This window comes from Streptomyces sp. NPDC048257 (assembly GCF_043201855.1).
Classification (GTDB): domain Bacteria; phylum Actinomycetota; class Actinomycetes; order Streptomycetales; family Streptomycetaceae; genus Streptomyces.
The window spans coordinates 211,272-257,515 of record NZ_JBICZI010000006.1 but is presented as its reverse complement, the minus strand read 5'-3'; the positions used below and the strand labels follow the sequence as shown (position 1 = coordinate 257,515).

The following is a 46,244-nucleotide window of genomic DNA, read 5'->3' as shown; positions in this document are numbered from 1 at the left end:
GGACGCGCCGCAGGCGCAGGACGAGCCCGCGACCGAGCCCGTCGCTCCCGCTGCGGAGCAGCCCGAGGCCGAGGCCGCCCCCGAGGCGGAACCGGCAACCGCCGCGCCCGAGGCACAGGACCAGGCCGCGGCCGAGCCGGTCGCCGCCGCTGCTACGGAGCAGCCCGAGGCCGAGGCCGAAGGCCAGGACGCCGCCCCCGCGGCGGAGCCGGCCGCAGTCGAGGCAACCGCCCCGGAAGCAGACACCGCGGAGCAGGCCGAAGCGGACGCGCCGCAGGCGCAGGACGAGCCCGCGACCGAGCCCGTCGCTCCCGCTGCGGAGCAGCCCGAGGCCGAGGCCGCCCCCGAGGCGGAACCGGCAGCCGCCGCGCCCGAGGCACAGGACGCTCCCGCCGCGGCCGCCCCCGCTACGGAGCACGCCGAGGCCACCACGCCGGAGGCGGAACCGGCGGCAGCCGAGGCGGACGCGCCGCAGGCGCAGGACGAGCCCGCGGCCGAGGCTGACGCGCCGGAGGCGGACGCCGCGGCGCAGCCCGCGGCCGAAGCAACCGCGCCGGAGGCGGAGGCGGCGTACGGGCTGGCTGCCGTGAAGCGGCGGGCTCCCGAGGTCGTCGGGGCGTACAAGGCCGTCGGGCAGGTACTTCGCGGGAAGGGGAAGGTCGGGGCGCGGGCCAAGGTGTACCTCGTCCTGGACCGGTCCGGGTCGATGCGCGGCTTCTACAAGGACGGCAGCGCCCAGCACCTCGCCGACCACGCCCTCGCCCTCGCCGCGCACCTCGACGACGCGGCCACCGTGCACACGGTGTTCTTCTCCACGGACGTGGACGGCACGGCCGACCTGGCCCTCGACGGCTACGACGCCGCCTGGGTCGAGGCCCGCCACGCCGAGCTCGGCCGGATGGGCCGCACCAGCTACCACGTGGCCGTCGAGGCCGTCGTCGAGCACTACCGGAAGGACGGCGGCGAGGGACCGGCCCTGGTCGTCTTCCAGACCGACGGCGCCCCCGACAACCGTCAGCCCGCCCGGCAGGCCCTGGCCGACGCCGCCACCACGGCTCCCGGCATCCACTGGCAGTTCGTCGCCTTCGGCGACCACGACGCCAAGGCCTTCGACTTCCTGCGCAAGCTGGACGCCGAGAACGCCGGCTTCTTCCATGCCGGGCCGGCTCCCACCGAGCTGACCTCCGCCGCCCTGGTCAAGGGCATCCTCGACCGGTTCTAGGACGAGGCACGAAGCACGAGGCACGAGGCACGAGCGCAGAAAAGGCGGCGCCCCTCTCCCGGCCGGGAGAGGGGCGCCGCCTTTCGGTGTATCCGGATCAGCCCCGCGGGGACCCGGCGTCCGGGATGACCGCGTCCGAGACCGGCCGCTCCGCCGCCTTCGTCTCCACCGGCTTGCGCAGCGCGATGTTCAGCTCGCGCAGACGGGCCTCCTCCAGCACCGTCGGCGCGCCCATCATCAGGTCCTGCGCGTTGCCGTTCAGGGGGAAGGCGATGGTCTCGCGGATGTTCGGCTCGTCGGCCAGCAGCATCACGATGCGGTCCACGCCCGGGGCGATGCCACCGTGCGGCGGGGCGCCGAGGCGGAACGCGCGCAGCATGCCCGCGAACTCGCGCTCGACGGTCTCCGCCTCGTAACCGGCGATCTCGAAGGCCTTCAGCATGACCTCGGGCTCGTGGTTGCGGATGGCGCCGGAGGACAGCTCGATGCCGTTGCAGACGATGTCGTACTGCCACGCCAGGATGTCCAGCGGGTCCTTCTCCTCCAGGTCCTTCATCCCGCCCTGCGGCATGGAGAAGGGGTTGTGGGAGAAGTCGATCTTGCCGGTGTCCTCGTCCTTCTCGTACATCGGGAAGTCGACGATCCAGCAGAACCGGAAGACGTTCTCCTCGAAGTGGCCGGCACGCTTGGCCGCCTCGACGCGAACGCCGGACATGATCTTGGAGACCTCGTCGAACTCGCCCGCGCCGAAGAACACGGCGTGACCGGGGACCAGACCCAGGCGCTCGGTGAGGACCTTGAGGTTCTCCTCGGTGAGGAACTTGGCGATCGGGCCGGTCAGCGAGCCGTCCTCGCCCACGCGCACCCAGGCCAGGCCCTTGGCGCCGAGCGAGATCGCGTACTCGCCGAGGCCGTCGAAGAACTTGCGCGGCTGCGCGGCGGTGTCCGGGACGGCCAGGGCGCGCACGTGCTTGCCGGCGAACGCCTTGAACTCCGAGCCCTCGAACACGTCGGTGATGTCGACGAGCTCCAGCTTGGCGCGCAGGTCGGGCTTGTCGTTGCCGTACTTCAGCATCGACTCGCGGAACGGGATCCGCGGGAACGGCGAGGTGACCTCACGGCCGTTGCCGAACTCGGTGAAGAGCTCGGTCATCAGGCGCTCGATCGGCTGGAAGACGTCCTCCTGCTCGACGAAGGACATCTCCACGTCGAGCTGGTAGAACTCGCCCGGCGAACGGTCGGCGCGGGCGTCCTCGTCGCGGAAGCAGGGCGCGATCTGGAAGTACCGGTCGAAGCCGGAGATCATCAGCAGCTGCTTGAACTGCTGCGGCGCCTGCGGCAGGGCGTAGAACTTGCCCGGGTTCAGACGGGACGGCACCACGAAGTCACGAGCGCCCTCGGGGGAGGTCGCGGTGAGGATCGGCGTCGCCATCTCGTTGAAGCCGAGGGCCACCATCTTCGAGCGGATCGACGCGATGACGGCCGAGCGCAGCATGATGTTGCGGTGCATGCGCTCGCGGCGCAGGTCGAGGAAGCGGTACTCCAGGCGCCGCTCCTCGTTCACACCGTCGTCGGTGTTGATCGTGAAGGGCAGCGGGGCGGCCGCGCCGAGCACCTCGACCGCGGAGACCTCGATCTCGATCTCGCCGGTCGGCAGCTCGGGGTTGACGTTGTCGGCCCCGCGGGAGACGACCTTGCCGTCGATACGGACGACGGTCTCCTTGGTGACGCTGCTCAGCGCCTCGTTCGCCGCGGTGCCGGGACGGGCGACCAGCTGCGTGATGCCGTAGTGGTCCCGCAGATCGATGAAGAGGATGCCGCCCAGGTCTCGACGGTTGTGCAGCCAGCCGCTCAGCCGGACGTCGGCGGCGACGTCAGAAGCGCGGAGCTCGCCGCAGGTGTGGGACCTGTACCGATGCATCAGTCATCCAGTTCTACGCGATACCAGGGTGGATTCAACCGTCCCAAGGTTACCGTCCGGGGAGGTGACGGGTCGGGCACTCCCTTCAGCCTGCGCAAATACGCCCGCAGGCTCGGGGCGAACGCCTCCGCAGGCCCCGGGCGGATTGCGTCCCGGGGCAGGGGCGAACAGGCACGTAACGGATATGACCTGTAAAGATGGCCACGTGCGCACCGAGGACGTCCTGGCCGCCATCGCGACCGGCCTGTGGCGATGGGACAACGCCTCCGGGACGGTCACCCTCGACAGCGAGGCCGCCCGGCTCCTCGGGCTGCCCGCCGAGCCCGCGGTGCTGCCGGAGGTCGCCGTACGGTCGCGCTTCCACCCGGTGGACTGGAACGAGATCAACGGGATCGTGAACCTGGCCGTCGCCGAGGGCACGCTCGCCGAGGCCCGGCTCCGGATCATGGACGTGGACGGCCGGGTCATGCGGACCGTACGCAGCCGCTCCAAACCGGTGGAGCGCCGGTCGGCCGACGGGACCACGGACTACGAGCTGATCGGCACCATCCAGGAGATCGCCGAGCCGCAGCCCGGCACCACGGCCGCCCACACCCCCATCACCGGCGACTGGCGGCGTTCCCGGGAGGCCTTCCTGCTGGACGCGGGGCGCGCGCTGGCGGAGGCCCGGTCCACGGCGGAGGTGCTGCGGGTCGCGGCCTCGCTGTCCATGCCCGGCTTCAGCCCGGACGGGCTGGCCGTCTTCGGCCTGGCCGGGGACCGGCTGTCGATCATCGGGCACCACGGGCACGATCCGGGGGACGAGGGCCCCTTCACGGACATGCCGCTGGAGACGAACTATCCGGCCGCGGAGGTCGTCCGTACCGGCCGGGCGATCTACCTGCCCACCCCCGAGGACTACAAACGGCGCTTCCCGGCCGCCTGGCCGCTCGCCCAGCGCTTCGACCGGGTCTCCTGGGCCTTCCTGCCGCTGATCGTGGCCGGGCGGACCATGGGCGCCTGGATGGCCGCCTTCAAGCACCCGGCGTCCTTCTCGCCCGACGAGCGGTCCGTCCTGACGACCGTGGCCCGGATGCTGGCCCAGGCGCTCCAGCGCGCCGGGGTGGCCGAATCCGAGCGGGAACTCACCACCGGCCTGCAGCGGTCGATGATGCCGCAGCTGGGCCCGGAGATCCCCGGTATGCGGATCGCGGCGCGGTACGTCCCGACCGGCGGCGGCCTCCAGGTCGGCGGCGACTGGTACGACATGATCCCGCTGCCGTCGGGCAGGTTCGCGCTGGTCATCGGCGACGTACAGGGCCACGACGTCCGGGCGGCCGGGCTGATGGGCCAGCTGCGGATCGCCGTACGGGCGTACGCGTCCGAGGGCCACCGGCCGGACGCGGTGCTCTCGCGCGCCTCCCGCTTCCTGGCCGGCCTGTGCTCCTCGCAGGAGTCCGGCCCGGACGAGGACGCAGGCGGCGAGGACGCCGACTTCCACAGCCCCCGGTTCGCGACCTGCCTGTACGTGGAGTGCGACCCGAAGACCGGCATGCTGGAGGTGGCCCGCGCCGGCCACCCCGATCCCGCGATCCGGATGACCGACGGCACGGTCCTGATGCGCCCCACCGCGGGCGGGCTCCCCCTCGGGATCGTCCCCGACACCGACTACCCCACGACCCGGTTCACCCTGGAGCCCGGCGAGACGATGATGCTCTGCACCGACGGGCTCATCGAGACCGGCGGGCACGACCTGGACACCGGCTGGGCGCGGCTGCGCGCGGTCCTGGAGTCCGACGCGTACGGATCGGAGAGCCCCGCGCCGGGGGCCGCGGCGGACGCGGCCGGCCACCCCGGCATCCCGCATCTGCGGCCCCCGCACCTCGAAAGACTGGCCGACCTGCTGGTCCAGGCCGTGCACGGGCCGTCCTCGCACCACACCACCGGCCCGCTGGCCGACCGCCGCGAGGACGACATAGCCGTAGTGCTGCTGTGCCGCGAGAGCGAGGTGTGCGGCTGTGGCACCGCGCTGCCGCACCCGGCCCGCCCCGCGCGCCGCACCGTGCTGACCGTGGCCCAGGTGGAACCCGAACGGATCGCGGGCGCGCGGCAGCAGATCCGGGAGCTGCTGCACGACTGGGCCGACCCGGACCAGGTGGACTCGGCGGTGCTGATGGTCTCCGAGATGGTGACGAACGTACTGACGCACACCGACGGGGACGCGCTGCTGGTCGCGGAGGCGGTCGGCGAGCTGGGCGCGCGCCGGCTGCGCGTCGAGGTCGCCGACGGCAGCGACGAGCTCCCGCACAGGCGGCAGCCGGGGGAGATGTCCTCCAGCGGCCGGGGGGTGCTGCTGATGGAGATGCTGGCCGACACGTGGGGAGTGGACCCGCGGGGCGAGGGCAAGTCGATCTGGTTCGAGCTGCACGAGCAGTCGAAGACGGACGCCGACCCGGAGTTCTGAGCCCCGGGCGGGCCTCGCCGGCTGGGTGGTCGGCCCGTGGGCGCTGGGCTCGTGGAGACCCCCTGGAGGGTCTCCCGGTCAGCCCTGCTCGTCCGGCTCGCCGGCGCCGCGGTGGCCGAGGCCGGTGCGGGCGGTGGTGGGGATGCGGCCGAGGCGGCCCGCCTGGAAGTCGTCGAACGCCTGCTGCAGCTCGTGCTGGCTGTTCATCACGAACGGCCCGTAGTGCGCCATCGGCTCCCGGATCGGACGTCCGCCGAGGACCACGATCTCCAGGTCCGGGGCGTTGGAGTCCTGGGACTCGTCCGCCCGCACCGTGAGCGAACCGCCCTCGCCGAAGACGGCCGTCTGCCCGGTCCGCACGGGACGGCGGTCCTCGCCGACGGACCCGCGCCCGGCCATGACGTACGCCAGGGCGTTGAAGTCCTCGCGCCACGGCAGGGTGATCCGCGCGCCCGGCGAGACGGTCGCGTGGATCATCGTGATCGGGGTGTGGGTGATCCCCGGGCCCTGGTGGCCGTCGAGCTCACCGGCGATCACGCGGAGCAGGGAGCCGCCGTCCGGGGTGGTCAGCAGCTGGACCTGACCGCCGCCGATGTCCTGGTAGCGCGGGGGCATCATCTTGTCGGAGGCCGGGAGGTTGACCCACAGCTGGAGGCCGTGGAACAGCCCTCCGGACACGACCAGGGACTCCGGCGGGGCCTCTATGTGGAGCAGGCCCGAACCGGCGGTCATCCACTGGGTGTCGCCGCCGTTGATGACTCCGCCGCCGCCGTTGCTGTCCTGGTGGACGAAGGTTCCGTCGATCAGGTACGTGACGGTCTCGAAGCCGCGGTGCGGGTGCCAGGGCGTGCCCTTGGGCTCGCCGGGCGCGTACTCCACCTCGCCCATCTGGTCCATCATGATGAACGGGTCGAGGTACTGGTAGTTGATCCCGGCGAACGCGCGGCGCACCGGGAATCCCTCGCCCTCGAACCCACCGGGAGCGGAGACGACGGCCAGCACCTTGCGCGGGACGGCGGCCTGCGGCTCGGCCACTCGCGGAAGGGTCAACGGGTTCTCAACAGTCACTGCGGGCATGGTCAGGACCTCCTTCTGCGTCGAGTTTAGTTGAAACTCGAACTTTCTGCCACACCCGCACAGAACGTCGCCCCGGACCGCGTCATTCCCGACCGTCCGGACACGCGCGCACGCCCGCCCCGGGTGCGCGATCCGCGCGAGAGGACGGGCGTACGGGATGGCTGCCTACGAGCCGCGGCGCAGCAGGTCCGCGCCCGGGCCGGCCACCGAGTGCAGGACCGCCACGCCATCCCGCTCGGTGGTGATCAGCCCGGACGGCAGGGACGTGCCGCTCGGCCCGGCGCCGGCCCGCCGCATCCCGTACGGCGGCCGGCCCCTCCTCCGGGGCGCGCGCATACGGCGCGAGCGCGACGAACCGGGGGTTGCCGCCGTCCGGGCACAGGGGGACCGGACGGCTCCCGGCCGACAACGACTGCGCCGGCGGCCGAAAACCGCCTGCCGGTCGGTGCGCTGCCGGGCGCCCGGCGCCAGTCCCCGCTCCACGAGCGGCAGCGGCTCGCTCGCGAACGTGACGTGGAGGAGGTCCTCCGCCGCGATATGCACCCGCAGCACAGTCGCCCCCGTCGAGCTCAGCCGAACCGGCCGGCCACCTGCGCCGGCCATGGCGTCCAGGCCGCCTCTTCCGGAGAGACGGCCTAGCCGTACATCCGGCGCATCGCGAAGTCGACCATCTGCTCGACCGCCTTCGCGTCGAAGACCATCCGGTGGTCGCCCTCCATGTCGAGGACGAAGCCGTACCCGGTCGGCAGCAGGTCGATCACCTCGGCGCCGGTGATCACGAAGTACTTGGACTCCTTGCCGGCGTACCGGCGCAGCTCCTTGAGCGTGGTGAACATGGGGATGACCGGGTGCTGCGTGTTGTGCAGCGCCAGGAACCCGGGGGTGTCACCGCGCGGGCAGTAGACCTTCGAGGTGGCGAAGATCTGCTGGAAGTCCTCGGCGGAGAGGGACCCGGTGGTGAAGGCCCGCACGGCGTCGGCGAGCGACGGTGGCGAGGGCTCGGGGTAGAGCGGCTGCTCGGCGTAACCGCCGGCCATCTGCTGCGGGGCGGCGTACTGCTGCTGCCCCGCGTGCCCCGCGCTCACGTTCTGGTCGTAGCCGTACATGGGGCGAAGCCTACCGACCGGCCACTCGCCGCCGGACACGCATTTCCCGCCAGGCTTGACGCTGGTCACAGTCGTCAAGGGTTGCATCTTATTACCCGCGGGTAGCATCATGACATTACCGATTGGTATGTACGAGGAACCTGTCTCCCCGAGCCTTAACGGAGCCGTCGCCATGGGGCACTACAAGTCGAATCTCCGCGACATCGAGTTCAACCTCTTCGAGGTGCTCGGCCGCGACAAGCAGTACGGCACCGGTCCGTTCGAGGAGATGGACACCGAGACCGCCAAGAGCGTCCTGTCCGAACTCGCCCGCCTCGCCGAGAACGAGCTGGCCGCCTCCTTCGAGGACGCCGACCGCAACCCGCCGGTCTTCGACCCGGCCACCAACACCGCGCCGGTCCCGGCGTCCTTCAAGAAGAGCTACGAAGCCTTCATGGACTCCGAGTACTGGCGTCTGGGCCTGCCCGAGGAGATCGGCGGCACCACCTCGCCCCGCTCCCTCATCTGGGCCTACGCGGAGCTGCTGCTGGGCTCGAACCCGGCCATCTGGATGTACTCCTCCGGCCCGGCGTTCGCCGGCATCCTCCACGAGGAGGGCAACGAGGCCCAGAAGAAGGTCGCCCGGCTCGCCGTCGAGAAGCGCTGGGGCTCCACCATGGTCCTCACCGAGCCGGACGCCGGCTCGGACGTCGGCGCCGGCCGCACCAAGGCGATCCAGCAGGCCGACGGCTCCTGGCACATCGAGGGCGTGAAGCGCTTCATCACGTCCGGCGAGCACGACATGGAGGAGAACATCCTCCACTACGTCCTCGCGCGCCCCGAGGGCCACGGCCCCGGCACCAAGGGCCTGTCCCTCTTCCTCGTCCCGAAGTTCCACTTCGACTGGGAGACCGGCGAGCTGGGCGAGCGCAACGGCGTCTACGCCACGAACGTCGAGCACAAGATGGGCCTCAAGGCCTCCAACACGTGCGAGATGACGTTCGGCGACCAGCACCCCGCCAAGGGCTGGCTGATCGGCGACAAGCACGACGGCATCCGCCAGATGTTCATGATCATCGAGTTCGCCCGCATGATGGTCGGCACGAAGGCCATCGCCACGCTCTCCACCGGCTACCTGAACGCGCTGGAGTACGCCAAGGAGCGCGTGCAGGGCCCGGACCTGGCGAACTTCATGGACAAGACCGCGCCCAAGGTCACCATCACGCACCACCCCGACGTGCGCCGCTCGCTCATGACGCAGAAGGCCTACGCCGAGGGCATGCGCGCCCTGGTCCTCTACACGGCCTCCGTGCAGGACGAGATCCAGGTCAAGCAGGCCGCGGGCGAGGACGCCTCCGCCGAGATCGGCCTGAACGACCTGCTCCTGCCGATCGTGAAGGGCTACGGCTCCGAGAGGTCGTACGAGCAGCTCGCGCAGTCCCTGCAGACCTTCGGCGGCTCCGGGTACCTCCAGGAGTACCCGATCGAGCAGTACATCCGCGACGCCAAGATCGACACCCTCTACGAGGGCACCACCGCCATCCAGGGCCAGGACTTCTTCTTCCGGAAGATCGTCCGCGACCAGGGCGCCTCGCTGAACGTCCTCTCCGAGACGATCAAGAAGTTCCTGGCCGAGGCCGTCGGCGGCGAGGACCTGGCCGGCGCCCGCGACGCGCTCGCCAAGGCCGCCGTCGACCTGGAGGCCATCGTCGGCCAGATGATCGTCGACCTCACCGCCACCGGCGAGGACGTCAAGAACATCTACAAGGTCGGCCAGAACACCACCCGCCTGCTGATGGCCTCGGGTGACGTGGTCGTCGGATACCTGCTGCTCAAGGGCGCCGCCGTGGCCGCCGAGAAGCTGGCGACCGCCGCCCCGAAGGACGTCCCGTTCTACACCGGCAAGATCGCCGCCGCGAAGTTCTTCGCGTCCCAGGTCCTGCCGAACGTCTCGGTCGCGCGCGCGCTCGCCGAGTCCGTCGACAACTCCCTCATGGAGCTCGACGAGGCCGCCTTCTAGGCAGCACCGCACCGCCCCGCACGACGCACCCCAGCGGTGCCAGCACAGTGGCCGGGACCCCTCGGGGGGCCCGGCCACTGGCCTGCGCGGAGAGGTCTGCGCGGGGCCGGCGCGGGACCTGCGCGGGACCTGCGCAGACCGTCCGTTCCGTCTTGTCAGTCGTTCATGGGACGCTCGTACGTATGAGTCCACAGGAGCAGCAGCGCAGCAGGGGGTATTCCGTCCCCACCGGACGTCCGTACGCCCTCAAGGAGCTGCAGGCCAATGTGGGCGCGCTCGGCGACCGCATCACGGACCTGTACGACGGCGCCCACCCCGCCGAGTACGACCCCATCGCCGACGCCCTCTACGTCGCCTTCCAGACGGCCGCCGCCCTCGCACCCGCCAAGAGCTACACCGGCTGCTCCGAGCACCCCAACGGCGCCCTCGACCCCGAGGCCCCCGACGGCTGGGGCCGCTGCCTCATCTGCAACGACCGGCGCCGGCTCGGACAGCGCGCCCAGGGCGGCCGCACCGGCGGCCCGGCCGGGCCCGCCGCGGAGCAGCGCCGCCTCGGCTACCCCGTACCGGAGGGCCCCTTCACCCTCGACGTACTGCGCCGGTTCCTGCGCACGATCGACGAGCAGCGCTTCCACCTCACCCTGGGCTCACCCGACCAGGACTTCGTCCGGATCGCCGACGACCTCCACCGGGCCTTCATCGTCGCCCGCGAACTGTCCCGGCCACGCAACGCCTCGGGATGCGCCGAACATCCCGGCGCGCCGATCGACCCCGACGCGCCTCCCGGTGAGGCCTGTATCTTCTGCGCCGGACGCAAGAGACGCGCGCAGCGCTCCCCGCAGACCCCGGAGATGCTCCCGCGCATCCGCCGGGGCGAGCGCAGGCAGCTGCAGCGCCGATTCGAGCGCCCGCCGGGCTGAAACCCGACGGGACCGCAGACCACCCACCCTGCGGCCCCTGACCTCCGGCCATCCGTCGCAGTCCGGCCATGGCGAACACGACCGTCGTTAAGGTGAACCACATGAGCTCTCCCGCCCGCTTCGACCGCGGCCACACCGACGACCTGATGACCTTCCTGACGGCCAGTCCGTCGCCGTACCACGCCGTGGCCAACGCGGCGGAGCGGCTGGAGAAGGCGGGCTTCAGGCAGTTGTCGGAAACGGACGCCTGGGATGCGGGCACCGGGGGCAAGTTCGTGCTCCGCGGCGGTGCGCTCATCGCCTGGTTCGTCCCCGAGGGCGCGGCCTCGCACACTCCGTTCCGGATCGTCGGCGCCCACACCGACTCCCCGAACCTGCGGGTCAAACCGCTGCCGGACACGGGCTCGCAGGGCTGGCGGCAGATCGCCGTGGAGATCTACGGCGGCACCCTGCTCAACACCTGGCTGGACCGCGACCTGGGCCTGGCCGGGCGGCTGACGCTGCGCGACGGCAGCGAGCGCCTGGTGAACGTGGACCGTGCACTGCTGCGCGTCCCCCAACTCGCCGTGCACCTGGACCGGTCGGTGAACAGCGACGGCCTCAAGCTCGACAAGCAGCGGCACATGCAGCCGATCTGGGGTCTGGGCGATGTCCAGGAGGGCGACCTGATCTCCTTCCTGGAGGAGGAAGAGGGCCTGGACCAGGGCTCGGTGGCCGGCTGGGACCTGATGGTCCACTCCATCGAGCCGCCCTCGTACCTGGGCCGCGACCGCGAGCTGGTGGCCGGCCCGCGCATGGACAACCTGCTGTCGGTGCACGCGGGCGTCGCGGCGCTGGCGGCGGTGTCCGCCGCCGACAAGCTCGACCACATCCCGGTGCTGGCGGCCTTCGACCACGAGGAGAACGGCTCGCAGTCCGACACCGGCGCGGACGGCCCGCTCCTGGGCAACGTGCTGGAACGTTCAGTCTTCGCCCGCGGCGGCTCGTACGAGGACCGTGCGCGGGCCTTCGCGGGCACCATCTGCCTGTCCTCGGACACCGGCCACGCCGTGCACCCCAACTACGGTGAGCGGCACGACCCGACGCACCACCCGCGCGCCAACGGCGGACCGATCCTGAAGGTCAACGTCAACCAGCGGTACGCGACGGACGGCAGCGGGCGCGCGGTGTTCGCCGCCGCGTGCGAGCGGGCCGGTGTGCCGTGGCAGACCTTCGTCTCCAACAACTCGATGCCGTGCGGCACGACGATCGGCCCGATCACCGCCGCCCGCCACGGCATTCAGACCGTGGACATCGGCGTCGCGATCCTCTCGATGCACAGCGCCCGCGAACTGTGCGGCGCGGACGACCCGTTCCTGCTGGCGAACGCCCTCGTGGCCTTCCTGGAGGGCTGAGACCCCTCCGGTCCCCGTACCGGCGGCGCGACCTCGCCGCCGGTACGGCAACCCGCGGTCAGCCGTCCATCCCCGCGAGGACGAGCGGCAGCCGGGAGACGCCGTCGGCGGTGACGCGGACCGGCACGCCCCAGTCCTGCTGGTGGACGTGGCAGGCCGGGTACTCGTTGGCCGGGTCGTCGTCGCAGGACGCCGCCATCGCCGAGACGTGCAGCACGCCCTCGGTGACGTCCGGGTTCAGCGCGAGCTCCCGGAAGAGGTCGGTCCCGGCGCCCTCGCCGTCCGCCAGCAGCTCGGGCGGGGTCGAGGAGACGAGCAGCCGGGTGGAGGGCCCGTAGCGGGTGTCGAGCTTCTGCCCGCTCGGGGCCTGGAAGACCACGTCGAGGCGGAGCGTGCCCGGGGCCACCTCGGTGGCGGCCCGCTGCGTACGGTGGGGGACCGCGTCGACCCGTACCGCCTCCTCCGGGAGGCGCAGCCGGGTCAGCCGGTGCCGGGCCGACTCGACGACCACGATGTCCTCGCCGACCAGCACGGCGTCGCTGGGCTCGCGCAGATCGGTCGCCAGGGTCGAGACCCGGCCGGTGGCCGGGTCGTAGCGGCGCAGCGCGTGGTTGTACGTGTCGCACACCGCGACCGAGCCGTCGGGCAGGGCGGTCACGCCGAGCGGGTGCTGGAGCAGGGCCTGGGCCGCCTCGCCGTCCCGGTGGCCGAAGTCGAACAGCCCGGTGCCGACGGCGGACTTGATCACGTACCCGTCGTGGCCGTCACCCGCCGCCTCCACGTACCGCAGGGCGCTGGTCTCGGAGTCGGCGATCCACAGCCGGTCCGCGGCGGCCGCGAGGCCCGAGGGCTGGGCGAACCACGCCTCGGCGGCGGGCCCGTCGAGCAGCCCCTCGTTGGTCGTGCCGGCCGCGACCCCGACCGTCCCGGCCTCCGGGTCCCAGGCCCACAGCTGGTGCACACCGGCCATGGCGATCCAGACCCGGCCCTGCCACCAGGCCACGTCCCACGGCGAGGACAGGTCCACCTCCAGGGCCGGCCCGGAGGTCGGCGACCCCTGCCACCACTGCCGTCCGGTCCCGGCGACGGTCTCCACGTGCCCGGTGGCCGGGTCGAAGGTGCGCAGGGCGTGGTTGACGGTGTCGGCGACGACGACCCTGCCGTCGGGCAGCAGCGCCAGCCCCTGCGGCTCGCTGAAGCTGTCCCCGGCGAAGCCGCGCTCTCCGCTGCCGATGCGGCGCACGACGCTCTCGCCGTCGGCGGCCAGCTCCACGAGCTGGTGCCGGGTGGTGTCGGACACCAGCAGGTTCCCGGACGGCAGCAGCAGCGCCTTCCCGGGGAACCGCAGGTCGCCGGCCACGGGCTCGGGCGCCACGTACGGCCCGTCCCCGCGCCGCAGCGTGCCCTTGGCCTCGTGCTCGGCCTCCAGCTCCTCGACCAGCCGGGCGATGGCGTGCGCGTGCCCCTCACCGGCGTGCTGGGCGACGATGTACCCCTCGGGGTCGATCACGACGAGCGTGGGCCAGGCCCGTACGGCGTACTGCTTCCAGGTCTCGAGCTCGGGATCGTCCAGCACGGGGTGGTGCACCTGGTACCGCTCGACGGCATCGACCACGGCGGCGTGCTCGGCCTCGTGCACGAACTTCGGCGAGTGCACGCCGATGATCACGACGGTGTCGCGGTGCTTCTCCTCCAGCTCGCGCAGCTCGTCCAGGACGTGCAGGCAGTTGATGCAGCAGAAGGTCCAGAAATCGAGAATCGCAATGCGTCCTCGCAGGTCGGCGAGGCTCAGTTCCTTCCCACCGGTGTTCAGCCAGCCGCCCTTGCCGATCAGCTCGGGGGCACGGACACGGGCACGGCGGGGCGCGGGCGCGGGGGTGGGCGCCGAGGCAGCATCGTTCATCCTTCAAGCTTGCCATCCCCGGACCTGTGCACCCGCAGGGGTGACGACGGGCGCCGCGACCCCGTGGGAGCCTGGTTCCAGGTCGACCGGATGGAGAAGACCGTCACTCTCTTCGCCGAGCCCGGGCCGCTCGGCTACACGAAGGTCGACGGCCCCCACCCCTTCGGGACGAGCGTGCGGCTGCCGGAACCGTTCGGGATCGATCTCGATACCGGCGGGCTGTAGTCGCCCGGCCCGGTAGCGTGCCGGGGGTGACAGTCAGCACGCCGCCCAGCGGGCGGATATTCGATGCCGTGAGCGCCACCGCCGTACAGAGCACGGACGGGTTGCGCGAGCTCTACGAGAGTCCCGGCGAGATGGCGCGGCGCAAGGCCGTGGGCCTGATCCACGAGGCGGCGCGGGCCGTCATCGGGCGGTCGTCGTTGGTGTTCGTGGCCAGTGCCGGGGCCGACGGGACCTGTGATGTCACGCCACGGGGCGGACCGCCCGGGTTCGTGGCCGTGCTGGACGAGTTCACCCTCGCGCTGCCCGACGCCACCGGGAACAAGCGGCTCGACACCGCCCACAACATCGTGGAGACGGGCCGGGCCGGGCTGATCTTCATCATCCCCGGGCGGGCCACCACCCTGCGCGTGAACGGGCGGGCCTGCGTCTCCGCCGAGCCGCGGCTGCTGGAGCAGCTGACCGCCGTCGGCAAGCCCCCGCGCAGCGCGATCGTGGTGGAGGTCGAGGAGGCGTACCAGCACTGCCCGAAGGCCTTCCTGCGCAGCAACGCGTGGAAGCCGGAGCAGTGGCTCGCCGAGGACGCCGTCCCCAGCTCCGCCGAGATCACCCTCTCCCACCTGGATCTCCCCGGTCTGACGATCGAGGAGATCCGGCAGCAGGAGCGCGAGTCCCTGCTGTACCGCTACGAGTAGGCGAAGAGGGCGCTCAGGCGGGGCAGTCGGAGCACCATCTCGTCCGCGTCGCCGAAGTCGAAGTCCCAGGAGGGGTCCAGAGCCGGGTAGCTGATCGTGAAGGAGTCCGCGGGCAGCTCGCGGCCGGTGCCGGCCTCGTAGGCCCTCCAGGCGATCGAGAGGGCGCCCTCGTCCTCCAGCTCCAGCCCCTGCGCCGCGGCCTCGCGGACCGCGGGGTGCGCCGCCAGCGCGTCGGGATCGGTCAGGGCCGTCTCGAAGGTCTCCTGTCCCTGGGTGAGGAGCCAGCCGCGGAAGTAGTCGAAGCCGTCGTCCGAGCAGCCGCCGTTGATCACGTGGGCCGCGGCCCAGAGCGGCGCCCGGTAGGACTCCGCCAGCAGGTCCCACAACACCTGCTGGGACGCGGCTATCTCCGCCTCCGAAAGGTCCGCCAGGAGCTCCGCCGCACGCGAGGCCACCTGCCGCGGTGCCGCGTCCGCGCGGGCCGACTCGATCAGCTTCCAGAACGTCTGCTTGTCCATGGGGAAAGCCTGGCAGCCGGGTCTGACATCAGGCGGTGATGCTGAGGAAGGTGTGGAGGGATCTCGTGAGCGCGCCGACGAAGGCGTCCTGGACCGGCGCCGGGACGAGGTGCAGGGACAGGTACGGGTTCAGGTCCTCCAGCTCGACGAGGAGCAGCTCACCGGACGGCGCCCGGCAGGCGTCCACGCGCTGGATGCCGTGGTCGAGGGTGTTCCAGGCGACGAAGGAGCGGGCGAAGGCCAGGTCGGCTTCGGTCGGGGTGTAGGGCTCCAGCTCCCAGCGGCGGGCCGGATCGGGGGCGTACAGCGCGTACTGGAAGCTGTCGTCGACGAAGTAGAAGGACACTTCGTACGTGAAGTCGATGCGCGGCTGGATCAGCACGGCCCCGGCCGGGCCGTCCGGTGTCGCGGTGAAGGTGAGGCCGATGGAGTCGGCGCCCTGCTTCGGCTTGACCGCGTACTGCGGCACCTGCGGCAGCTCCGCCAGCCGGGCCGGGTCGTCGACGGTCGGGATGACCGGGTAGCCGGCGGCCGTCAGGTCGAGGAGGTACTGCTTGCCCGCCATGTCGGCGCGGCCGGTGAGCGGGTTGTAGACGCGGGCCCCGGTGGCGAGGGCGGCCGCGCGGAAGGAGTCGTAGGCCTGCTGGTAGTGCAGGACGGGACCGCTGTTGCGGACGATCACCGCGTCGAAGCCCAGCGGCAGGAGCGCCTCCGCGTCCGCGGGGTGGCACAGGGCCAGGTCGAAGTCGGCGCGCAGCCGGGACGTGAGGAATATGTCCTCGTCGCAGTAGCGGCGGCCGCGTGCGGGGTACGCCAGGTCGGTCACGTAGAGCAGGGGCATGAGGGCAACCTATCGCGGGCACTGATCAGCGCATGAAATACCTCGTACGGGACAAAATGCTGGCCATCGGGGACGACTACTGGATCGAGGACGAGGACGGCCGGCACGCCTTCCTCGTCGACGGGAAGGCGCTGCGCTTCCGGGACACGCTGGAGCTGAAGGATCCGGACGGGCTGATCCTGATCACCCTGCGGGAGAAGCTCTTCACCCTGCGGGACGCGATGACCCTGGAGCGGGACGAGCGGCGGCTCGCGGTGATCCGCAGGAAGCGGCTCTCGCTGCTGCGCAACCACTTCCGCGTGACCCTGGCCGAGGGCACGGAGCTCGACGTCAGCGGGCGGATCCTGGACCGCGAGTTCAAGGTCGAGTACGACGGGGACCTGCTCGCGCTGGTCTCGCGCCAGTGGTACCGGCTCCGGGAGACGTACGCGGTGGACGTGGTCCGGGAGGACGCGGACGCGTCGCTGCTGATCGCGGTCGCGGTGTGCGTGATCCGGATGGCGGAGAAGGAGCGGGAGGGCGCGGTCAGTCCCGATGGTGCTTCCGGGCCGTGAGCTGCCCCTGGACGTAGGCATCGGTGTCCGGAGCGTACGGGCCTCCGTGGTCGAACAGGAGGTCGCTGATGCGCTGCCACTCCGCGGCCTCGGCGCGGACGGAGGCGTCGGCGGACTCCAGGGCGCCGGCGTCCGCCAGAACCGCCTCCAGGGCGGCCTGCGCCTCGTGGTGGGCCAGGCCGGTGGCCCGGTCCCGGACGCGCTCGCGGGCCGCGATCTCCGCGGCGGCGGGCTCGTGCGGCTCCAGGGCGGCCTCCAGCACGGCCTCTGCGTCGTCCGTCACGGCGTACCGCCTCCTCGTCGTGGACCCGGCGGCCGGCGCCGCCCGTCCGCCTCGTCTGCCCGGGAATCCCGGCGCCAACCGGGCCCCGGAGGGCCCGGGGATGCCGGGGTCCCGGGCCCCCGGAGGGTCCCGTCAACGCAGCCTTCGGTCCTTCAGGGCCGGGAACTGGGAGCGGGTGTCGGGGACCTTGGCCGGGTCCAGGTCCACGGTGAGGACCTCCTCGCCGGGGCCCGCCTCCGCCAGGACCTCGCCCCACGGGTCCACCACCAGGCTGTGCCCGGCCTGCTCCACGCCCGCGTGGGTGCCGGCCAGCCCGCACGCCAGGACGTAGGACTGGTCCTCCACGGCGCGGGCCCGGCTGAGCAGGGTCCAGTGCGAGCGGCGGCGCGCGGGCCAGCCCGCCGCGACGACCATCGTGGTGGCCCCGGCGTCGACCAGACCGCGGAACAGCTCCGGGAAGCGCAGGTCGTAGCAGGTGGCGATGCCGAGGGTCTGCTCCGGCAGGGTCACCGTGGTCAGCGAGTCGCCGGCCGACATCAGCACCGCCTCGCCCTGGTCGAAGCCGAAGCGGTGGATCTTCCGGTAGGTGGCGGCCAGCTCGCCCGCCGGGGAGAGCACGAGGGCGGTGTTGTAGAGGGAGCCGTCGCCCGCGCGCTCCACGACCGAGCCCGCGTGCAGCCAGACGCCGGCGTCGCGCGCCGCCTTGGACATGGCCTCGTAGGTCGGGCCGTCCAGCGGTTCGGCCTCGGTCTCGAACTGCTCGTAGGCGAAGGCGCCGACCGGCCACAGCTCCGGCAGGACGACGAGGTCGGAGCCCGCCTGCTCCCGTACGAGTTCGGCCACGCGGGCACGTCGGGAGGACACCGACTCGCCCTCGTTCACTGCGATTTGGATCAGCGAGGCGCGCACACTACCACCGTTCTGGCGTTCAAGCCGTCAACTCGGGCCTACGATCGTCACACGAAAGCACTGCCGGGGTGCTCACCGGCAGCGTAGTTTTGGAAACTGAGTCCACAGCTTCCGAAACGCGCCATTGAACAGCACCGCGAGGGGTCCCGTTGACCGTCCATCCGCATCCCGCCCTCCAGCCCTATGCCGACGCGTGGACGCACTCCGTCGAGGCGATATCCGAGTTGGTCCTCCCGCTGACGGAGGGCGAGTGGAACCGGGCGACGCCGTGTCCCGGCTGGTCCGTCCGTGACGTCGTGTCACACATCATCGGCATCGAGTGCGAGCAGCTCGGGGACCCGCGGCCGATCCACACCGTGGCGCGGGACCTGCGGCACGTGGTGGACGAGTTCAGCCGGTACATGGAGGTGCAGGTCGACGTACGGCGTCATCACACCGCGCCGGAGATGACCTCGGAGCTGGAGTACACGGTGATCCGGCGCTCGCGGCAGCTGCGGAACGAGAAGCGGGACCCGGCCACGATGGTGCGCGGGCCGCTCGGTGACCAGGTGACGCTGGAGGACGCGCTGCGGCTGCGGGCCTTCGACGTGTGGATCCACGAGCAGGACCTGCGGGCGGCGCTGGGGGCACCGGGGAACTGGGACTCGCCGGGCGCGTACGTGGCGCGGGACCTCCTGCTGGCCGGGCTGCCGAAGGTGGTGGCCAAGAAGGCGGGGGCGCCGGCGAACTCGGCCGTGGTGATCGACGTGCACGGTCAGCTGGAGTTCATGCGGACGGTACGGGTGGACGCGGACGGCCGCGGCTCGGTGGACAAGTCGCCGTCGCTGGGCCCGGCGGTGACCCTGACCCTGGACTGGGAGACGTACGTCCGCCTGGCGGCGGGCCGGGTGCGGGCACGCTCCGTCGCCGACCGGGTGAAGGTCGAGGGCGACGTCGAGCTGGCGGACGCGATCCTCACGCAGTTCTCCGTGACCCCCTAGGGATCACGCCCGGGTCCGCGCGGCAGCGTTCCGGCCGGCGGCGCCGGACGAAGGCCGCGACGCTCTCCCGGCCCTCGCGGAACAGCAGGTGCAGGGCGGGTCGACGGCCCTACGGCGCCTCGCGCCCTGCTGTTTCCGGGAGGGGCCACGCTCGGGACACCGGCTCCGGTTCCTGCACGGGGATCGTGACGCGGTGGCGGGCGGCCTCGCGGGCCAGGGCCCGCGGGCGCAGCCGCAGGATGCTGACGACACCCACCGCTTCGAGGACGAAGACGGTGGAGAAGGCGATGCGGTAGTTGTCGCCGGTGGCGTCCAGCAGGACCCCCACCGTCAGCAGCGTGGTCATGGACGCGATGAAGCCGCCCATGTTCGTGATTCCGGAGGCGGTGCCCTGCCGCTCCGGCGGGTTGGCCGGGCGGGCGAAGTCGAAGCCGATCATCGACGCCGGGCCGCAGGTGCCCAGGGCCAGGCACAGGGCGACCAGCAGCCCCATCGGCGCCCGGGCGCCCGGGTACACGAGGACCGCCGCCCACAGCAGGGCCGTGAGGGCGACCGTGCCCAGGGCGAGGGGGATCCGCGCGGACTGGCGGCGGCCGACGAGCTGGCCGTAGACCAGCCCGAGCGCCATGTTCGAGGCGACGACCAGCGTCAGCAGTCCGCCCGCGGTGGTCCGGGACAGCCCCTGCGCCTCGACGAGGAACGGCATCCCCCACAGCAGCAGGAACACCATCGCGGGGAACTGCGTGGTGAAGTGCACCCACAGGCCGAGCCGGGTGCCGGGTTCGGCCCAGGACTCCCGGATCTGGCGTCGTACGAAGCCCCCGGAAGGCCCGGACCCGCCCGAGGCGCCCGAGGCACCGGAGACCCCGGACCCGCCGGAAGCCCCGGCGGCGCGCGGCACGGGCACCGGCCCGTAGCCCTCGGGGTGGTCCCGCAGGAACAGCACCAGCGGCACCAGGACCACCAGCCCCGCCACCGCGCTGCCCGCGAAGGCGGCGGTCCAGCCGACCCCGTGCAGGACCGGGGCGAGGACGAGGGTGGAGACGAGGTTGCCCGCCATGCCGACCAGGCCGGCCAGCTGCGCCATCAGCGGCCCGCGCCGGGCCGGGAACCACCGGGTGCCGAGCCGCAGGACCGAGATGAAGGTCATCGCGTCCCCGCAGCCCAGCAGCGCCCGCGCGGCGAGCGCCATCCCGTAGGAGGGCGACAGGGCGAAGCCGAGCTGGCCGACGGTGAAGAGCACCGCGCCCAGCGTCAGCACCTTCTTGGTGCCGAGCCGGTCGACCATCAGGCCCACCGGTATCTGCATGCCCGCGTAGACGAGCAGCTGGAGGAGGGAGAAGGTGGCCAGCGCCGAGGCGCCCACGTGGAAGCGGTCGGCGGCGTCGAGCCCGGCCACGCCCAGGCTGGTACGGAAGATCACCGCGACGAAGTAGACGGCGACGCCGATGCTCCACACGGCGACGGCCTTCCCGCCGCCCGGCGGGTCCGCGGGCACGTCGGTCCTCGACGGCGCGTTCACCGGCCCGGCCCCCGCACCAGGACCTCGACCCGCCCGATGTGCCCGCGGACCGCCGCGGCCGCCGTGTCCGCGTCCCCGGCCCGCAGCGCGTCCAGGATCTCGGCGTGCTCGGCCAGCGTGCGCTCCAGCCGCTCCGGATGGGCGTGCAGCACGGCCACGCCCATCCGCAGCTGCCGGTCGCGGAGCTGGTCGTAGAGCCGGCACAGGATCTGGTTCCCGGCGCTGCGCACGATCTCCGCGTGGAAGCCCCGGTCGGCGGCCGTCATCGCGGCGAGGTCGCCCCCGGCGGCGTGCCGGCGCTGTTCCTCGAGCAGGGCGGCGAGCCGGTCCAGCAGGCCCGGTGGGGCCGGCACGGCTCTGCGTACGGTGAACTCCTCGACCAGCAGCCGGGTTTCCAGGACGTCGGTGATCTCCTGCGCGGAGACCTGGAGGACCAGCGCACCCTTCTTCGGGTACAGCTTCAGCAGCCCCTCGGTCTCCAGCCGCAGCAGCGCCTCGCGGACGGGCGTACGGGACACTCCGACGGCCGTGGCGAGCTCACCCTCGGTGAGGAGGGTGCCGCCTTCGTAGCGGCGGTCGAGCACACCCTGCTTGACGTGCTGGTACACGCGGTCGGCGGCGGTCGTGGTGGAGGCGGGGGCCGGCATGTGCACAGGATAGATACAACAGGGGTGCAAGCGGTGACGGTTCCAGGATGTGGACCGCCGCCCCTCGGCCCGGGTCGACGGCCCCGGGTGTGAGCCAGGGCGTCCCCGCTGCTCCGAAGGATGTACCGCGGCTTCGTCCGTCCGCAGGACGTACGGGGACCCGCGTGCCGGGAGGCTGAAGTCATGGCCGACACCCTGCTCGCCCCGGCGGCACAGAAGACCACCCGGCTCCCCCTCCTGGACGTCCTGCGCGGCGCCGCCATCCTCGGCACGCTCATGACCAACGTCTGGATCTTCACCTCCCCCGGCTCGGAGTGGGGGGTGTTCCAGGGCGCGCTGAAGGCGCCGGACCCGCTCGCCGACCCCTCCGCCGCCCACCTCGCGGAGAGCGTCTTCCGCTTCCTCGCGGACGGCAAGTTCCTGGCGCTGCTGACGGTCCTGTTCGGCGTGGGCCTGGCCATCCAGTACGACTCCGCCGCGCGCCGCGGCGACCCCTGGCCGGGCCGCTACCCGCGCCGCGCCGCCTTCCTCTTCGTCGAGGGAACCGTCCACTTCGTGCTCGTCTTCGCCTGGGACGTGCTGATGGGGTACGCCGTCACCGCCCTCCTCGTCGCCTGGCTGCTGGCCCGCTCCGAAAAGGTGCGGCGGCGGGCCATGTGGACGGCCGGCGCCCTGCACCTGGCGTTGGTCTCCCTGCTGACCCTCGATGCGCTGAGCCGCCCCTCGGGCCCCCCGACGAGCCCGGACGCGGCCGCCGTCGAGCTGTACGCCCACGGCGGCTACCCCGCCCAGATCGCCTTCCGGCTGGAGCACTTCGCCGCCCTGCGCATCGAGCCGGTGTTCTCCTTCGGGCTGCTGGTCTTCCTCTTCCTCCTGGGGGTGCGGCTGCACCGCGCGGGCGCCTTCACCGCCACCGCCGAAGGCCGCCGCATCCGGACCCGGCTGGCCGCCTGGGGGCTGGGCCTCGGACTGCCGCTGAACGCCGCGACCACCCTCGGCGGCGGCGACTTCTACCTCCTGGGCCGCTACGGCGCCGCGCCGCTGCTCGCCCTCGGATACATCGGCCTGATCGGCGTCGCCCTCGACCGGCGGTGGGTCCCGGCCCCCGTGACGAGCGCCCTCCGCTCCGTCGGCCGCACCGCACTGTCCTGCTACGTCGCCCAGAACCTGCTCTGCATGCTGCTCTGCTACGGCATCGGGCTGGGCCTCGCCGAGCGGCTGGACGGCAGCGGCCCCTGGTGGGTGATGGGCCTGTGGGCCGGGGTCAGCCTGACCCTGGCGGCCGGATCGTGGCTGTGGCTGCGCCGCTTCGGCCACGGCCCCCTGGAGGCCGTACAGCGCGCGGTGCTCAGGTCGCGCCGGTGACGGCCACGACCTCCACCTCCAGCACGAACTCGTCGTACGGGGCCTCGTCCGGGTAGGGCGGCCGGACCTGCGCGAAGCGGATCCGGGCCCGGCCCCCGCCCGGGGGGCGGCCCCGGACGACGTACGTCCGCTCCACCGGGGCCCCGGGCAGCGGGGGCGCCGGCACCTCCGCGCGCCCGGCGGCCGGGGCCTCGGTCACCGTCACCGTCACCGCGTCCGTGTCCCCGGTGACCTGCCAGGTCCACACGTACCCGCGCGCCCCGCGCCCGGTGAGCCGCAGCTCGTACGGTTCACCCGGGGCCAGCGCGATGCTCCGTACCTCCACGGCCGCCGGTCCTCTCAGACGGGTCCGATCACCGACCCCTCGTGCCAGCCCGCGCCGTCGCGCCAGTAGTGCTGGAGGCGGCGGTCGGTGCGCAGGACGATGACTTCCAGGTTGAACCCGAAACTGCCCTGGAGCATCCCGGTGACGGAGGCGACGTCGTGGCCGAAGACCGCGCCGCGCTGCCAGGCCGAGCCGCCCGCGTTGCCGCGCCACCAGTGCTCCACGCGCCCGCCGGCGACCGCCACGCAGAGCTCGTAGTTCCCGGCGGTGTCCTCGTCGGCGGCTCCGAACTGCCCCTCGATCAGGCAGGGCGCGGAGACGGCCGGCGTACCGCTGCCGAAGATCTCACCGGCGCGCCAGGCGAAGCCGTTCGGATCGTCGCGCCACCACAGCTGCATGCGGCCGTCGGTGAGGGCGGCGACGAGGTCCAGGTGGCGGCTGCGGGTCTGGACGAGGGCGGGGCCGTAGTGGGCGATGCCGGAGCCGAACCGGCCCCCGTCGTTCCAGGTCCAGGGGGCTCCGTTGATCCGCCACCAGTGGTTGAGGCGCCCGTCGGCGGTCCGGACGACCACCTCGAAGTTGCCCGGCTTGCCGTAGTCGCTCTGGATGAAGGCCGGGGTGGATCCGACGGCCGCGTCGCCCGGGCCGAAGGCGCCGCCGTCGCGCCAGACCCGCACGGACTGCTCGAAGTACCAGTGGCGCAGCCGGCCGCCGGTGGTGACGTGCAGGGACTCCATGTTCCGGTTGTAGGTGGTCCCGGTGAAGGCGGGCTGGCCGGAGGCGTCGCCCGCGAAGGCGCCCGCGGGGGCCCAGGCGAACGGGGGGTCCCCCTCGCGCCACCAGTGCTGGAGGCGGCCGTCGGGGGTGGTGGCGAGGAGCTCGAAGTTGCGGTGGGCGCGGCCGTTGCCGCTCTCGTAGACGTTGCCGGTGTGCAGGCGGCGCTTGCTCCACGGGTCGATGTTGGTGCCGTGCAGCCCGCACTTGGCCCAGTGGTCGATGTTGACCTCGCCGTAGGCGATCCGGCCGTAGCCGCCGACGTGGTAGCCCGTCCCCCAGGAGTTCTTGAACAGCCAGCAGCCGGCCGCGTCGTCGTACCCGACGATCAACACGCAGTGGCCGCCGGCGAGATGGTCGCTGGTGCGGTGGTAGACGCCGGAGCCGAGCCCGAAGAAGTCGTCGTAGACGTCGAAGCAGGCGGTCAGCGGGCCGACCGTGTCCAGCCAGACCTTCTGCTGCTCCACGTCGCCGAGCCGGACGTAGTCGGTGATCCGGACGGTCCGGCCGGACCGGTCCCAGCTGGGCGTGTACTCGGCCCCCCAGGCGTCACGGCGGGCGGCCGGCAGGCCCGCGGGCGGGGTGCTGTACGGCCAGCAGTCCGGGTCGGCGAGCCCGCCGTTCCCCTTGATCCAGTCCAGGGCGGTCTCCGGATTGCTGCCCTGCCCGCAGGTGAAGCGCAGGCCGTCGTGCACGTCCCCCTCGGAGCGCTCCGCCCATACGTCGTGCTCGATCCGGGCCATCGACTCCACCAGGCCCGCGGCGCCGAAGGCCCAGCAGGAACCGCACGGGTTCTGGTCCTTCACCTTGGTGATCCACGGCCGGCCCCAGCGGCTGCGCCAGTCCACGGCGGCGGGCCGGAGCGGGGCGGCGGGCCGGGCCGGGGCGGGGGGCCGGGCCGGGGCGGCCCGACCGTCCGGCCGCCGGTCCCCGGGCAGCAGCCCGTGGGCGGCCCGGCGCCGGGTGAGATGCGGATTGCCGCTCGCGTGGCCGATGATCTCCGGCAGGTCGATCACCCCCGCGTCCTCGGCGGGCGTCAGATTCGCCCCGGGCTCCAGACCGAGCGAGGGCCGCGGCACGGGCTCCTCGTCGGCCAGATGCTCCAGGACCGACCAGCGCGCCCCCCGTGCGGCGAGCTGCGCCCGCAACTCCCCCACCGACTGCACAGTCTCCTCCGGCATGGCGGCCCCCCAGCTGCAACCGTTCGGATTCAAGACCCGGGAGCGTCCCTCCGCCGCAGGGGGGCGTCAAGGGGGTCCGCACGGTCGCGCGGTGGCACGAGGGGGCGTGCCACCGGCAGTACCGCCTGCCGTACCGCCGGCAGTACCGCCGGCCGCGCAACGGCCCGACGCGCAGTCGCTCTTCGAGTTGTGCCTGGGGGCCCTCCTCGACGGCCTGGCCCCCGCCGTCGAAGGCTAGGCTCGGCCGTATGGGGACCTGGATCGCGCCGAGCGCCATCGAGAGAGAGCTGTACGAGGCCAAGACGGCCGGTGACTGGGGCGCGTACTTCGACGTACTCGCCCGTACGCCGCTGTACGTGGCGCAGTCCCGCGGGCAGTCCGACGCGCACCCCGACTCGGTGTTCTTCCGCGCCACCCCGGACCGGATGCTCGTGGTCCACACCGCCGGCATGCTGCCCGCCCCCACCCCCGAGACGGTCTACGAGTCCCGGAGCCTGCGCTGGTTCTCCACCGTCTGGGCCGCCGACGACCCGGCCTTCCTCGCCGTGAACCCGCAGTCCCCCTCCGAGGCCTACCTCACCACCACCCCCGCCGACCTGGCCCGCTGGCGCGCCCACGCGGAAGCCGCCCCGCACTACGGCCTGCCCGAGGGCAAGGTCCACGCCCTCTTCACCGGCGGCCCGCTGCACGGGCCCGTCGCCCACGGCCTCGCCGTCGGCTGCCATCTCGCCGTGACGAACGGCGAGTTCTGGAACTCCCTCGCCTACCACGGCAGCGGTTACCAGTACGAGCGCCGCCGCGTCGCGAAGAGCTGGAGCATCACCGACCGGCCCGACTGGCTCTCCACGCTGGAGACGCTCCTGGGAGCGGATGCGGTCAGCCCCGTCTGGGAGTACGCGCTGCGCGTGCGCCGCGCGCTCGCCTCCGACTTCGCCGGGCCCGTGGACGTCGAGCACTGGCGGCACGCCGCCGAGGCCGGCCTGCGCCGCAGCGCCGAACGCGCCGCCGAACCCCAGCTCACCCCCGACGGGGTCACCGTGGCCCAGCCGCGCCCCAGCGCGGAGGTCGAGGGTGAGATAGCCGGCGTCAGGCGCCTCATCGGCCGGATCGCCCGCTACGAGCAGCGCTTCCGGGCGGACGGACTGCTTCCCGCGGACGGCTGGGTGCGCTCGGTGGAGGGCTGGGACATCGGCCGGGCCTCGCAGATGGCCCGCTGGGGCGTCGGCTGCCGCTACGGGACCGTCGCCGAGGCCGAGCAGGCCGTACTGCGCGCCGGGGAGGCCGCGCGCGACACGTACCGCTCGTGGGAGGAGTTCTCCGCCGGGTACGTCCTCGGCCGGTGCCTGCACTTCGACGAGGAGGAGTTCGGCACCTGGTACACGACCGCCCTCGCCGCCCACCTCGCGCTGACGACCGACCCGGCCAGCCCCTGGCTCAACATCCCCTGGAACCTCGGGTAGTCGGCGGGCCCCGGCCGGAAACCGGCGGCGGGTCACCGGGCCCCCCGACTAGCCTCGCCGCCATGACCGTTGAGATGAACGAAACCGTGCGCGGGCTGCTCGACGCGCCGCACCCGGCCGTCCTGTCGACCATCAACCCCGACGGAAGCCCGCAGAGTTCGGTGATCTGGGTGACCCGCGACGGCGCCGACCTGCTGGTCTCCACGGAGCAGGGCCGCCGCAAGGAGCGCAACATCGTCCGGGACGGGCGGGTCGGCCTCACCGTCTTCGACCTGGCGAATCCCTTCCTCTACGCCGAGATCCGCGGCACGGCCACCGTCACCGAGGACATCGGCCGGGCGGTGGCCGTCCGGATCGCCGAGGAGTACATGGGCCCGGGCGCCGGCAAGGAGTACGAGGAGGCCCCGGCCGAGCAGGTCCGGGTCGTCGTCCGCATCACCCCGACCAAGGTCCTCGGCAACGCCGCCCGCTGAAGGACCGGCAGCACGCAGCCCCGGCCCCCGCAAGGTGCGGGAACCGGGGCTCGGTACTGCCGGTCCTTCGGTGCTTCCGTGGGGCTAGCCCTGGGTGAAGTACCCAAGCAGATCGGCGATCACGTGGCTGGGACCGCCCCACTGGCCGTTGTGGACGCTGACCTTGCCGTCCGCGACCGGGGTCGTCACGTGGTTGGGGACGGTCAGACCCGGCAGCGTCTGCAGGCTGCTCGCCTCCGGACGGGCCGACCCGAAACCGTACGCCGTCAGGAAACCGGCACCGGCGCTCTCGGTCGCCGTCAGGTTCAGCACCGCGCCCACCGCGCCGGCCGGCACGCCGGACACGGTCGTGGTGGCGCCCGCGGCGAGCTTGCCCGTCGTACGGGTGTCCGCGAGGCGCTTGGGCACGACCGGCGTGTAGAGCGCCTTGCCGTCCGCGCCGTAGTAGCCCACCGCGTCCACGATCAGGTGCGCCGAACCGGCGTGGTTGTACAGGGTGATCGTCCCGTCCGGGCCGACCGGCACGATGGCCTGGTTCGACTTGGCCTTGCCGGGCTCCGGGTTCAGGTTCGACGCCGGCTCGGGCCGCTTCGCCGCGTCCGGGTAGGCGACCACGAACGAGTTCTGCGTCGCCTCGGTGCTCGTCAGGTTCACCGCGACGGCCTTGGCGCCCGCCGGGATCCCGCCGACCCCCGCGACCTTGACCGTACGGGTCGTCCCACCGGCCACCGGGCCGCCGGCGGTACGGGTGTCCGCGAGCCGGGCCGGGGCGACCGGGCTGAACTTCTGCCCGCTGTTGGGCTGGTAGTAGCCGACGAAGTCCACGATCACGTCCGCGCGGCCGGCGTTGAGGTAGAACCAGACCTGGCCTTCCTTGCCGACGGGGACGGTCACCGTGTTGGACACGGTGCCGCCCGCCCGGGCGTTGAGGCTCGATGTCGTCGGCCGGTCATCGCGCGCCGGCGAGACGGCGAGGTAGGCGTCCTGAGTGACGTTGGTGAGGGTCACGTTGATGACCGCCGCGGACATGGCGCCCGAGGCGCTGCCCGCCGGGTGGAGCCCGATCGGCATGCCGACGGGTGTGGGGACCCCGCCCTGCAGGCTGACGCCGTGGTTGATGCGGCTGTCCTGCAGACGGAAGGGCTCTGTGGCCACGTAGCCCGCGCGGGCGTAGTCCACGTGCACGGTCCGGGTCGCCGTGGCCTTGTTGCCCTTGACGTCGAAGACCCTGACGGTCACCTGGTAGTCGCCCGGACGGACGTAGGAGTGCTTGACGGTGGCCAGACCACCGAAGCTCTCGTAGGAGCCCTCTCCGTAGTCGACCTCGGTACGCTCCACCGGCCACGGCGTGGCCGAGGCCGAGGGGTCGAAGGAGACGGTCAGCGGGGGCATGTGCCCCTTGTCGTCCGGGCCCGGCAGGACCGGTGTATCAGTGAAGGAAGCCGTCAGCGGGCCCGCCGGGGTCACCTTGGCCGTCTGCTGGGTGGTGGCCTCCTGACCGGCGCCGTTGACGGCCGTCACCTTGATCACGTAGTCGCCCGGCTTGCCGTAGGCGTGCGTGGCCAGGCCGTGGGCGCCGTTGCCCTGCCGGGTGACGACCGGGGCCGTCCCGTCGCCGAAGTCGACGCGGTAGCTCATCGCGGTGGGCCAGCGGCTGTCGGAGACGGCCTGCACTTCCACCTTCGTACCGACCGGCGCCCAGGTCTGGTCGACGTGCATCCAGGCCTGGCTCAGGCCGTCGTGGGTCTCGTGGGCGCCGCGGTCCAGGTAGCCGCCGTTCTTGCCCGTGTTGGGAACCTGCGGGTCGTCCCCGGTCGGGGTCCTGTCGAAGTCGCTGGGCAGGACTCCCGGCGCCGTCGGGTCGGCGGAGTCGACGGTCGGGGAGCCGTCGACCGGGCCGACGCCGTCCCGGCCCGGGGTCAGGATGTCGTGTCCGCCCTGACCGGTCGCCGCGTGGAAGGCCGCCGGGTCCGGGTACGTGATGCCGGCCCAGCTGTACGGAATCTGCACGGGGGCGACGGGAACGCCCGTGGCCAGGTTGTAGTCGACGAGCGTGCCGGCCGTCGCGCTCTGCGCGACCAGGACGGCGTTGCGCGGCTCGTCGGTCTTGCAGTAACTGCTGCGGGCCTCGGTGAAGAACACGTTGTTGAACAGCCCGGAGCCCGTCGAGCCGCCACTGACCGAAACGCCGGTGGCGCAGTAGCCGTAGACCGTGTTGTTGGTGACGACGGTGCCGGGTGCGTCGACCGCGGCAACCGCCGGCCGTGCCGAGCCGGTGATGACGTTGCGGCTGAGCACGGTGCCCCGCGAGCCGCCCTCGATCCGGACGCCGAGCAGATTGCTCCGGGCGATACGGACGTCCTTGCTCGCCCCGTCGACCACGACGGAGTCGAGCCCGCCCCGCATGACCCGGAGCCGGTCCAGCCCGACATCGGTGGAACCGCTGATCTGCACGCCGGCGCGGGGGAACAGGCTACCGAGCACCACGTGGGAGGCACCCTGGACGGTCAGCAGCTTGCCGACATCGACCTGCCGGCTCTCCCACTCTCCTTCGGCGACGAAGCTGATCGGCTTGCCCGGTGCTCCCGAGCGATCGATGGTGACGGCCTCGTCGTAGGTCCAGCCCGCCTTGATCCGGACCGTCTGGCCCGGGAGCACGGCCTTGGCCGCCGCCGAGATGGTGCAGTACGGGACGGCCTGCGTACCGGCTCCGGTGTCGGAGCAGTGGGAGCCGTCCTGGTTGTTGACGTAGAGGTTGGGCGGGGTCTCGGCGGCCGCGGCGGCCGGAACACCGAGAAGGGTGACGAGACCTGCGGTCAGCAGGACCGTCGTGCGAGTGGGACGCACCAGTGGGGTTCCTTCGTGGAGAGACAGCGTGGAGTCACGAAGGATGCTGCGGCGCCGCGCGACTGGTAGACCTCTCCCCCAGCGACAGTCGGGCGCACGCGACCCCCCGCGTACTGCGCTCAGTATCCGCTGTCCGAAAGTCGATGTCACGTGCTCTTTTCCCCGGCTACGGAAGCCGGGGCCTGACCGCCGCCCAGGCGTCGACCGCGGCCGCCACGGGATCGGCGTCCGCGAGGTGGGGACGGACGAGAACCAGCCACGGGATCAGGGTCTTGATGCGGCGCAGGTGCCGGATGCGGTGGTACGGGAGGTCGCGCCAGCCCCGGCCCTGCGCCGCGGCCTGCTCCGGGGTCAGGTCCACCAGTGCCAGCAGCTCCCGGCACAGGGAGGCCGGGTCACCGCCCCGGTCCGGACCGAACTGCTGGATCAAGTAGCCGCGTACGCAAGCCAGTTCGGGCGCCCGGACCAGATCGGGCAGCCCCTCGGCCCGCGCGCAGCGGTCGGTGGCGGTCAGCGCGATGCGGCCCCAGCGCAGCCGGATCCCGTCCGGCAGCCGCTCGTCCCGCATCCGCACCCCGGCCAGGACCCGCAGGGTGCGCGGGTGCGGTTCGTCCTGCAGCGGCGGGTCGGCGGCCAGCCAGGCCTCGATGTCCTCCAGCGAGTGCCCGTCGGGCGGCACCGAGGTCAGCACCTGCCCCCGGGTGAGCAGCGCGACCATGGCGCCCTCGAGGCGGACCTTTGCGACGTGCCCGGCGTCGAAGGAGCCGACGGACCGCCCGTGGCGCTCGATGCGGCGCAGGCCGATCCTCGACTCCCCGACGGCGTAGACCTGTCCGGCCCGCGCCACCCCGCCGACGCACCGGACCACGCACACGCCACCCGTGACGTCGGCCTCCTCGACGGAGTACACCTGCAATTCGGCGATGGACACCCCGGCCCCCTTCCCCGGGCGGAGGTTACCTCCCGGGGACGGCCCGGTTCACCGGGACGGGGTTTCGAGGACCAGGCGGATCTCGGTGACCTCGTAACCGGCGCGGTCGAAGGCGGCGGCCATCGGCACGTTGACGGTGTCCGTGGTCGCGGTGACGCGCTCGGCGCCCTCGGCGGCGTGGAAGCGGGTGATCTCGCCGAGGATCTCGTCGATCAGGCCCTGGCCGCGCTGCTCCGGTACGACGCCCAGGTAGCCGACGTTGCGGTGGTACGGGGTCGCCGAGGGGACGGCCAGGCCCGCGAGGCGGCCGTCCGGGAGGTGGGCCAGGCGCCACCAGGAGCGCTCGCCGGGGCAGCCGAGGTAGAAGTCGAAGTCCTCGCGGGCCAGCTGTTCGGCGTCCATCAGCTGCAGTTCGTTCTGCGTGGCCAGGTCGAGGCTGCCGTGGGAGAGCCGGACGAAGGCGTCCAGCATCTCCTCGTCGGTGCCTTCGCGGAAGACGAGCCGGCCGGTGGGCTCCGCCGTCCCGGCGGCCGGGGTCCACTCGTAGCGCAGGCGCTCTATCTCGCGCGTCAGGCCGGCTTCGGCCGCGGCCGCCCGGCGCCACGCGATGGCGGCGGCCGTCTCGGGGTCGGCCCGCCAGTCTCGCGGCAGGGACATGTCGTAGCCCGGCCGCTCCCCGAAGGAGGCGTGACCGGCCGCCAGCAGTCCGGCGGCGACCGCGGCCGGGCCGGCCACGCCCTCGCGCACCTGGAGGCAGTCGAGCGCGACGGGTCGCTCGCTGTCGGCACGGCCCCACCACAGGGCGCGGGCGAGGATCCGCCCGTCCTCGTCCTCGGCGAACCAGATCCACTCCGGGCGGATCCGGTGGGCGGCGAGCTCCTCACGGATCCGTTCGGCGGGCAGGGCGGGGACGGGGCCGTCGGCCGGGTAGGCGACGGCGCGGTCCAGGTCTGCGGGGTCTGCGGTGGCAGCGCGGAAGATCATCCGGCGATGATCACACGCGGTCCGCCGCACCGGCCAGGGTTTTCCGGCAGGCCGGCGCCGGGTTGGTCCGGACGTCCGGACGTCCGCCGAACCCCCTCCTGCGGTACGGCCGATGGCCGGTCTCCGCGGGGGAGACCGGCCATCGGATCGCGTTGCCGTCCGCTACGCCCAGGTGACCAGGCGGCGCGGGTGTTCCAGAACCGCCGCGATGTCGGCCAGGAAGCGGGAGCCGAGCTCGCCGTCGATGAGACGGTGGTCGAACGACAGCGCCAGGGTGGTGACCTGGCGCGGCTTGACCTTGCCCTTGTGGACCCACGGCTGGAGCTTGATCGCACCGACCGCGAGGATCGCGGACTCGCCCGGGTTGAGGATGGGCGTACCGGTGTCGACGCCGAAGACGCCGACGTTGGTGATGGTGATCGTGCCGTTCTGCATGTCCGCCGGGGACGTCTTGCCGTCGCGGGCCGTGGCGACCAGCGAGGACAGGGACTCCGACAGCTCGCCGAGGGACTTGGCGTGCGCGTCCTTGATGTTCGGGACGATCAGCCCGCGGGGCGTCGCCGCCGCGATGCCCAGGTTGACGTAGTGCTTGAGCACGATCTCCTGGGCCGCCTCGTCCCAGGACGCGTTGACGTCCGGGTTGCGGCGGATGGCCACCAGGACCGCCTTGGCGATCAGCAGCAGCGGGTTGATCCGCAGGCCCGCGAGGTCCGGGTCGGCCTTGAGCTCCTGGACCAGCTTCATCGTGCGCGTCACGTCGAAGGTGATGAACTCGGTGACGTGCGGCGCGGTGAAGGCCGAGCCGACCATGGCCTGCGCGGTGACCTTGCGGACGCCCTTGACCGGGATACGGGTCTCCCGCGCCGCGGCGTCGGCCGCGGGCGCCGCGGCCACCGCGACGGGCGCGGACGCCGGAGCGGCGGCCTGGGCCGCGGCGGGCTCGGCGGCCTGCGGGGTGAGCGCCGCGGCGGCCGCCGCGTGGACGTCCTCCCGGGTCACGACCCCGCCGTCACCGGTGGGTACGACCGAGGCCAGGTCGATGCCGAGGTCCTTGGCGAGCTTGCGCACCGGCGGCTTGGCCAGCGGCCGCTCGCCGCTCGGCTGCGCCGGGACGGCGGGGAGCGGCGCCGGTACGGCCGGAGCCGCGGGGGCCGCCGGGGCGGCGGAGCCGTTCTGTGCGGCCGTGCCCGCCGGGGCCTTGCGCGGGCGGCGCTTGGTGGAGGCGGTGGAGACTCCGTAGCCGACCAGGACGGGCTGGCGCGCCTCGGGGGCGGGCTCGGCCGCGGCCTCGGCGGCGGCCGCCGGAGCGGTCTCCGCCACGGCGACCGGGGCCTCGGCGCCGGCGCCACCCTCGGTCTGCACCGAGATGATCACCTGGCCGACGTCGACCGTGGTGCCCTCCTCGAAGAGGAGCGCATGCACGACACCGTCGAACGGGATCGGCAGTTCCACGGCGGCCTTGGCCGTCTCGACCTCGCACACGACCTGACCGTCGGTGACCGTGTCACCCGGCTGGACGTACCACTTGAGGATCTCGGCCTCGGTGAGGCCCTCGCCCACGTCGGGCATCTTGAATTCGCGGATGGTCATGAACGTGGCTCCTCAGTACGCCAGCGAGCGGTCGACGGCGTCGAGCACCCTGTCCAGGCCCGGCAGGTACTCGTCCTCCAGGCGGGCCGGCGGGTACGGGGCGTGGAAACCGCCCACGCGCAGCACCGGGGCCTCCAGGTGGTAGAAGCACCGCTCCGTGATGCGAGCGGCGACCTCCGCACCCACGCCGAGGAACACCGGCGCCTCGTGGACGACCACGAGCCGGCGGGTCTTCTCGACCGAGGCCTGGATCCCGTCGAAGTCGACCGGGGACATCGAGCGCAGGTCGAGGACCTCCACCGACTTGCCCTCCTCGGCGGCCGCGGCCGCCGCCTCCAGGCAGACCTTCACCATCGGGCCGTAGGCGGCCAGGGTGACGTCCGAGCCCTCGCGGCTCACGCGGGCCTTGTGCAGCTCACCGGGGATGGCCTCGAAGTCGACCTCGCCCTTGTCCCAGTAGCGGCGCTTCGGCTCGAAGAAGATCACCGGGTCGTCGCTGAGGATCGCCTGCTGGAGCATCCAGTAGGCGTCGCTCGCGTTGGACGGGGAGACCACCTTGAGGCCCGGGACGTGCGCGAACAGCGCCTCGGGGGACTCGCTGTGGTGCTCGACCGCGCCGATGCCGCCCGCGTACGGGATGCGCACGACGACGGGCATCTTGACCTTGCCCAGGGCGCGCGCGTGCATCTTCGCGAGCTGCGTGACGATCTGGTCGTACGCGGGGAAGACGAAGCCGTCGAACTGGATCTCCACGACCGGCCGGTACCCGCGCAGCGCCAGGCCGATGGCGGTGCCGACGATGCCCGACTCGGCGAGCGGGGTGTCGATGACCCGCTCCTCGCCGAAGTCCTTCTGCAGGCCGTCGGTGATCCGGAAGACACCGCCCAGCTTGCCGACGTCCTCACCCATGATCAGGACCTTCGGGTCCTGCTCCAGGGCCTTGCGCAGCGACTCGTTGAGCGCCTTAGCGATCGACATCTTCTCGACAGCCATCAGTGACCCTCCTCGAAGGACGCGAGGTAGGCGGCGAACTGGGCGCGCTCCTCGTCGACGAGCGCGTGCCCGTCCGCGTAGACGTTCTCGAAGATCGCCATGGTGTCCGGGTCGGGCATGGCGCGCACGGCCTCGCGCACCCGCTTGCCCATCGCCTCGCTCTCCGCCTCCAGCTCCGTGAAGAACGCCTCGTCGGCGCCCCCGGTGGCCAGCAGGTGGGCCTTCAGGCGCAGGATCGGGTCCTTCGCCTCCCAGGCTGCCGTCTCCTCGTCCCGCCGGTACTTCGTCGGGTCGTCGGAGGTGGTGTGGGCACCCATGCGGTACGTGAACGCCTCGACCAGGGTCGGGCCCTCACCGCGGCGGGCCCGGTCCAGGGCCCAGCGGGTCACGGCCAGGCAGGCCAGGACGTCGTTGCCGTCGACGCGGACGCCGGGGAAGCCGAAGCCCTGGGCGCGCTGGTAGAGCGGCACGCGCATCTGGCGCTCGGTCGGCTCGGAGATCGCCCACTGGTTGTTCTGGCAGAAGAACACCACGGGGGAGTTGTAGACGGCGGAGAAGGTGAACGCCTCGGCGACGTCTCCCTGGCTGGACGCGCCGTCGCCGAAGTAGGCGATGACCGCGGAGTCCGCGCCGTCCTTGGCCACACCCATCGCGTAACCGGTCGCGTGGAGCGTCTGCGAGCCGATGACGATCGTGTAGAGGTGGAAGTTGTTGGTGTTCGGGTCCCAGCCGCCGTGGTTCACGCCGCGGAACATGCCGAGCAGGTTGGTCGGGTCGACCCCGCGGCACCAGGCCACACCGTGCTCGCGGTAGGTCGGGAAGACGTAGTCCTCGTCGTTCAGGGCCCGGCCGGAGCCGATCTGCGCGGCCTCCTGGCCGAGGAGCGAGGCCCACAGGCCCAGCTCTCCCTGACGCTGCAGGGCGGTGGCCTCACCGTCGAAGCGGCGGGTCATGACCATGTCGCGGTACAGCCCGCGCAGGTCCTCGGTGGTGATGTCTGCGACGAAGGGGGCGAATTCCGCGTTGTCCGCGTTTTCCACCCGGTCCCCTTCGGGCGTCAGCAGCTGTACGAGCTGAGGTACGGCGTCCTGCGTCTGCGCGGTGGCAGCGGCGGGCTTGGCGGCGGCGTTCGCCGCGCCTGCCGCCCGCTTGGTGCCGCTGCTGCGTCGCGGCTTGCGCGCGGCAGTGCTCTCCACGGTCACGTGTGCTCCTCCGTCGGTCCGGCACCCGGGTTCTCCGGGGTCCAGTGCGGCTCACCTGTATCCGTAACGAGCGCACGGGGTGGGTGCGCGTCGCGTACGGGGATTCAGGCGTGACAGGTGCCCCGGCGAGTGCCCTGCGCAATGCACGTTACCCAGTGTGTCGCATAACTGCGAAACCCCGTTTGACCTGCGTTTTTGCTTGGATTTCCAAGTAAATCCACAGGGGCGGGAACAACCACTGGTCACAGCCTTGCAGGGGCCGGGAACAACGGCACGTTATCCCGGGTAACTCCGGCAGGGAAGAGGTGAGTGTGTGAAACTGACTTCGTGCGCGAAGACGGAAAAATCAAGGTATTCCTCCTGGACGACCACGAAGTGGTACGTCGCGGCGTCCACGAGCTCCTGTCGGTCGAAGACGACATCGAGATCGTCGGTGAGGCCGGTACGGCCGCGGACGCCTTGGTCCGGATCCCCGCCACCCGCCCCGACGTGGCCGTCCTCGACGTCCGCCTCCCGGACGGCAGCGGTGTGGAGGTGTGCCGCGAGGTGCGCTCCCATAACGAGGACGTCAAGTGCCTGATGCTGACCTCGTTCGCCGACGACGAGGCCCTGTTCGACGCGATCATGGCGGGCGCCTCCGGATACGTGCTCAAGGCGATCCGCGGCAACGAGCTGCTGAGCGCCGTCCGCGACGTCGCCGCCGGCAAGTCGCTGCTCGACCCGGTCGCCACCGCCCGCGTGCTGGAGCGGCTGCGCGACGGCAAGAACGGCAAGGGTGACGACCGCCTCTCCCACCTCACCGAGCAGGAGCGGAAGATCCTCGACCTGATCGGCGAGGGCCTGACCAACCGGGTGATCGGCGAGCGGCTGCACCTGGCCGAGAAGACGATCAAGAACTACGTCTCCAGCCTGCTCTCCAAGCTGGGCATGGAGCGCCGCTCCCAGGCCGCCGCCTACGTCGCCCGCCTGCAGGCCGAGAGGCGCTGAGGCCGTTCCACCGTTCCACCGGGCCCGGTGTTCCATTCGGGACCAACGTCCCGGGTCATCGGGGCGGCCTGCTCTTCCCGGCAGCGCGCCGGTACGTGAGAGTGGACCGCATGTCCCCCGAGGAACTCCACGCCGTCGAACTGCTGCGCCGGGTGCCGTACGGCCGCGTGGCCACCAGCAGGCGCGCGCTGCCCTTCCTCGCGCTCGCCCGCCACATCGTGGTGGACGGCAGGGTGGTGCTGAGAATGCACTCCGGTTTCGGCTACCACCGGGCCTGCAACGGCAGTGTGGTGGCGTACGGGGCCGACAATTCCCATTCCGCGGATCCGGCGCTCTGGTCGGTCCAGTTCACCGGAACGGCGCAGGTCATCGAGCCGACCACGGCTGAACTGGAGCTCTTTGGTCCGGTTCCGCATTTCGTCGACGGTGAGGTCTTCGACCCCGTCTACATGCGGATCGAACCCCAGTTCATCACCGTGCACTCACTGGCCGGGATTCCGGACCGGCAGTACCAGCACGCACTCTGAGCGGCGCTCGCGCGGATACGGGGACGGGCCCGGCGGAATTGATTCCGCCGGGCCCGTCCCCGTATCCGTGGAGCTCCCGTCACTCCTCCGAGTTGGTGCCGCCGCCACCGCCGGCGCCGCCCGTCTCCGTGGGCTTCGCCGACGTGCTCGTCGTGGGCTTCGTCGAAGCGCTCGCCGTGGGCTTCGTCGCCGAAGCGGACGGCGAGGCGCTGCCCGTCGGCGAGTGCGACGCGCTGGCCGAGGGCGACGGGCTGAAGCTCTGCGACCGGGTGCGGGTCGCCGCGGGCGAGTTGTCGCTGGTGGCCGGGGTGTTGTCCTGGGTCTGCGTGGACTGCGTGGCGTTCGGGGAGCTGGACTTGCTCGCCTCGCCGCCCGGGGTGCTCTGGGTGGTCTCCGGCTTCTTCTGTTTCTGGCCCACGGTGTTGACCGCGTAGGCCACGCCGCCCGCGACCGCGATGATGGCGAGCACCGCGAACAGCCACACCTTCCAGCGGCTTCCGCCGCCGCCTCGGTCGTCGTAGCCGCCGCCGTGGCCGCCCTGGCCGCCACCGGGGAAGGCCGAGCCGTCGTCCGGGTTCAGCGCCGGCACCATCGGCTGCTGGAACTGCGAGGTCGAGGCGTGCGCACCGTACTGCTGCTGCCCGCCGCCCCCGTTCACGGGCATCGCGGTGGTCGGGGCAGCCCCGCCCCGGCCGTGCGGCAGGGACATGGTGACCGGGCCGGTGCTCCAGGTACCGGTGTTCGGTCCCTGGTCGTGCAGCATCTGGAGCGCGTACTGGACCAGCCCGCGCATCTCCTCGGCGCTCTGGAACCGGTCGTCCGGGTCCTTGGCGAGGGAGCGCATGACCAGGCCGTCGAGCTCCTGCGGGATGTGCCGGCCCTCCGGCAGCTGCGAGGGCGGCACCGGTGCGTCCTGGACGTGCTGGTAGACCACCGACAGCGGGGTCTCGCCGGTGAACGGGGGCCGCAGCGCGAGCAGTTCGTACAGCAGACAGCCGGTCGCGTACAGGTCGGAGCGGTGGTCGACGGCCTTGCCGAGGGCCTGCTCGGGCGACAGGTACTGCGGGGTGCCCATGACCATGCCGGTCTGGGTCATCGTCGACTGGGCGCCGTGCAGGGCGCGGGCGATGCCGAAGTCCATCACCTTGACCGCGCCGGTCTCGGTGATGATGACGTTCGCGGGCTTGATGTCGCGGTGCACGATGCCGTGCTGGTGCGAGTACGCGAGGGCCTCGAGCACGCCCGAGGTGATGATGAGCGCCTGCTCGGGGCCCGGGGCCTCGGCGCTGATCAGCAGGTCGCGGATGGTGCGGCCCTCGACCAGCTCCATGACGATGTACGGGACGGTGTTCGGGCCGACCCGGTCCTCGCCCGAGTCGTACACGGCGACGACGGCGTGGTGGTTGAGTCCGGCGACGGACTGCGCCTCGCGCGTGAAGCGGGCCTTGGACACCGGGTCCTCGGCGAGGTCCGCGCGCAGCAGCTTCACGGCGACGGTGCGGCCCAGGCGGACGTCCTCGGCGGCGAACACCTCGGCCATGCCGCCGCGGCCCAGCCGGTGCGTCATCCGGTAACGACCGTCTCCCACCAGGCCGCCTGCGCCCCAGTGCTCAGGACCATCGGTCATCCCGGCGCCGTTTCCCTCGGGTTCGGGTGCCATCAGTCCTCGCCGTCGTATCTCTCGGCTGCCGCTCAGCGGTAGTCCTCTTCGTCGGTGCTCCGGTGAACGCTACAGCCTCGGAACCGGTCACCGTTCGGACAAGGCCACCCTGTGCACGTGTGGTCACGGAACGGGCACCTGGCTTGACGTGTGCTTGCCCTCGGGCAGACTGGGCGCCATATGCGCCCGGCCAGCGGCGTGGGGACACATCCCGAGGGGAAGCAACAGTCATGAGCCAGGACGGCACTCAGGGCCAGTACGCGGGCGGCTCTCTGGCCGGTGGCCGTTACCAGCTAAGGGACTTGCTGGGGGCGGGCGGCATGGCCTCCGTGTACCTGGCGTACGACTCGGCCCTCGACCGGCAGGTCGCCATCAAGACCCTGCACAGCGATCTGGGCCGCGAGCAGTCCTTCCGCGAGCGGTTCCGCCGCGAGGCCCAGGCTGTAGCCAAACTGTCGCACACGAACATCGTCTCGGTATTCGATACCGGTGAGGGCGAAGTGACGTTCGGCGGCGGCTCCGGCGACGGCGCGGTGATGCCGTACATCGTCATGGAGTACGTGGAGGGCCAGCCCCTCGGCTCGGTACTGGAGGCGGACATCCGCCAGTACGGGGCCATGCCGGCGGACAAGGCGCTGAAGGTGACGGCCGACGTGCTGGCCGCCCTGGAGACCAGCCACGAGATGGGGCTCGTCCACCGCGACATCAAGCCCGGCAACGTCATGGTCAACAAGCGCGGCGTGGTCAAGGTGATGGACTTCGGCATCGCCCGCGCGATGCAGTCGGGGGTCACCTCGATGACGCAGACCGGCATGGTCGTCGGCACCCCCCAGTACCTGTCGCCCGAGCAGGCGCTGGGGCGCGGGGTCGACGCCCGCTCCGACCTCTACTCGGTCGGCATCATGCTGTTCCAGCTGCTGACCGGGCGGATCCCGTTCGACGCGGACTCGCCGCTGGCCATCGCGTACGCCCACGTACAGGAGGAGCCGGTCGCGCCGTCCTCCGTGAACCGGTCGCTGACCCCGGCGATGGACGCGCTGGTGGCGCGGGCCCTGAAGAAGAACCCGAACGAGCGTTTCCCCACGGCCGCGGCCATGGGCGACGAGGTCGCGCGGGTGCTGGGCTCCGGGCAGACCGGGGCGCCGGTGATCGTGCAGGGGCAGGGCCCGCTGAGCAGTGGCGCGGGCGTGGCCTCGGCCGTGTTCCCGCCGGTGGAGTCCGGCTACCAGGCGCCTGTGCAGTCGGTGCAGCAGCCTTACCAGGCTCCGCACACCCCGACGCCCGCCCCGTACGCGCCGACGCCCGCGCCGCAGCAGCACGCGCAGGGCGGCTACGCCTACCCGCACACGCCCCCGCCGCAGCAGCAGTACGCGCCGCACACCCCGCCGCCGTACACGATCTCCCCGGCCACCACGGGCACGTCGGCGATGGCCGGTGGCGGCAAGCGGAACATGCCGGTACTGGTGGGCGCGATCGCGGTGGCGGTGCTGGCGATCGGCGGTCTGATCGCGGCGATCTCGCTGAACGGCGACGGCGACAAGGACAGTCCCACGACCGCGGACCCGGGGGCTTCCACGTCCGCCTCCTCCTCCGCCAAGGCCGGGTTCAAGGGGCCGGACACCACGCGCACGATCGACCCGAAGAAGTGCACGGAGCCGGTGAAGCACTACAGCGAGGCCGGCAAGTACATGGCGCCGGACCTCAAGTACAAGAACCTGCTCTCCGTGAAGGAGTGCATCCAGGCCTCGGGCGGCAAGTACAAGATCGTGCCGAAGGACGAGGCCGTGTACGGCAAGGACACGGTGCTGTTCCAGAACCCGGCCGCCGGGGAAAAGATCGACAAGGAAGGCACGGAGTACACGCTCACCGTGTCGACCGGCAACCCCGAATAGCGCAGCGGGCACCGCGGCGCGAGGGCGCGACAGGCGGCGCATTACGGCATACCGGCATCCCGGGCACCCCGATGGGGCGTCCGGGATGCCGCTTTTGCCCCACCATGTAAATCTGGGCGCATATCTCTGACGCGCAGCGAGCAGCTCGGTGGCTCGGGACGGGAGGGGCACCCCGTGGTCCAAGGCTTCCGCCCGCCGCACTGGCTGGCCTGCGCCGCGCTGGCCGCGTCCGCGCTCGTGCCCACCGCCTCTGCGTACGCCGGCCCCCTCCTCTCCCCGGTGCGGCACGCGGCCGCGCCCGCAGCGCCCGCCGCACCGGACGACCCCTACGAGGAACGGCTGGCCGGCAGCGTCGCCGGAGTCGGGCGCGAGCGCCCCGGGCGGCCGGTCGGCGAGCCCGCCAACCCGGAACTGATGGTGGCCTCCCGGCCGCTGCCGGTCCGCCCGCGCACCGAGCCGGATCCGGTTTCGCCCCCGACGGCGACCGCGCCGCCGTCCGCCGCCGTCGCCGTCCCGACCCCGCCGGCGGTGGTCACCGCCCTCGGCACCGGAGGCAACGACCGGGCCGCCGACCTGGCCGCGCACATACTGCCGCTCGGCACCGGATTCGCCCTGATGGGCCTGGGCCTGGGCTACCTCGGGATCCGTCTGCGCCGGGGCATCTGAGCGGACCGGACCGGCCCGTCCGGCCGGGCGTCCCCCTTGCGGCGTACACCCCAGGATGGTTGCCGTGAGTGAACATACTCGGTATACATACCGAGTATGTCGATCCGTCACGGGCTACTCGCCCTGCTAGAACGGGGTCCTCGGTACGGCTCTCAGCTACGCACCGAGTTCGAATCCCGCACCGGCTCCACCTGGCCGCTCAACGTCGGGCAGGTGTACACGACCCTCTCCCGTCTCGAACGCGACGGCCTCGTCGCCCCCGACGGCGAGGACGCCGCCGGTCACACCCTGTACGCCATCACCGACGCCGGCCGCACCGAGCTGTTCCGGTGGTACGAGCGCCCCGTCGACCGGGCCAACCCGCCCCGCGACGAGCTGTCCATCAAGCTCGCCATGGCCGTCGGGGCCCCCGGCGTGGACATCCGCGCCGTCATCCAGTCCCAGCGGCACGCCACGATCAAGGCGATGCAGGACTACACCCGGCTCAAGGCCACGGCGCTCGCCGCGGTCGAGAGCGGCCGGTCCCGCGAACGCGACGACGTGGCCTGGCTGCTCGTCCTGGAACAGCTGATCTTCCAGACCGAGGCCGAGGCCCGCTGGCTCGACCACTGCGAAGCCCGGCTCGTCCGGCTCTCCCTGCCGGCCGAGCGGAGAGCCGTAGAACCCGAACCACCCCAGGCCGACGCAGCCGAGACCCCGGCCCCGACCACCACCACCCGGCCCCGTACCGCGCGTACGCGACGTGGCTGAACCACCGTTCCAGGGGGGACCCTCCATGCCTGACCAGCGCCAGCCCCAACAGCCCGTCCTGCAGTTGGACCAACTCGTCCGCACCCACGGCAGCGGTGCCACCGAGGTGCACGCCCTGCGCGGGATCAACCTCTCCGTCTTCCCCGGGGAGCTCGTCGCCGTCATGGGCCCCTCCGGCTCCGGCAAGTCCACGCTGCTCACCCTCGCGGGCGGCCTCGACACCCCGAGCAGCGGCCGGGTCATAGTCGAGGGCACCGACATCACCGCGGCGAGCCGCAAGCAGCTGGCCGCCCTGCGCCGCCGCAGCATCGGGTACGTCTTCCAGGACTACAACCTGATCCCGGCCCTCACCGCCGCCGAGAACGTGGCACTGCCCCGGGAGCTCGACGGGACCTCCGCCCGCAAGGCCCGCGTCTCCGCGCTCGCCGCGCTGGAGGAAATGGGCCTCGGCCAGCTCGCCGACCGCTTCCCCGACGAGATGTCCGGCGGCCAGCAGCAGCGCGTGGCCATCGCCCGCGCCCTCGTGGGCGACCGCCGCCTGGTCCTCGCCGACGAGCCCACCGGCGCCCTCGACTCCGAGACCGGCGAGTCCGTCCTCGCCCTGCTGCGCGCCCGCTGCGACGCGGGCGCGGCCGGGATCCTCGTCACGCACGAGCCGCGGTTCGCCGCCTGGGCCGACCGCGTGGTCTTCCTGCGCGACGGCAGCGTGGTCGACGAGACCCTGCGCAGCCACGCCGACTCCCTCCTCTCCGGGCAGGCGGCCGGCCAGTGACCTCTCCGCTCCGAGGCTGGTACCACTCCTGGATCGCGGCCCTGCGCATCGCGCGCCGCGACGCCTGGCGCGCCAAGGGCCGCAGCTCCCTCGTCCTCGCGATGCTCGCCCTGCCGATCATCGGGGTGAGCGCCGCCGACCTCACGCTGCGCAGCGCCGATCTCTCCCCCGAGCAGACCCTCTCCCGGATGATCGGCGCCGCCGACGCCCGGGTGAGCTACACGCACATGGGCGGGCCCGTCAACCAGAGCCCCGACGGCACGAGCTCCGCGCCCGTCGGCGGCTACAAGGCCTACGACCCCTCGAAGTCGTCGCGGGAGAAGCCGGAACCGGCGCAGTCCGCGTTCCCGGCCGGGGCCCAGATCCTCAAGGACAGCAGCGGCTACGCCAAGGTCCGCACCACGCACGGGCTGCTCGACACCCAGCTGCGCGAGCTCGACACGCACAGCCCCCTGGTGGCGGGGATGATCACGCTCGACCGCGGCCGGCTGCCCGGGGGCCCGGGCGAGGTCATCGCGACGCAGGCCTTCCTGGAGAACTCCGGCCTCTTCGTCGGCTCCTCGGTCACCCCGCGCGGCGCCACCTCCCCGTACAAGATCGTCGGCGCCTACGAGCTGCCGTCCGAACTCTCCAAGGACGAGATCATCGCCCCGCCCGGGACGCTGATCGCCCCGCTCGACAAGGTGTTGCAGGACGCCGGAGCGCGCGGAGTGACCCCCGAGGAGAACTACCTGGTCAAGGTCGGCGGCGCGGGCGTCACCTGGGACCTGGTCAAGGCGGCCAACGCCAAGGGCATGGTCGTCATCTCCCGCAGCGTCATCCTCGACCCGCCCGCCGACTCCGAGGTCCCGCTCTACCGGGACGAGCCGAAGGAGCAGTTCAGCCGAGAAGGCAACAAGGCCGTCGAGATGGCCATCCTCGCCACCGTCGTGGGCCTGGCCATGCTGGAGATCTGCCTGCTCGCGGGACCGGCCTTCGCGGTCGGCGCCCGCCGCTCGCGCCGCCAGCTGGGCCTGGTCGGCGCCAACGGAGGCGACCGGCGCCACATCCGCTCCATCGTGCTCTCCGGCGGCCTGGTCCTCGGCGCCGTCGCCGCCGTCATCGGCACCGTCTTCGGCGTCACGCTCACCGTCGTGCTGCGGCCGCTGCTGGAGGAGACGCTCGGCAACCGCTTCGGCGGCTTCGACTTCCGCCCGCTGGAACTGGCCGGCATCGCCCTGCTGGCCGTGATCACCGGCCTGCTGGCCGCGATCGTCCCGGCCGTCACCGCCTCCCGGCAGACCGTGCTGGCCTCGCTGACCGGCCGCCGCGGCGTCCGGCGCGCCAACCGGGTGCTGCCCGTCCTCGGCCTGATCGCCGTCGCCGGCGGCGCCGCGATCGCCCTCTACGGCACCACCTCGCGGCTGGGCAGCACCGTCGTGGCGGGCGGCAGCGCCATCGCCGAGCTCGGCATCGTCGCCCTCACCCCGGTCCTGGTCGGCCTGTTCGGCCGGCTCGGGCGGTGGCTGCCGCTGTCCCCGCGGCTCGCGCTGCGCGACGCCGTGCGCAACCGCGGACGTACGGCGCCCGCCGTGGCCGCCGTCCTGGCCGCCGTCGCCGGTACGGTCGCGGTCGCCACGTACCAGCACAGCAACGACGTCCAGATGCGCCACGAGTACCGGGCGGACCTGCCGCACGGCACCGGACTGCTGGAGGCCACCGAGAACGGCGCCTACAAGGAGGTGCCCGCCCTGCGCGAGATCCTCTCCAGGGACATGCCGCTGGCGCAGCGGGCGGACGTCGACCGGCTGGTCGTCGGCAAGCCGAGCTGCGAGTCGTACTCCACCGACCCCGGCTGCGGCCGGGCCGAGATCGTCGCGCCCAAGGACCAGCGCTGTCCGCTCTACGAGAACCCCGACGGCATGGACGCCTTCACCGAGGCGCAGCGCCGGGAACTGCGCCAGGACTGGCGCTGCCAGGACTCCCGGTACGGCACGCAGCACCCCGTCCTCGTCGGGGACGAGAAGGTGCTGAGCATCCTCGCGGTCACCGACCCGGGCTCCGTGTCCGCGCTCAAGGCCGGCCAGGCCGTCGCCTTCGACAAGCGCCAGGTCAAGGACGGCAAGCTCACCCTGCGGATCGTCACCGACCCGAAGGCCGCCGACGACATGCGCGGGAACGGCCAGGAGCTGCCCGGCCAGGACAAGGTCCTCCCCGTCCACCTGGCACCCGAATCGACCGTGAGCTGGGGCGTCGAGCTGATCCTGCCGCCCTCGGCGGTCAAGACGGCCGGACTGGTCACCGCGCCCCTGGGCTCGTACTTCCGCCTCGACGGGACCGCGACCACCGAACAGCGCCAGAAGATCGACGGGGAGATCGACCGGATGGGCGTGGAGGCCTCCCTGCGCGTCGAGGCCGGCTACCAGGGCGACAACAGCCTGGTCATGCTCGCCCTCGCCGTCTTCGCCGGGCTCGTGACCATCGGCGCGGCGGGCATCGCCACCGGGCTGGCCCAGGCCGATGCCGAGGCCGACCTGAAGACCCTGGCCGCGGTGGGCGCGGCGCCCCGGGTGCGGCGGACGCTGAGCGGCTTCCAGTGCGGGGTCGTCTCCCTGATGGGCGTCGTCCTGGGCTCGGCGGCCGGGATCCTGCCCGCCGTCGGCCTGCGGCTGACACAGCGGCGGGAGGGGGAGCGGCTCTACGAGCACGCGATCGAGCAGGGCTACTCGTCGGCGAGCGAGGCCATGCCGTTCGTGCCGATCTCCATACCGTGGGAGACCCTCGGCGGGCTGATCATCGTGGTGCCGCTGGGCGCGGCCCTGCTGGCGGCCCTCGTCACCCGCTCCAGCGGCGCGCTGGCCCGCCGGGCCGCGGCGTAGGCCGTTCCTTGCCGATCAGGCCTGCCGGGCCCGCGGGCCCGGCATGACGGCGTCGTAGGTACCAGGCTGGTGCCCCCGTACAGGGTGGATCACGACTGTACGGGGGCACACCGTGTGAGTACGGAGGTGTGCGAGAGAATGACGGCATGGAGATGCCGAGGAGTGAACGGTCGCAGGACAGCCCCCCGCACGTCCTGATCGTGGGACAGGACGGGTCGGCGGTCGGCGACGCCGATGACGAGTCGCGCGAGGTCCCGGTGACGGAAATGGTCGAACAGCCCGCCAAGGTCATGCGGATCGGCAGCATGATCAAGCAACTCCTGGAAGAGGTACGTGCCGCGCCTCTCGACGAGGCGAGCCGGGTCCGGCTCAAGGACATCCATGCCGCCTCGGTCAAGGAGCTGGAGGACGGACTGGCCCCGGAGCTCGTGGAGGAACTGGAGCGCCTGTCCCTCCCGTTCACCGAGGAGGCCATTCCCTCCGAAGCAGAACTGCGCATTGCCCAGGCACAGTTGGTGGGCTGGCTGGAAGGCCTGTTCCACGGCATCCAGACGGCCCTGTTCGCTCAGCAAATGGCGGCGCGGGCCCAGTTGGAGCAGATGCGCCGCGCACTGCCGCCGGGCGGGCAGCACGACGACGACGAGGACGGCGGCCACGGCGCGGTCCGCTCGGGCCCCTACCTCTAGGGCGCGTCCAGCAGGGCCCGTACGGTCTCCCGGCCTGATGGGCCATACACCCCCGGGTCCCGAAGACCGGCACAACACAGGCGTGGGGGGGGGGGGGGGGCGGGGGGGGGGCCCCCCCCCCCGCCCGCCGGGGGGGGGGGGGGGGGCGGGGGCCCCCCCCCCAAA

General features: G+C 72.3%; 39 protein-coding genes and 1 pseudogene. 20 read left to right on the top strand and 20 right to left on the bottom strand.

Annotated elements, in window-relative coordinates; all coding sequences use genetic code 11:
- Window positions 1-1,222: VWA domain-containing protein (locus ACGFZK_RS16495; RefSeq protein ID WP_393849556.1), on the top strand; the 1,222-nt coding region annotated here is incomplete at its 5' end.
- 97 nt (window positions 1,223-1,319) lie between these two features.
- On the opposite strand, the gene aspS is transcribed toward ACGFZK_RS16495, so the two are convergent.
- Window positions 1,320-3,143, bottom strand: coding sequence for an aspartate--tRNA ligase (gene aspS / locus ACGFZK_RS16490; protein ID WP_393849555.1), 1,824 nt, complete (start codon window positions 3,141-3,143; stop codon window positions 1,320-1,322).
- 205 nt (window positions 3,144-3,348) lie between these two features.
- Here aspS and ACGFZK_RS16485 point away from each other — a divergent pair, with 205 nt between their 5' ends.
- Window positions 3,349-5,586: a SpoIIE family protein phosphatase gene (locus ACGFZK_RS16485; RefSeq protein ID WP_393849554.1), complete on the top strand. Its 2,238-nt coding sequence runs from the start codon at window positions 3,349-3,351 to the stop codon at window positions 5,584-5,586.
- Window positions 5,587-5,664: 78 nt separating this feature from the next.
- On the opposite strand, the gene ACGFZK_RS16480 is transcribed toward ACGFZK_RS16485, so the two are convergent.
- From ACGFZK_RS16480 to ACGFZK_RS16470, 3 genes are all read right to left on the bottom strand, one after another.
- Window positions 5,665-6,663 (bottom strand): pirin family protein, encoded by a 999-nt coding sequence (locus tag ACGFZK_RS16480; protein WP_393849553.1) that lies wholly within the window; start codon window positions 6,661-6,663, stop codon window positions 5,665-5,667.
- A gap of 165 nt (window positions 6,664-6,828) precedes the next feature.
- A complete protein-coding gene (locus tag ACGFZK_RS16475) occupies window positions 6,829-6,999 on the bottom strand; it encodes a hypothetical protein (RefSeq protein WP_393849552.1) in 171 nt (56 codons plus the stop codon).
- A 299-nt stretch (window positions 7,000-7,298) separates the two neighbouring features.
- Window positions 7,299-7,769 (bottom strand): SseB family protein, encoded by a 471-nt coding sequence (locus ACGFZK_RS16470; protein ID WP_030714326.1) that lies wholly within the window; start codon window positions 7,767-7,769, stop codon window positions 7,299-7,301.
- A 172-nt stretch (window positions 7,770-7,941) separates the two neighbouring features.
- Here ACGFZK_RS16470 and ACGFZK_RS16465 point away from each other — a divergent pair, with 172 nt between their 5' ends.
- The 3 genes from ACGFZK_RS16465 to ACGFZK_RS16455 all read left to right on the top strand — a co-directional run bounded on the left by ACGFZK_RS16465 (window position 7,942) and on the right by ACGFZK_RS16455 (window position 12,082).
- Entirely contained in the window at window positions 7,942-9,768 is a 1,827-nt protein-coding gene (locus tag ACGFZK_RS16465; RefSeq protein ID WP_393849616.1) for an acyl-CoA dehydrogenase, read from the top strand.
- Window positions 9,769-9,950: 182 nt separating this feature from the next.
- The gene (locus ACGFZK_RS16460) at window positions 9,951-10,688 is read left to right on the top strand and encodes a hypothetical protein (RefSeq protein WP_393849551.1); all 738 of its coding nucleotides are present in this window, start codon (window positions 9,951-9,953) and stop codon (window positions 10,686-10,688) included.
- Window positions 10,689-10,789: 101 nt separating this feature from the next.
- The gene (locus ACGFZK_RS16455) at window positions 10,790-12,082 is read left to right on the top strand and encodes a M18 family aminopeptidase (protein WP_393849550.1); all 1,293 of its coding nucleotides are present in this window, start codon (window positions 10,790-10,792) and stop codon (window positions 12,080-12,082) included.
- Window positions 12,083-12,140: 58 nt separating this feature from the next.
- Here ACGFZK_RS16455 and ACGFZK_RS16450 read toward each other — a convergent pair whose 3' ends face one another.
- Window positions 12,141-13,985, bottom strand: a complete 1,845-nt coding sequence (locus ACGFZK_RS16450) for an NHL domain-containing thioredoxin family protein (RefSeq protein WP_393849549.1) — start codon at window positions 13,983-13,985, stop codon at window positions 12,141-12,143.
- Window positions 13,986-14,066: 81 nt separating this feature from the next.
- Between ACGFZK_RS16450 and ACGFZK_RS16445 the strand changes: the two are divergent.
- Window positions 14,067-14,210, top strand: a pseudogene (locus ACGFZK_RS16445) (Uma2 family endonuclease); the annotation flags it as partial.
- A 26-nt stretch (window positions 14,211-14,236) separates the two neighbouring features.
- A complete protein-coding gene (locus tag ACGFZK_RS16440) occupies window positions 14,237-14,902 on the top strand; it encodes an MSMEG_1061 family FMN-dependent PPOX-type flavoprotein (RefSeq protein WP_393849548.1) in 666 nt (221 codons plus the stop codon).
- Here ACGFZK_RS16440 and ACGFZK_RS16435 read toward each other — a convergent pair.
- Both ACGFZK_RS16435 and ACGFZK_RS16430 read right to left on the bottom strand, forming a co-directional pair.
- Window positions 14,893-15,420, bottom strand: a complete 528-nt coding sequence (locus ACGFZK_RS16435; RefSeq protein ID WP_393849547.1) for a DUF4240 domain-containing protein — start codon at window positions 15,418-15,420, stop codon at window positions 14,893-14,895. The genes ACGFZK_RS16440 and ACGFZK_RS16435 overlap by 10 nt on opposite strands.
- A gap of 28 nt (window positions 15,421-15,448) precedes the next feature.
- Window positions 15,449-16,261, bottom strand: a complete 813-nt coding sequence (locus ACGFZK_RS16430) for a hypothetical protein (protein WP_393849546.1) — start codon at window positions 16,259-16,261, stop codon at window positions 15,449-15,451.
- A gap of 32 nt (window positions 16,262-16,293) precedes the next feature.
- Between ACGFZK_RS16430 and ACGFZK_RS16425 the strand changes: the two genes are divergently transcribed.
- Window positions 16,294-16,815 carry an LURP-one-related/scramblase family protein gene (locus ACGFZK_RS16425; protein ID WP_393849545.1) on the top strand — a complete coding sequence of 174 codons (522 nt, stop codon included), beginning with the start codon at window positions 16,294-16,296 and terminating at the stop codon, window positions 16,813-16,815.
- Here the strand turns inward: ACGFZK_RS16425 and ACGFZK_RS16420 are convergent.
- Together ACGFZK_RS16420 and ACGFZK_RS16415 are read right to left on the bottom strand one after the other, a co-directional pair.
- Window positions 16,787-17,098, bottom strand: a complete 312-nt coding sequence (locus ACGFZK_RS16420; protein WP_393849544.1) for a hypothetical protein — start codon at window positions 17,096-17,098, stop codon at window positions 16,787-16,789. The two genes, ACGFZK_RS16425 and ACGFZK_RS16420, sit on opposite strands and share 29 nt — an antisense overlap.
- A gap of 132 nt (window positions 17,099-17,230) precedes the next feature.
- Window positions 17,231-18,007, bottom strand: a complete 777-nt coding sequence (locus ACGFZK_RS16415) for a carbon-nitrogen family hydrolase (protein WP_393849543.1) — start codon at window positions 18,005-18,007, stop codon at window positions 17,231-17,233.
- A gap of 149 nt (window positions 18,008-18,156) precedes the next feature.
- Here ACGFZK_RS16415 and ACGFZK_RS16410 point away from each other — a divergent pair, with 149 nt between their 5' ends.
- The gene (locus tag ACGFZK_RS16410; protein WP_393849542.1) at window positions 18,157-18,987 is read left to right on the top strand and encodes a maleylpyruvate isomerase family mycothiol-dependent enzyme; all 831 of its coding nucleotides are present in this window, start codon (window positions 18,157-18,159) and stop codon (window positions 18,985-18,987) included.
- A gap of 109 nt (window positions 18,988-19,096) precedes the next feature.
- Here the strand turns inward: ACGFZK_RS16410 and ACGFZK_RS16405 are convergent, their stop codons facing one another.
- Both ACGFZK_RS16405 and ACGFZK_RS16400 read right to left on the bottom strand, forming a co-directional pair.
- The gene (locus tag ACGFZK_RS16405) at window positions 19,097-20,485 is read right to left on the bottom strand and encodes a nitrate/nitrite transporter (protein WP_393849541.1); all 1,389 of its coding nucleotides are present in this window, start codon (window positions 20,483-20,485) and stop codon (window positions 19,097-19,099) included.
- 20 nt (window positions 20,486-20,505) lie between these two features.
- Entirely contained in the window at window positions 20,506-21,156 is a 651-nt protein-coding gene (locus ACGFZK_RS16400; RefSeq protein ID WP_393849540.1) for a GntR family transcriptional regulator, read from the bottom strand.
- A 183-nt stretch (window positions 21,157-21,339) separates the two neighbouring features.
- Between ACGFZK_RS16400 and ACGFZK_RS16395 the strand changes: the two genes are divergently transcribed.
- Window positions 21,340-22,521 carry a DUF418 domain-containing protein gene (locus ACGFZK_RS16395; RefSeq protein ID WP_393849539.1) on the top strand — a complete coding sequence of 394 codons (1,182 nt, stop codon included), beginning with the start codon at window positions 21,340-21,342 and terminating at the stop codon, window positions 22,519-22,521.
- On the opposite strand, the gene ACGFZK_RS16390 is transcribed toward ACGFZK_RS16395, so the two are convergent.
- Both ACGFZK_RS16390 and ACGFZK_RS16385 read right to left on the bottom strand, forming a co-directional pair.
- Complete coding sequence (locus ACGFZK_RS16390; RefSeq protein ID WP_393849538.1) at window positions 22,505-22,846, bottom strand: protease inhibitor I42 family protein; 342 nt, start codon at window positions 22,844-22,846, stop codon at window positions 22,505-22,507. The genes ACGFZK_RS16395 and ACGFZK_RS16390 overlap by 17 nt on opposite strands.
- Window positions 22,847-22,860: 14 nt before the next feature.
- Window positions 22,861-24,801 (bottom strand): C1 family peptidase, encoded by a 1,941-nt coding sequence (locus tag ACGFZK_RS16385; RefSeq protein WP_393849537.1) that lies wholly within the window; start codon window positions 24,799-24,801, stop codon window positions 22,861-22,863.
- 248 nt (window positions 24,802-25,049) lie between these two features.
- Here ACGFZK_RS16385 and ACGFZK_RS16380 point away from each other — a divergent pair, with 248 nt between their 5' ends.
- Both ACGFZK_RS16380 and ACGFZK_RS16375 read left to right on the top strand, forming a co-directional pair.
- The gene (locus tag ACGFZK_RS16380) at window positions 25,050-26,261 is read left to right on the top strand and encodes a DUF1266 domain-containing protein (RefSeq protein ID WP_393849536.1); all 1,212 of its coding nucleotides are present in this window, start codon (window positions 25,050-25,052) and stop codon (window positions 26,259-26,261) included.
- 62 nt (window positions 26,262-26,323) lie between these two features.
- Window positions 26,324-26,734 carry a PPOX class F420-dependent oxidoreductase gene (locus ACGFZK_RS16375; protein ID WP_393849535.1) on the top strand — a complete coding sequence of 137 codons (411 nt, stop codon included), beginning with the start codon at window positions 26,324-26,326 and terminating at the stop codon, window positions 26,732-26,734.
- An 84-nt stretch (window positions 26,735-26,818) separates the two neighbouring features.
- Here the strand turns inward: ACGFZK_RS16375 and ACGFZK_RS16370 are convergent, their stop codons facing one another.
- From ACGFZK_RS16370 to pdhA, 6 genes are all read right to left on the bottom strand, one after another.
- On the bottom strand, window positions 26,819-29,581 hold the full coding sequence (locus ACGFZK_RS16370) for a PKD domain-containing protein (protein ID WP_393849534.1): 2,763 nt from the start codon (window positions 29,579-29,581) through the stop codon (window positions 26,819-26,821).
- A gap of 166 nt (window positions 29,582-29,747) precedes the next feature.
- Complete coding sequence (locus ACGFZK_RS16365) at window positions 29,748-30,512, bottom strand: hypothetical protein (protein WP_393849533.1); 765 nt, start codon at window positions 30,510-30,512, stop codon at window positions 29,748-29,750.
- A 48-nt stretch (window positions 30,513-30,560) separates the two neighbouring features.
- Window positions 30,561-31,496 (bottom strand): GNAT family N-acetyltransferase, encoded by a 936-nt coding sequence (locus ACGFZK_RS16360; protein ID WP_393849532.1) that lies wholly within the window; start codon window positions 31,494-31,496, stop codon window positions 30,561-30,563.
- Between the two features lie 162 nt (window positions 31,497-31,658).
- Window positions 31,659-33,086: a dihydrolipoamide acetyltransferase family protein gene (locus ACGFZK_RS16355; RefSeq protein ID WP_393849531.1), complete on the bottom strand. Its 1,428-nt coding sequence runs from the start codon at window positions 33,084-33,086 to the stop codon at window positions 31,659-31,661.
- A gap of 12 nt (window positions 33,087-33,098) precedes the next feature.
- Window positions 33,099-34,079, bottom strand: a complete 981-nt coding sequence (locus ACGFZK_RS16350; protein WP_030714239.1) for an alpha-ketoacid dehydrogenase subunit beta — start codon at window positions 34,077-34,079, stop codon at window positions 33,099-33,101.
- Complete coding sequence (gene pdhA / locus ACGFZK_RS16345) at window positions 34,079-35,281, bottom strand: pyruvate dehydrogenase (acetyl-transferring) E1 component subunit alpha (protein ID WP_030010543.1); 1,203 nt, start codon at window positions 35,279-35,281, stop codon at window positions 34,079-34,081. The genes ACGFZK_RS16350 and pdhA overlap by 1 nt, the downstream gene beginning before the upstream one ends.
- 327 nt (window positions 35,282-35,608) lie before the next feature.
- Between pdhA and ACGFZK_RS16340 the strand changes: the two genes are divergently transcribed.
- Window positions 35,609-36,268 carry a response regulator gene (locus ACGFZK_RS16340; RefSeq protein WP_393849530.1) on the top strand — a complete coding sequence of 220 codons (660 nt, stop codon included), beginning with the start codon at window positions 35,609-35,611 and terminating at the stop codon, window positions 36,266-36,268.
- A 110-nt stretch (window positions 36,269-36,378) separates the two neighbouring features.
- Complete coding sequence (locus tag ACGFZK_RS16335; protein ID WP_393849529.1) at window positions 36,379-36,795, top strand: pyridoxamine 5'-phosphate oxidase family protein; 417 nt, start codon at window positions 36,379-36,381, stop codon at window positions 36,793-36,795.
- 79 nt (window positions 36,796-36,874) lie between these two features.
- Here the strand turns inward: ACGFZK_RS16335 and ACGFZK_RS16330 are convergent, their stop codons facing one another.
- Window positions 36,875-38,455 (bottom strand): protein kinase, encoded by a 1,581-nt coding sequence (locus ACGFZK_RS16330; RefSeq protein WP_393849528.1) that lies wholly within the window; start codon window positions 38,453-38,455, stop codon window positions 36,875-36,877.
- Window positions 38,456-38,685: 230 nt separating this feature from the next.
- Here ACGFZK_RS16330 and ACGFZK_RS16325 point away from each other — a divergent pair, with 230 nt between their 5' ends.
- The 6 genes from ACGFZK_RS16325 to ACGFZK_RS16300 all read left to right on the top strand — a co-directional run bounded on the left by ACGFZK_RS16325 (window position 38,686) and on the right by ACGFZK_RS16300 (window position 46,079).
- Window positions 38,686-40,347: a protein kinase gene (locus ACGFZK_RS16325; RefSeq protein WP_393849527.1), complete on the top strand. Its 1,662-nt coding sequence runs from the start codon at window positions 38,686-38,688 to the stop codon at window positions 40,345-40,347.
- Window positions 40,348-40,521: 174 nt separating this feature from the next.
- Entirely contained in the window at window positions 40,522-41,013 is a 492-nt protein-coding gene (locus tag ACGFZK_RS16320; protein ID WP_393849526.1) for a hypothetical protein, read from the top strand.
- Window positions 41,014-41,109: 96 nt separating this feature from the next.
- A complete protein-coding gene (locus tag ACGFZK_RS16315) occupies window positions 41,110-41,763 on the top strand; it encodes a PadR family transcriptional regulator (protein WP_393849525.1) in 654 nt (217 codons plus the stop codon).
- Between the two features lie 25 nt (window positions 41,764-41,788).
- Window positions 41,789-42,535 carry an ABC transporter ATP-binding protein gene (locus ACGFZK_RS16310; protein ID WP_393849524.1) on the top strand — a complete coding sequence of 249 codons (747 nt, stop codon included), beginning with the start codon at window positions 41,789-41,791 and terminating at the stop codon, window positions 42,533-42,535.
- Window positions 42,536-42,636: 101 nt separating this feature from the next.
- Window positions 42,637-45,393 carry an ABC transporter permease gene (locus tag ACGFZK_RS16305; RefSeq protein ID WP_393849615.1) on the top strand — a complete coding sequence of 919 codons (2,757 nt, stop codon included), beginning with the start codon at window positions 42,637-42,639 and terminating at the stop codon, window positions 45,391-45,393.
- Window positions 45,394-45,539: 146 nt separating this feature from the next.
- On the top strand, window positions 45,540-46,079 hold the full coding sequence (locus ACGFZK_RS16300) for a bacterial proteasome activator family protein (protein ID WP_393849523.1): 540 nt from the start codon (window positions 45,540-45,542) through the stop codon (window positions 46,077-46,079).
- Window positions 46,080-46,244: the final 165 nt, after the last annotated feature.

Excerpts from the sequence above, each read along its gene's own strand:
- aspS (WP_393849555.1), bottom strand. The coding sequence starts at position 3,143 with ATGCATCGGTACAGGTCCCACACCTGCGGCGAGCTCCGCGCTTCTGAC.
- ACGFZK_RS16480 (WP_393849553.1), bottom strand. The coding sequence starts at position 6,663 with ATGCCCGCAGTGACTGTTGAGAACCCGTTGACCCTTCCGCGAGTGGCC.
- ACGFZK_RS16475 (WP_393849552.1), bottom strand. The coding sequence starts at position 6,999 with ATGCGCGCGCCCCGGAGGAGGGGCCGGCCGCCGTACGGGATGCGGCGG.
- ACGFZK_RS16470 (WP_030714326.1), bottom strand. The coding sequence starts at position 7,769 with ATGTACGGCTACGACCAGAACGTGAGCGCGGGGCACGCGGGGCAGCAG.
- ACGFZK_RS16465 (WP_393849616.1), top strand. The coding sequence starts at position 7,942 with ATGGGGCACTACAAGTCGAATCTCCGCGACATCGAGTTCAACCTCTTC.
- ACGFZK_RS16460 (WP_393849551.1), top strand. The coding sequence starts at position 9,951 with ATGAGTCCACAGGAGCAGCAGCGCAGCAGGGGGTATTCCGTCCCCACC.
- ACGFZK_RS16455 (WP_393849550.1), top strand. The coding sequence starts at position 10,790 with ATGAGCTCTCCCGCCCGCTTCGACCGCGGCCACACCGACGACCTGATG.
- ACGFZK_RS16450 (WP_393849549.1), bottom strand. The coding sequence starts at position 13,985 with ATGAACGATGCTGCCTCGGCGCCCACCCCCGCGCCCGCGCCCCGCCGT.
- ACGFZK_RS16435 (WP_393849547.1), bottom strand. The coding sequence starts at position 15,420 with ATGGACAAGCAGACGTTCTGGAAGCTGATCGAGTCGGCCCGCGCGGAC.
- ACGFZK_RS16430 (WP_393849546.1), bottom strand. The coding sequence starts at position 16,261 with ATGCCCCTGCTCTACGTGACCGACCTGGCGTACCCCGCACGCGGCCGC.
- ACGFZK_RS16425 (WP_393849545.1), top strand. The coding sequence starts at position 16,294 with ATGAAATACCTCGTACGGGACAAAATGCTGGCCATCGGGGACGACTAC.
- ACGFZK_RS16400 (WP_393849540.1), bottom strand. The coding sequence starts at position 21,156 with ATGCCGGCCCCCGCCTCCACCACGACCGCCGCCGACCGCGTGTACCAG.
- ACGFZK_RS16395 (WP_393849539.1), top strand. The coding sequence starts at position 21,340 with ATGGCCGACACCCTGCTCGCCCCGGCGGCACAGAAGACCACCCGGCTC.
- ACGFZK_RS16385 (WP_393849537.1), bottom strand. The coding sequence starts at position 24,801 with ATGCCGGAGGAGACTGTGCAGTCGGTGGGGGAGTTGCGGGCGCAGCTC.
- ACGFZK_RS16380 (WP_393849536.1), top strand. The coding sequence starts at position 25,050 with ATGGGGACCTGGATCGCGCCGAGCGCCATCGAGAGAGAGCTGTACGAG.
- ACGFZK_RS16375 (WP_393849535.1), top strand. The coding sequence starts at position 26,324 with ATGACCGTTGAGATGAACGAAACCGTGCGCGGGCTGCTCGACGCGCCG.
- ACGFZK_RS16360 (WP_393849532.1), bottom strand. The coding sequence starts at position 31,496 with ATGATCTTCCGCGCTGCCACCGCAGACCCCGCAGACCTGGACCGCGCC.
- ACGFZK_RS16355 (WP_393849531.1), bottom strand. The coding sequence starts at position 33,086 with ATGACCATCCGCGAATTCAAGATGCCCGACGTGGGCGAGGGCCTCACC.
- ACGFZK_RS16350 (WP_030714239.1), bottom strand. The coding sequence starts at position 34,079 with ATGGCTGTCGAGAAGATGTCGATCGCTAAGGCGCTCAACGAGTCGCTG.
- ACGFZK_RS16335 (WP_393849529.1), top strand. The coding sequence starts at position 36,379 with ATGTCCCCCGAGGAACTCCACGCCGTCGAACTGCTGCGCCGGGTGCCG.
- ACGFZK_RS16330 (WP_393849528.1), bottom strand. The coding sequence starts at position 38,455 with ATGGCACCCGAACCCGAGGGAAACGGCGCCGGGATGACCGATGGTCCT.
- ACGFZK_RS16325 (WP_393849527.1), top strand. The coding sequence starts at position 38,686 with ATGAGCCAGGACGGCACTCAGGGCCAGTACGCGGGCGGCTCTCTGGCC.
- ACGFZK_RS16315 (WP_393849525.1), top strand. The coding sequence starts at position 41,110 with ATGTCGATCCGTCACGGGCTACTCGCCCTGCTAGAACGGGGTCCTCGG.
- ACGFZK_RS16310 (WP_393849524.1), top strand. The coding sequence starts at position 41,789 with ATGCCTGACCAGCGCCAGCCCCAACAGCCCGTCCTGCAGTTGGACCAA.
- ACGFZK_RS16305 (WP_393849615.1), top strand. The coding sequence starts at position 42,637 with ATGCTCGCCCTGCCGATCATCGGGGTGAGCGCCGCCGACCTCACGCTG.
- ACGFZK_RS16300 (WP_393849523.1), top strand. The coding sequence starts at position 45,540 with ATGGAGATGCCGAGGAGTGAACGGTCGCAGGACAGCCCCCCGCACGTC.